47 protein-coding genes, 1 rRNA gene and 2 pseudogenes (1 of these 50 running past the window's edge) are annotated in these 57,671 nt (G+C 62.6%); 37 read left to right on the forward strand and 13 right to left on the reverse strand.

What is annotated here, in order from left to right; translation table 11 throughout:
• Positions 1 to 104: ribosomal RNA gene (gene rrf, locus L4X63_RS23130) — 5S ribosomal RNA — on the forward strand; the annotation flags it as partial.
• Positions 105 to 497: 393 nt separating this feature from the next.
• Here rrf and L4X63_RS23135 read toward each other — a convergent pair.
• Positions 498 to 938, reverse strand: coding sequence for a YbhB/YbcL family Raf kinase inhibitor-like protein (locus tag L4X63_RS23135; protein WP_250681036.1), 441 nt, complete (start codon positions 936 to 938; stop codon positions 498 to 500).
• Positions 939 to 1,127: 189 nt separating this feature from the next.
• Between L4X63_RS23135 and L4X63_RS23140 the strand changes: the two genes are divergently transcribed.
• Together L4X63_RS23140 and L4X63_RS23145 are read left to right on the forward strand one after the other, a co-directional pair.
• Positions 1,128 to 1,526, forward strand: coding sequence for a hypothetical protein (locus L4X63_RS23140; protein WP_250681037.1), 399 nt, complete (start codon positions 1,128 to 1,130; stop codon positions 1,524 to 1,526).
• Between the two features lie 234 nt (positions 1,527 to 1,760).
• Positions 1,761 to 2,522, forward strand: coding sequence for a L,D-transpeptidase family protein (locus L4X63_RS23145; protein ID WP_250681038.1), 762 nt, complete (start codon positions 1,761 to 1,763; stop codon positions 2,520 to 2,522).
• Between the two features lie 14 nt (positions 2,523 to 2,536).
• Here L4X63_RS23145 and L4X63_RS23150 read toward each other — a convergent pair whose 3' ends face one another.
• On the reverse strand, positions 2,537 to 4,807 hold the full coding sequence (locus L4X63_RS23150) for an ATP-binding response regulator (RefSeq protein ID WP_250681039.1): 2,271 nt from the start codon (positions 4,805 to 4,807) through the stop codon (positions 2,537 to 2,539).
• Between the two features lie 224 nt (positions 4,808 to 5,031).
• Between L4X63_RS23150 and L4X63_RS23155 the strand changes: the two genes are divergently transcribed.
• Complete coding sequence (locus tag L4X63_RS23155) at positions 5,032 to 6,450, forward strand: carotenoid oxygenase family protein (RefSeq protein ID WP_250681040.1); 1,419 nt, start codon at positions 5,032 to 5,034, stop codon at positions 6,448 to 6,450.
• Here the strand turns inward: L4X63_RS23155 and L4X63_RS23160 are convergent.
• Positions 6,437 to 6,763 carry a cytochrome C gene (locus L4X63_RS23160; protein ID WP_250681041.1) on the reverse strand — a complete coding sequence of 109 codons (327 nt, stop codon included), beginning with the start codon at positions 6,761 to 6,763 and terminating at the stop codon, positions 6,437 to 6,439. The two genes, L4X63_RS23155 and L4X63_RS23160, sit on opposite strands and share 14 nt — an antisense overlap.
• 197 nt (positions 6,764 to 6,960) lie before the next feature.
• Here L4X63_RS23160 and L4X63_RS23165 point away from each other — a divergent pair, with 197 nt between their 5' ends.
• Positions 6,961 to 7,419, forward strand: a complete 459-nt coding sequence (locus L4X63_RS23165; protein ID WP_250681042.1) for a response regulator — start codon at positions 6,961 to 6,963, stop codon at positions 7,417 to 7,419.
• Complete coding sequence (locus L4X63_RS23170) at positions 7,416 to 8,963, forward strand: SpoIIE family protein phosphatase (protein ID WP_250681043.1); 1,548 nt, start codon at positions 7,416 to 7,418, stop codon at positions 8,961 to 8,963. Before L4X63_RS23165 ends, L4X63_RS23170 begins: the two co-directional genes overlap by 4 nt.
• 75 nt (positions 8,964 to 9,038) lie before the next feature.
• On the opposite strand, the gene L4X63_RS23175 is transcribed toward L4X63_RS23170, so the two are convergent.
• From L4X63_RS23175 to L4X63_RS23185, 3 genes and pseudogenes are all read right to left on the reverse strand, one after another.
• On the reverse strand, positions 9,039 to 10,169 hold the full coding sequence (locus L4X63_RS23175; protein ID WP_250681044.1) for a PQQ-dependent sugar dehydrogenase: 1,131 nt from the start codon (positions 10,167 to 10,169) through the stop codon (positions 9,039 to 9,041).
• A gap of 180 nt (positions 10,170 to 10,349) precedes the next feature.
• Positions 10,350 to 10,716 (reverse strand): annotated as a pseudogene (locus L4X63_RS23180) (secondary thiamine-phosphate synthase enzyme YjbQ).
• Complete coding sequence (locus tag L4X63_RS23185; protein ID WP_250681045.1) at positions 10,604 to 11,620, reverse strand: D-alanyl-D-alanine carboxypeptidase family protein; 1,017 nt, start codon at positions 11,618 to 11,620, stop codon at positions 10,604 to 10,606. The pseudogene L4X63_RS23180 and the gene L4X63_RS23185 overlap by 113 nt, the downstream one beginning before the upstream one ends.
• A 120-nt stretch (positions 11,621 to 11,740) precedes the next feature.
• Here L4X63_RS23185 and mutL point away from each other — a divergent pair, with 120 nt between their 5' ends.
• From mutL to L4X63_RS23205, 4 genes are all read left to right on the forward strand, one after another.
• Positions 11,741 to 14,002 (forward strand): DNA mismatch repair endonuclease MutL, encoded by a 2,262-nt coding sequence (gene mutL, locus L4X63_RS23190; RefSeq protein WP_250681046.1) that lies wholly within the window; start codon positions 11,741 to 11,743, stop codon positions 14,000 to 14,002.
• Between the two features lie 3 nt (positions 14,003 to 14,005).
• Positions 14,006 to 14,920: a tRNA (adenosine(37)-N6)-dimethylallyltransferase MiaA gene (gene miaA, locus L4X63_RS23195; protein WP_250681047.1), complete on the forward strand. Its 915-nt coding sequence runs from the start codon at positions 14,006 to 14,008 to the stop codon at positions 14,918 to 14,920.
• A gap of 12 nt (positions 14,921 to 14,932) precedes the next feature.
• Positions 14,933 to 15,157 carry an RNA chaperone Hfq gene (hfq, locus tag L4X63_RS23200; RefSeq protein WP_012529414.1) on the forward strand — a complete coding sequence of 75 codons (225 nt, stop codon included), beginning with the start codon at positions 14,933 to 14,935 and terminating at the stop codon, positions 15,155 to 15,157.
• Positions 15,158 to 15,389: 232 nt separating this feature from the next.
• The gene (locus L4X63_RS23205) at positions 15,390 to 16,682 is read left to right on the forward strand and encodes a DUF512 domain-containing protein (protein ID WP_250681048.1); all 1,293 of its coding nucleotides are present in this window, start codon (positions 15,390 to 15,392) and stop codon (positions 16,680 to 16,682) included.
• A 113-nt stretch (positions 16,683 to 16,795) separates the two neighbouring features.
• Here L4X63_RS23205 and L4X63_RS23210 read toward each other — a convergent pair whose 3' ends face one another.
• Positions 16,796 to 17,890: an AAA family ATPase gene (locus L4X63_RS23210; RefSeq protein WP_250681049.1), complete on the reverse strand. Its 1,095-nt coding sequence runs from the start codon at positions 17,888 to 17,890 to the stop codon at positions 16,796 to 16,798.
• 245 nt (positions 17,891 to 18,135) lie between these two features.
• Here L4X63_RS23210 and L4X63_RS23215 point away from each other — a divergent pair, with 245 nt between their 5' ends.
• Positions 18,136 to 18,858, forward strand: coding sequence for a BON domain-containing protein (locus tag L4X63_RS23215; protein ID WP_250681050.1), 723 nt, complete (start codon positions 18,136 to 18,138; stop codon positions 18,856 to 18,858).
• 26 nt (positions 18,859 to 18,884) lie between these two features.
• Positions 18,885 to 19,199, forward strand: a complete 315-nt coding sequence (locus L4X63_RS23220; RefSeq protein WP_250681051.1) for a transcriptional regulator — start codon at positions 18,885 to 18,887, stop codon at positions 19,197 to 19,199.
• 169 nt (positions 19,200 to 19,368) lie between these two features.
• On the opposite strand, the gene L4X63_RS23225 is transcribed toward L4X63_RS23220, so the two are convergent.
• The 3 genes from L4X63_RS23225 to L4X63_RS23235 form a co-directional block, all read right to left on the reverse strand.
• Positions 19,369 to 19,806, reverse strand: coding sequence for an archease (locus L4X63_RS23225; RefSeq protein ID WP_250681052.1), 438 nt, complete (start codon positions 19,804 to 19,806; stop codon positions 19,369 to 19,371).
• 19 nt (positions 19,807 to 19,825) lie between these two features.
• A complete protein-coding gene (locus tag L4X63_RS23230) occupies positions 19,826 to 21,283 on the reverse strand; it encodes an RtcB family protein (protein ID WP_250681053.1) in 1,458 nt (485 codons plus the stop codon).
• Between the two features lie 107 nt (positions 21,284 to 21,390).
• A complete protein-coding gene (locus L4X63_RS23235; protein ID WP_250681054.1) occupies positions 21,391 to 21,579 on the reverse strand; it encodes a GSU3473 family protein in 189 nt (62 codons plus the stop codon).
• A 223-nt stretch (positions 21,580 to 21,802) separates the two neighbouring features.
• Here L4X63_RS23235 and rpsA point away from each other — a divergent pair, with 223 nt between their 5' ends.
• The 3 genes from rpsA (at position 21,803) to L4X63_RS23250 (ending at position 24,890) form a co-directional block, all read left to right on the forward strand.
• Positions 21,803 to 23,008, forward strand: coding sequence for a 30S ribosomal protein S1 (rpsA, locus tag L4X63_RS23240; RefSeq protein WP_250681055.1), 1,206 nt, complete (start codon positions 21,803 to 21,805; stop codon positions 23,006 to 23,008).
• A gap of 12 nt (positions 23,009 to 23,020) precedes the next feature.
• The gene (locus tag L4X63_RS23245) at positions 23,021 to 23,245 is read left to right on the forward strand and encodes a DUF3820 family protein (RefSeq protein WP_250681056.1); all 225 of its coding nucleotides are present in this window, start codon (positions 23,021 to 23,023) and stop codon (positions 23,243 to 23,245) included.
• Between the two features lie 985 nt (positions 23,246 to 24,230).
• Complete coding sequence (locus L4X63_RS23250; protein WP_250681057.1) at positions 24,231 to 24,890, forward strand: protein-L-isoaspartate(D-aspartate) O-methyltransferase; 660 nt, start codon at positions 24,231 to 24,233, stop codon at positions 24,888 to 24,890.
• Positions 24,891 to 24,896: 6 nt separating this feature from the next.
• On the opposite strand, the gene L4X63_RS23255 is transcribed toward L4X63_RS23250, so the two are convergent.
• Positions 24,897 to 25,808, reverse strand: coding sequence for an RluA family pseudouridine synthase (locus tag L4X63_RS23255; RefSeq protein ID WP_250681058.1), 912 nt, complete (start codon positions 25,806 to 25,808; stop codon positions 24,897 to 24,899).
• Between the two features lie 56 nt (positions 25,809 to 25,864).
• Here L4X63_RS23255 and L4X63_RS23260 point away from each other — a divergent pair, with 56 nt between their 5' ends.
• Positions 25,865 to 26,254: a hypothetical protein gene (locus tag L4X63_RS23260; RefSeq protein ID WP_250681059.1), complete on the forward strand. Its 390-nt coding sequence runs from the start codon at positions 25,865 to 25,867 to the stop codon at positions 26,252 to 26,254.
• On the opposite strand, the gene eno is transcribed toward L4X63_RS23260, so the two are convergent.
• A complete protein-coding gene (gene eno / locus L4X63_RS23265) occupies positions 26,244 to 27,533 on the reverse strand; it encodes a phosphopyruvate hydratase (protein ID WP_250681060.1) in 1,290 nt (429 codons plus the stop codon). The two genes, L4X63_RS23260 and eno, sit on opposite strands and share 11 nt — an antisense overlap.
• A gap of 241 nt (positions 27,534 to 27,774) precedes the next feature.
• Here eno and L4X63_RS23270 point away from each other — a divergent pair, with 241 nt between their 5' ends.
• The 19 genes and pseudogenes from L4X63_RS23270 (at position 27,775) to L4X63_RS23360 (ending at position 55,107) form a co-directional block, all read left to right on the forward strand.
• Positions 27,775 to 30,162, forward strand: a complete 2,388-nt coding sequence (locus L4X63_RS23270; RefSeq protein ID WP_250681061.1) for an HD family phosphohydrolase — start codon at positions 27,775 to 27,777, stop codon at positions 30,160 to 30,162.
• Complete coding sequence (gene ybeY, locus L4X63_RS23275; protein WP_502799945.1) at positions 30,125 to 30,514, forward strand: rRNA maturation RNase YbeY; 390 nt, start codon at positions 30,125 to 30,127, stop codon at positions 30,512 to 30,514. The genes L4X63_RS23270 and ybeY overlap by 38 nt, the downstream gene beginning before the upstream one ends.
• 30 nt (positions 30,515 to 30,544) lie before the next feature.
• Complete coding sequence (locus L4X63_RS23990) at positions 30,545 to 31,252, forward strand: diacylglycerol kinase (RefSeq protein ID WP_250681063.1); 708 nt, start codon at positions 30,545 to 30,547, stop codon at positions 31,250 to 31,252.
• Positions 31,253 to 31,294: 42 nt separating this feature from the next.
• On the forward strand, positions 31,295 to 32,158 hold the full coding sequence (locus L4X63_RS23285; RefSeq protein ID WP_250681064.1) for a hemolysin family protein: 864 nt from the start codon (positions 31,295 to 31,297) through the stop codon (positions 32,156 to 32,158).
• A pseudogene (gene lnt / locus L4X63_RS23290) lies at positions 32,155 to 33,681 on the forward strand (apolipoprotein N-acyltransferase); the annotation flags it as partial. The gene L4X63_RS23285 and the pseudogene lnt, both read left to right, overlap by 4 nt.
• Before the next feature lie 261 nt (positions 33,682 to 33,942).
• Positions 33,943 to 35,059, forward strand: a protein-coding gene (gene prfB / locus L4X63_RS23295; protein ID WP_250681065.1) for a peptide chain release factor 2 whose coding sequence is annotated in 2 segments (ribosomal slippage) — positions 33,943 to 34,011 and positions 34,013 to 35,059 — 1,116 coding nt in all. Because the reading frame shifts where the segments join, the coding sequence is not laid out codon by codon here.
• Positions 35,060 to 35,135: 76 nt separating this feature from the next.
• Positions 35,136 to 35,969: an NlpC/P60 family protein gene (locus L4X63_RS23300; RefSeq protein WP_250681066.1), complete on the forward strand. Its 834-nt coding sequence runs from the start codon at positions 35,136 to 35,138 to the stop codon at positions 35,967 to 35,969.
• A 160-nt stretch (positions 35,970 to 36,129) separates the two neighbouring features.
• Positions 36,130 to 37,371, forward strand: a complete 1,242-nt coding sequence (locus L4X63_RS23305; RefSeq protein WP_250681067.1) for a DUF1015 domain-containing protein — start codon at positions 36,130 to 36,132, stop codon at positions 37,369 to 37,371.
• A 74-nt stretch (positions 37,372 to 37,445) separates the two neighbouring features.
• A complete protein-coding gene (locus tag L4X63_RS23310; protein ID WP_250681068.1) occupies positions 37,446 to 37,916 on the forward strand; it encodes an FKBP-type peptidyl-prolyl cis-trans isomerase in 471 nt (156 codons plus the stop codon).
• A 76-nt stretch (positions 37,917 to 37,992) separates the two neighbouring features.
• Positions 37,993 to 38,931, forward strand: a complete 939-nt coding sequence (locus L4X63_RS23315; RefSeq protein ID WP_250681069.1) for a DUF4140 domain-containing protein — start codon at positions 37,993 to 37,995, stop codon at positions 38,929 to 38,931.
• Positions 38,932 to 39,019: 88 nt separating this feature from the next.
• The gene (locus tag L4X63_RS23320; RefSeq protein WP_250681070.1) at positions 39,020 to 40,300 is read left to right on the forward strand and encodes a class II fructose-bisphosphate aldolase; all 1,281 of its coding nucleotides are present in this window, start codon (positions 39,020 to 39,022) and stop codon (positions 40,298 to 40,300) included.
• Between the two features lie 72 nt (positions 40,301 to 40,372).
• Positions 40,373 to 40,747 carry a PilZ domain-containing protein gene (locus tag L4X63_RS23325; protein ID WP_250681071.1) on the forward strand — a complete coding sequence of 125 codons (375 nt, stop codon included), beginning with the start codon at positions 40,373 to 40,375 and terminating at the stop codon, positions 40,745 to 40,747.
• The gene (locus tag L4X63_RS23330) at positions 40,740 to 41,534 is read left to right on the forward strand and encodes an HD domain-containing protein (protein WP_250681072.1); all 795 of its coding nucleotides are present in this window, start codon (positions 40,740 to 40,742) and stop codon (positions 41,532 to 41,534) included. The genes L4X63_RS23325 and L4X63_RS23330 overlap by 8 nt, the downstream gene beginning before the upstream one ends.
• A 79-nt stretch (positions 41,535 to 41,613) precedes the next feature.
• The gene (locus L4X63_RS23335) at positions 41,614 to 42,582 is read left to right on the forward strand and encodes a Tim44 domain-containing protein (RefSeq protein ID WP_284694800.1); all 969 of its coding nucleotides are present in this window, start codon (positions 41,614 to 41,616) and stop codon (positions 42,580 to 42,582) included.
• An 87-nt stretch (positions 42,583 to 42,669) separates the two neighbouring features.
• Positions 42,670 to 43,545 carry a CRISPR system precrRNA processing endoribonuclease RAMP protein Cas6 gene (gene cas6 / locus L4X63_RS23340; RefSeq protein WP_250681073.1) on the forward strand — a complete coding sequence of 292 codons (876 nt, stop codon included), beginning with the start codon at positions 42,670 to 42,672 and terminating at the stop codon, positions 43,543 to 43,545.
• 216 nt (positions 43,546 to 43,761) lie between these two features.
• Positions 43,762 to 45,606: an ATP-dependent zinc metalloprotease FtsH gene (gene ftsH, locus L4X63_RS23345; protein ID WP_250681074.1), complete on the forward strand. Its 1,845-nt coding sequence runs from the start codon at positions 43,762 to 43,764 to the stop codon at positions 45,604 to 45,606.
• A 484-nt stretch (positions 45,607 to 46,090) separates the two neighbouring features.
• A complete protein-coding gene (locus L4X63_RS23350) occupies positions 46,091 to 46,507 on the forward strand; it encodes a hypothetical protein (RefSeq protein WP_250681075.1) in 417 nt (138 codons plus the stop codon).
• A gap of 161 nt (positions 46,508 to 46,668) precedes the next feature.
• Complete coding sequence (locus L4X63_RS23355; protein ID WP_250681076.1) at positions 46,669 to 54,489, forward strand: chitobiase/beta-hexosaminidase C-terminal domain-containing protein; 7,821 nt, start codon at positions 46,669 to 46,671, stop codon at positions 54,487 to 54,489.
• A 48-nt stretch (positions 54,490 to 54,537) separates the two neighbouring features.
• Positions 54,538 to 55,107 (forward strand): hypothetical protein, encoded by a 570-nt coding sequence (locus L4X63_RS23360; RefSeq protein WP_250681077.1) that lies wholly within the window; start codon positions 54,538 to 54,540, stop codon positions 55,105 to 55,107.
• Between the two features lie 405 nt (positions 55,108 to 55,512).
• Here L4X63_RS23360 and L4X63_RS23365 read toward each other — a convergent pair whose 3' ends face one another.
• Positions 55,513 to 55,677, reverse strand: a complete 165-nt coding sequence (locus tag L4X63_RS23365) for a hypothetical protein (protein ID WP_250681078.1) — start codon at positions 55,675 to 55,677, stop codon at positions 55,513 to 55,515.
• 152 nt (positions 55,678 to 55,829) lie between these two features.
• Here L4X63_RS23365 and malQ point away from each other — a divergent pair, with 152 nt between their 5' ends.
• Together malQ and L4X63_RS23375 are read left to right on the forward strand one after the other, a co-directional pair.
• Entirely contained in the window at positions 55,830 to 57,323 is a 1,494-nt protein-coding gene (malQ, locus tag L4X63_RS23370) for a 4-alpha-glucanotransferase (RefSeq protein WP_350339213.1), read from the forward strand.
• A 107-nt stretch (positions 57,324 to 57,430) separates the two neighbouring features.
• Positions 57,431 to 57,671 carry the 5' end (the start) of an O-acetylhomoserine aminocarboxypropyltransferase/cysteine synthase family protein gene (locus L4X63_RS23375; RefSeq protein WP_250681080.1) on the forward strand. The gene runs 1,040 nt beyond the window's last position, so 241 of the gene's 1,281 nt are visible here — the first part of the coding sequence; it begins with the start codon at positions 57,431 to 57,433; its stop codon lies beyond the right edge, outside the window.

Below are 57,671 nucleotides of genomic sequence, written 5' to 3' on the forward strand. Positions count from 1 at the left end.
CCGAGAGGGCCACACCCGTTCCCATCCCGAACACGGAAGTTAAGCCTCTCAGGGCCGATGGTACTGCACTGGTAACGGTGTGGGAGAGTAGGTCGCCGCAGGGAATTTAATAGAAAGCCCCGCCTGGGTATTCCAGCGCGGGGCTTTTGCTTTTCTCCCTACTCTCGCTGTCCTTCCTCTCTGGATTCTGTCCCCTCAATATGCGAAGAGCTGGCATTCTAACTACGCCAGCCCTTGCTTTGGAGAAGTCACCTTCCCTTTCTTTGAATTTTAGTAGGTGCTTTGGTGAATACTGCTATCTGCTTCTACTCGCGCTTCACTAGTGGATTTGTAGCTGGCGTGGGAGCAAAAGCACCTAATCTCGGTCTCACCTTCCTTTTGATTATACTGTACCCTTCCTGCACTAAAATTGCAAATCTCTCATCCCTGTGAAGCCGTGACTGGCGTAGGTTTAGGAGGTATTTGCCAACTGGCTCCGCAGGCGGATTTCCATTGATTCAAACCGGGGCATTGTTGGTACGTGAGTACGTTCCCATCAGTTCCGCGGTCGCTAAAATGTGCCCTTCCATTGCGGCAATCAAATCGCTTCTTAGCGCTCCTTCTTCCAAGTGCAGCTTTATGTCAAGGGCGTAGAGGCGGAAGAAGTAACGGTGGGTCCCTGAGGGGGGGCTCGGACCTTCGTATCCAACGCTTTTATTGCTGTTTAACCCTTCTACTGCATGGATCTCTTTGACCTCTACCGGGATATTCCAAAGCAGCCAGTGAATGTAGAGCCCTGAAGGCGCATCAGGATCTGCTACCACCAGTGCCAGTGATTTGGCTTCCGCGGGTACACCATGAACAGCCAGATACGGGTTGACGTTATCGCCATCGCAGGTGTACTTGGAGGGGATCAGGGTGCTGTTATTGAAAGCAGAACTGGTTAACTTGAATTCCATGGTGGACCTCTCATGTGTAAAATTAACAAGTGCCAATACGTGGTATCGTGTGACGACGGGGCGTCAACCCTGCTTTATAGTGCAAGGGGTATTGCATTGCCATCATGATTAGGTAGCATTAATCGAGTCCGGGCGACTGCATTTGACCGCCCCGAGCGCACCGATCCCTGGTCCACAAGGAGGTCTCTCATGTCCTTGGAACGTATGCTTCTTTTCACTGTCGTGTTCGCCCTCGCCGGTTGCGCCACGAAAGGTTTCGTTAAACAGCAGGTAACCCCCGTCTCCTGCCGGGTCGACGTCATTGAATCACGGCAAAACATCCTGGATCAGAGGATCTCCGCCGCTGAAGGCCGCCTCAACTCCCTGGAGAACCGGGCTAACACCCTTGAAGGCCAAGTCAGCGCCCTCCCGAAGACAATGGAACTGCCAGCCGCGGACCGTGCCGTCTTGACCGATACCGAGAGAAAGAGTATCGACGCCGCCCAACGGGCAGAAGCCGCTGCCCGCAATGCTGAGGCCGCAGCTACCAATGCCGACGCCGCTGCCCGGCCGGCGGCCAAATCATTTGAACTTGGGCAGAAGAAGTAGGCCTTACACGACGCCACAGGTTGAGTAGCCCGCGGCCATCCCCCCTGCCATGGCAGCAAACTCCATTCATTCCGGCTCTTCCTTCTCTTCATGGTCCTTGTATTCGGGCTTTCACCCTTTTCGTTGTCCGCAGGTACCTTTGGGCTGGAGGGAGAGCTCTTCGGCCGCATCGACTCCCATACCGTCAACAAAAACGAATCGCTTTTCGAGATCGCCCGTCATTTCGACTTGGGATTGAACGAGATCACCGCTGCCAACCCCGGCGTCGATCCTCTCATCCCGCCAACCGGTGCTACCATCACCATACCGACCTCCTGGATCCTCCCCCAAATCCCCTTCCGGCCGTGCCTGGTCATCAACCTCACGGAGTTCCGGCTGTACTACTTCCCTGCTGGCTCTCAAGGGGAGGTAATCACCTATCCGGTTGGAATCGGTGAGCAAGGCGACACCCCGGCGGGAAGCTACCGTGTGGTGGAAAAAATAATCCACCCGGCATGGCATGTTCCCCCCTCGATCAGGCGGGAACAACCCTCCCTGCCAAAGGTAGTTCCTGCCGGTCCGAGCAACCCAATGGGTACCCGTGCTCTCAGGCTTTCCGCCAAAAATATTCTAATCCACGGCACGGACCGCCCATGGGGGATCGGAAGCCGTTCGAGCCATGGTTGTCTGAGGCTGTATCCCGAGGACATCGTGAAACTTTACCGGGAGGTCCCGGTGGGAACGAGAGTGGTAGTCGTCAACCAACCGGTAAAAGTAGCGGTCCAGGGGGGGCGGGTGTATGTGGAGAATCACGATGCGGTTGGAGGTGAATGGGCTGTGGGGGAGGCGCTACGCCTCCTCTCCAAGCGATCGCTGGTGGCATCAACCGATTTTTCCAAGCTTCGGAAGGCGATCACGGAAAAGAGAGGATATCCCATCGACGTCACTTTGGACCGAGGTGGTGGGATAGGAGAAAAGGTGGCTCCGGTGATGCGACAGTACTCTTCCCCTCAATGACGAGGGATCGGCCATCATGAGTCGAGGGTTTCTCGGATCTTGGTAAGCAGGAGCGAAGGGGGGACCGGCTTAGTAAGAATATGGGCCTTGTCTGCCATGATGTTTTCCTTCCTGATGATTTCGTCGGTGTAGCCGCTCGTGAAAAGCACCTTCACCCCCGGCCGGATCTTCTGGATCTCCTCGTAAACCTGCCACCCATTTTTCCGCGGCATGATGGCATCGAGGAAGGCGAGGGCAATCTCCTCCTGGTGCTGCCGGAATTTCGCCACTGCATCGTCCCCGGCGACCGCAACTATGGTGCGGTAGCCGTAAGCCTCGAGGACATCGACGACGATCTTGCGGACATTCTCGTCGTCTTCGGCAACCAGAATAGTTTCGGTGCCGCGGGGAAAGAGTTGGGCGGTCTCCTCTTCGGCAAGCTGGGTCTCCCGCGTGAGGGGGAGATAGATCCGGAAGGTGGTCCCGTACCCCACCTCGCTGTAGACCTTGATCTGGCCGTTGTGCTGCCGGACGATGCCATAGACGATGGAAAGACCGAGGCCGGTCCCTTTCCCGGGGGCCTTGGTGGTGAAAAACGGCTCGAATATTCGTTCGAGGTTCTCTTTGGGAATCCCGGTACCGTTGTCGGAGAAGACGATAGTCGCATAGGTGCCGGGACTCACGTTGGCGGCGGCAGCCCTTTCGCTATCGATAGTATCCGATCCGGTACTGATGGAGATCCTTCCTCCTTCGGGGACCGCATCGTGCGCGTTCACCGCCAGGTTCATAAGGACCTGCTCGAGTTGGCCCACGTCGGCCAGCACCGTCAGCTTTTCCGGCGAAGGCGTGATCGCCAGTTCGTGTTCCTCGCCGATGACCATGAGGAGGAGCCGCTTGATGTCCTGGATAACCGTGTTGAGATCGACCGGTACCAGAGAGATGGCGTGCTTCCTGCTGAAGGCGAGCAGCCCGCGGGTAAGTCCCGCAGCGCGCTCGGCGGCATCGAGCATCTGCTGAAGGTACGGCATCAACTGGCTGTCACGGGACAGGTTCATCTGCATCAGCGCAGCGTTGCCGATGATGACGGTGAGAATGTTGTTGAAATCGTGGGCAACTCCCCCCGCCAGTGCGCCGATCGATTCCATCTTCTGCGACTGGTGCAGCTGTTCCTCGAGCTTTTGGCGCTCCGTGATGTCCTCCACCACGCCGATCAGGTAGGCAGGTGCTCCCTTGGTTCCGTGGACAAGGGAGAGGGTGAGGATGGTCCAGACCGCGGAACCGTCGGCCCTTCGGTATCGCTGCTCCGCCGTGTAGGTCTTGATCTTCCCTTCCAGCAGGAGCCGGACGTGGTCCTCGAACGCCTGCAGGTCGTCGGGATGGGTGATCTCCTGAATCGTCCGTTGCAGCATTTCACTGGGAGGGCAGCCAACGATATCGCAAAAACGCCTGTTGACCAGGTTAAGCCTTCCCTCCGGAGACATGTGGGCGATTCCGATGGGGGCCTGCTCAACGGTGCTTCTGAAACGGAGCTCGCTCTCCTCGATAACCGCCGCCTTCTTGATCAGGTTTCTCGCCCCCACGCCGATCCCGGTGAGTCCCATCACCCAGAAGAAGAGGTGCCCGATGGCAATGCCGGCCATGGTAGTTTCCATAGCCTTCTCGACCTGGGCGACGGGGATGGAGACGCTGATCCCTCCGCGTACCGTGAGACCGTTGGTCCTCCGGTCGGCGTGGTGGCAGGTCAGGCAGGGGTCGTGGGCCATCATGGGGCGCATCAGACGCATGTAAGTAATTCCGTCGATGGTCTCGATCCCGCTCACCTCGGAGGCTCCCCGCTGGAAGGCTTGCAGTGCCTTACTCTCCCAGGGATCCGGGGCATTTTCCGGACGGAGAGGTGTGAGGCTCGTGATGTGTCCTTGGCTGACTTCGGGGTGGTTGCGGGCCCGTTCGAAGACCTGCCGGATCATGGCTGCCGGACTCACCAGGGTGAGCTTCTTACCCGATGGAGTGGTGATGTCGCGTTCGGGATGTTTGGCGAGATAGGGATTGGGCTGGTTTTTGCCGGTGACCGGGGCGTACACGCCTCCGTAGCTTTCTGCCCAGTCGCGGTAGTGGAGGTCCTTGGCGAGCGCTGCCCTTGCCTCGGCGAGGATGATGGAGTGGGCTTCCTCCTGCTGATGCCGGTAATTGATGATAAGCGAAATGGCCACCAGCATGGTCCAGAACGCGCCGAGCCAGATCGAGTAATTCCTCAGGCGCCGTAACTGTACTTGGCGGTTTTCGCGTGGCGTTCCGCGCTCGTTCATGGCATCCTTTATTGGTTAAAATTAAGATTTATGAAGTATACCATACCTCCCGTGCTGGACGGATTGGAGGATCGATGCTTTCACGTCGCCACCTATTGGGGCTAGGGGCGGAGGCTTCCGTGGCAATGTTGTTGTCAGGGTGCGCCTCGAGCCCTCCGCTTAAGAAGGAGGTTTTCCCTGAATATGGGGACCGCGCGAGGCCTTACCTAGGGCTGGCCACCACCTTGCGAGAAGAGTACAGCTACTCCCCGGAGGTGGAGGGAGAGCTCCCCGTGGAGGTGCGCGGGACGCTTTACAGAAACGGCCCCGCACTATTCGACCGCGGCGGTCTCCGCAAGCGAAACCTGCTGGATGGCGACGGCATGGTGCAGGCCTTCGTCTTCCGGGATGACGGGGTCCGGTACCGCAACCGGTTCGTTCGTACCCGCAAGTTCATCGACGAGGAGGCCGCCGGCCGTTTTCTCTATCCGAGTTGGAGCACCCAGGCGCCAGGAGGCTTCTGGGGAAACTTCCTGCGGATGAACTTCATGGGGCAGGCGGGAATCACCGTCTTCCCCTGGCGCGGAAGGCTCTACGCCTTCGACGAGTGTGCGCTCCCCTACGAAATGGACCCGGTTACCTTAGCCACCTATGGGGTCTCCCGCCTTGGACTCCCTGAAGGGCTCACCATCTACGCTGCTCACGCCAAGTTCGACCCCGTCTCCGGCGACTGGCTCCACTTCGGAATCCTCTACGGCCCGAAGCCGCAGCTGCACCTCACTATCTTCGCTCCCGACGGGTCGCTGAGAGCTCACCGCTCTCTTCCGATGCCACGGAAGGTTTACCTGCACGACTGGTTCGTAACCCGCAGATACCTGCTCCTATCGCTTCATCCGGTGGAGATGGATTTCTGGCCGGTACTGCTAGGGCGAAAGAGCATGGTGGAGTCGCTGTCATGGCACCCGGAAAAAGGCAACCTGCTGCTGCTATTCGATCGACATCTTCGGGGGGATCCGGCACTCATGGAGACGGAGGCCTCGTACATGTGGCACTCGGTGAACGCCTATGACCGTGGGGAAACGGTGGTGGCCGACTTCATCGCCTACCACAACCCCGACCACTTCGTCGGGCGGGACCCGGTGGCCGCGGCTGTCATGCAGGGGCGCCCGGGGGAGCATGCTTGCCCGGGGGCGCTGCGACGCTACCGGATCGATCCCGCGAGAAGGACGGTGCAGCAGGAAATCGTGGAACAGGGGGGGAACTACGAATGGCCGAGGGTCAACGAACTGCGCAGGGGACTATCGCACCGGTTTGGTTATTTCCTCGACGCGAGGCCCGGAGACTTCTTCTGGACCAAGGTGTGCAGGTTTGACTTCGAGAGCGGACGGTTGGAGCGATACGATTTCGGGCCCGGCCGTTTTCCGACCGAGCCCGTCTTCGTGCCGCTGCCGGGCCGTCCTTATACCGAGGGGGAAAAGGACGAGCCGGGTTACCTTTTGACCGAGGTGTACGACAGCAATAGCAGGCTGAGTTCCCTCGCCATCCTGAGAGCCGGCCGGCTGGGGGACGGGCCGGTCGCTCTCGTACGCCTGCGGCACCACGTTCCCTTCAGCTACCACGGGTGGTGGTCGCCAGGTATGGGGGAGGGGATTACTTCTTCTTGAGCGGGGTCTGCTGCCAGAAGATCCCCAGGACCGATTTGTCGTTGGCCGACAGCTTCACCCCTTTTTGCTCCATGCGCTGCTGGATCATTTTCATGTCCTTGCCCGCGGTGATAGCATCCTGGATTCGCTTCGCGCTGTGGCAAGAGACGCATTTCTTCTGGATGACCGGAGTGGCCTTGCCGAAGTGGCCACCGGTGACCGCGCCCAGGTTCTGGCCGGTGGCCGGGGGAGAGGTTATTTCGCTGGCGGAGAACGCCGAAGAAACAGGGACCAGGCTCAACAGGGCCAAAATCGAAATTGCATGAGGTTTCATTTATCCTCCCTTTACCGGAAAGTCATAGCACTGGGAAAGATTACCAGAAAACTCCTCCTCTTGACAGTCTCCCCGGCGTGAAATTCACACGCCGCCTCTGGCGTCTCCCCCCTTCCCTGCCAAGCCGCTAATGATCTTCAGAATGTGGTAGACTAATTATAGTTGCTGACTGTCGAGGTCGGATGGGAGGCGGGCAAATGGTTAGATTGAAACGGATCCTTCTGGTTGAGGACAATGCCAACGACGCCGAACTCACCATGGAGGCACTATCTGAGCATAATCTCGTCAACGGGGTCGACCTGGTCAGGGACGGCGCCGAGGCTTTGGACTATTTGTACAAGCGGGGCTCCTATCAGGGAAAACAGGACGGCAACCTGGCCGTTATCCTGCTCGACCTCAAACTCCCCAAAGTTGATGGCCTCGAGGTCCTCCGGACTATCAAGGGGGACCCGAAGCTGCGGTTCATTCCGGTAGTCGTGCTGACCTCGTCCCGGGAAGAGAGGGATGTGGTGGAAAGCTACCGGCTCGGTGTCAACGCCTACGTGGTGAAGCCGGTAAACTTCGGCGAGTTCATCGGAGCCGTCAAGGAACTCGGGGCCTTCTGGGCCATCATCAACGAACCTCCTCCCACGACCCTCAAAAGGGGCGATTCATGACCCAACCGTTGCGCATACTTCACCTCGAAGATGACCCCATGGATGCGGAGCTGGTCCTCATGACCCTCCAGGCCGACGGGATGGCGTGCGAGGTACAGGTGGTATCCTGCCGGGAGGAGTTCGAGGCCGCCCTCCAGCGCGGTGGAATGGACCTGATCCTGGCAGATTTCGCCCTTCCGGCTTTCGACGGCATGACGGCACTCGCTATGGTCCGGGCGATCCTTCCCGATCTCCCCTTCGTCTTCGTTTCCGGAAAACTTGGGGAAGAAGCCGCTATCGAGTCGCTGAAGAGCGGGGCCACTGACTACGTCTTGAAGAACCGGCTCTCCCGTCTCACTCCCGCGGTGCAACGGGCGCTGACCGAGGCCCAGGAGCGGGCCAAACAACGGCAGACCGAAAATGAGCTGGAGCGGGCCTACCTCGAGATCGAGAAACGTGCCGAAGACTACCGCAATCTCTTCAACAGCATCCGGGACGTGATCGCCGTCACCGACGACAACCGCCGCATCCTCCACGTCAACCAACCGGCCCTTCAGGAGGTGTTTGGCTATCAGACCGAGGAGGTCGTCGACCGGAGCATCAGCATCCTGTACGCACAGGACGGGGATTTCCGGCGCACCGGCGAGGAGTTTTTCGACCTTTACGGGGGGCAGAAGGGGAAGCTCTTGGAACTCGAGTTCCGCAGGAAAAACGGCGAGGTCTTTATCGGCGAGCAGTATGCCATGAAGCGGTTCGACAGCCAGGGTGTCGCCACCGGCAACGTCTCGATCTTCAGGGATATCAGCGAGCGGAAGAAGGCCGAGGCCGCTCTGCGGGAAAGTGAGTTGCGCCGCTATCAGCTCCAGGTGGAACTGAAGTACGCGGCGGAGATCCAGGACAAGCTCCTTCCCCGCACCAAGCCGAACGTTCCCGGTTTCGACGTCGCGGCCCGCTGCCTGCCAGCCAAGCAGGTGGGAGGGGATTTCTACGATTGGCAGCAGGTTACCCCTACCATCTTCTACTTCACCCTCGGTGACGTGATGGGGAAGGGGATGGCGGCTGCCATGCTGATGGCGACGGTCCGCGCGGCGCTCCATGCCGTGACCCTGTACAACACGCCGGCCCAGGCGCTCCACCTGGCCGAGAAGGCACTCTTTGCCGACCTGGAAAACTCCGAGAGCTTCGTGACCCTCTTTCACGGCCAGTTGAATGCCGGGCACAAGACCTTCAGCTTCGTGGACTGCGGCCATGGCTATGTGTTCGTCCGCCGTGCCAACGGCATGGTGACCGGGCTTTCACCGCGGGGATTGCCCCTCGGCGTCCAGGGGGGGGAAATATACCAGGAGGGGAGGATCAAGCTGGACCGGGGCGACGTGCTGGTTCTCTACAGTGACGGCCTGATCGATGCCAACCCCCGCCTGTCACTGACCAACCAGATCCTGGCTCACCGGCTCGCCGGCCTGGAGAGCGCCGAGGAGATGGTCGATGCCCTCATCGCGCTCACCGAAACTCCGGACCCGCAGCCAGACGACATCACGGTGCTGGTGGTCCGCTGCACGAAGTAACACAGCGGTATCCAACCTGCTTTCCTCGGCCGTCCAAGCCGCCAGCGCCCATCGCCTCTTCCCCGCCTCTCGACGTCACTTCCGGTAGCTGATCCGATAGATCGCGTCGGCCTTGTCGTCCGATACCAGCAGGCTCCCGTCCGGCAGCACCTGGACATCCACGGGACGTCCCCAGGCACTCCCTTTGTGAAGCCACCCCTCCGCGAAAACCTGGTAACTCCGGTCTTTTTCTCCTTTGGAGGCAACCATCGATACCCGGTAGCCGGTCGGCGTGGTCCGGTTCCAGGAGCCATGTTCGGCTATGAAGATCCGGCCGTGGTACTGGGAAGGGAACATGCTCCCCGTGTAAAAGCGCATACCCAAGGCGGCTACATGTGCGGGGAGTTCAACCTCCGGGGGGACGAAGGCATCCTTCTTCATCATCGAGCCGAACTCGGGGTCGGGGATGTTGTGCCCGTGCCAGTAAGGAAAGCCGAAGTGAAGGCCCGCCTTGGGCGCGCGGTTGAGCTCGTCGGGGGGGCGGTTGTCTCCCATCCAGTCGCGCCCGTTGTCGGTGAACCACAGTTCGTGCGTTACCGGGTGCCAGTCGAAACCGACCGTGTTGCGGATACCGCGGGCGAAGATCTCCAGCTGACTGCCGTCCGGATTCATCCTCATGATGGAGGCGAAGCGGGGATCCTTCGACTCGCAGACGTTGCAGGGGGCACCGACCGGGACGTAGAGTTTGCCGTCGGGGCCGAAGCGGATGAACTTCCAGCCGTGATGGCTCTTGTCCGGGAAGGTGGCGTTTACCACCACGGGGCGCGGCGGGGCGGCGAGATGCTCCTCGATATTGTCAAAGCGGATCACCCGGCTGATCTCGGCCACGTACAGCGATCCCTTCCGGAACGCTACCCCGTTGGGCTCCCTGAGCCCCTTCGCTATGGTGTAAACTTTGGCCTTCGGGGTGCCGCCGTTGACCACCGCGTACACCTTCCCTTCCCCGCGGGAGCCGACGAAGAGGGTGCCTTTGGCGCCCAAGGTCATCGAGCGGGCTCCCGGGATATTCTGGGCGTAAACCTCGATGGAGAATCCGGGGGGGAGCTTGATGTAGTCGAGGTGCAGGTCCGATGCGTGGGAGATGGCCGCCAGGAAAAGCACGAGCAGGAAGGATACATTCTGGTAGGTCCTGACTGCGGAGAGGGTAGCGGTTTTGCTGGCCTTCATCGAGTCCTCCTGCCGGACGGCGTCCATCGTCAGCCCCCGCCTCCTAGAGAGAAGCGTAAAGGGGAGCCGCGGGAGTGGTTGGGTCAAGGCGGCGCGGTTAGCACCGCGATAGGAAAGCCAGGCAAAGGTCAGCCCACGGAAAGCGAGTGGGGCGTTGCGGACCCCGGCGCAGATGGCTGGTCACTCGCCGATGATCTTGATGAGGACCCGTTTGCGGCGCAGGCCGTCGAACTCGCCGTAAAAGATCTGCTCCCAGGGCCCAAGGTCGAGCCGCCCCTCGGTGACCGCCACCACGACCTCGCGCCCCATGATGGTCCGCTTGAGATGGGCGTCGCCGTTGTCTTCGCCGGTGTTGTTGTGCCGGTAGCGCGAGTACGGCTTCTCGGGGGGCGAGCCCTTCCAGCCATTGCTCGAAATCCTGGTGCAGGCCCCCTTCATCGTCGTTTATGAACACGCTTGCGGTGATGTGCATGGCGTTGCACAGGAGCAGACCTTCGCGGATGCCGCTTTCCGACAGCGCTTTCTCCACGTCCCCCGTTATGTTCACCAGACCACGCCGCTTCCTGATCTCGAACCAGAGCTCCTTGCGGTAATGCTTCATCATTCCCTCCTTTTACTTCCCTTGATCGCATGGCAGATGTCGAAACGCGGAAGGCGGCATCCAGCATGGCGGGCGCCGTCTTCCAGCGGTTTTGCGAGCGCATCAGGACCAGCAGCACTTTCCGGTCGTCCCGCTTGGCCAGGGCCACCAGGCACTGCCCCGCCCGGGGGGTGGTACCGGTCTTCACGCCGTAGGCTCCGGGATAGCGGCCGATGAGGCGGTTCTTGTTGCGGAGCTGAAAGCTGCGCCTTCCGTTTACGGTGGAGATCCTCATGCTCTTGCGGGATACCAGCTCCTCGAAAAGCGGGAGATCCAACGCATGCTCGGCTAGCACCGCCAGGTCGTGCGCCGTGGTATAGAGGGAGGCATCGTCGTGGCCGCAGGCGTTGGCGAAGCGGGTGTTGGCCAAGCCGAGCTCTTTGGCCTTGGCGTTCATCTTTTCCACGAAACCGCCCTGGCTGCCGCCGGCGTGGTCCGCCAGCGCCCGGCAGGCGTCATTGGCCGAGGCGATGAGGGTGGCCGCCAGCAGGTCGCGCACCTTCAGCCGCTCGCCGCGCCGCAGTCCGATCCTGCTCCCGGTCTCCCGCGCGGCCCCCTTGCTTACGGTTACCACCTCGTCCATACGGGATTTTTCCATGATAAGCAAGGCTGTCATGATTTTGGTGAGGCTCGCGGGAGCGAGACGGCGGTCCGGATTCTTTTCCAGGACCGTGCGGTCGTTGATCTTGACAAGGTACGATGCGGCGGAGTAGTGGGAGGGGGAGACCGATGCCGGAGCCGGTGGCGCGAAAACCAAGGCCGCGGTGAGGCAGGCAATGGTGGAGCAGGCAATGTAGGAAAGACGGTTCATATTTACAATTTAACATCAGCTAATCTTCCTGCAATCCCTGACCGTGGATTGGGATTTGCATTGCCGGGGAGGTTAAGGTATCTTGGCTCAGCTTCAAATGAGACGTTTGCGAGGGGTGCATTGGCTACCAAGATACGAATCCTTCCCGAGAACCTGACCAACAAAATCGCCGCCGGCGAGGTCGTCGAACGGCCGGCCTCCGTCGCTAAAGAGCTGGTGGAGAACGCGCTCGATGCCGGGACCAGGGAGGTGGTGGTCGAGATCGAAGGGGGAGGGCGGAAACTGATCCGGATCTCCGATACCGGGTGCGGGATGTCCCGGGAGGACGCGCTTCTGGCCCTGGAGCGGCACGCGACCTCCAAAATCGCCACCGACGCCGACCTCTTCTCTCTCTCCACCCTGGGCTTCCGCGGGGAGGCACTCCCCTCCATCGCCTCCGTCTCCCGCCTGACCATCGCCACCCGGACCCCCGATGCGGTGGAAGGGGCCGAGATCTATGCGGAGGGGGGGCGGATCAAGGAGGTCAAGGAGTGCGGGATGGCGGCCGGCACCGTCATTGCCGTGAGGAACCTCTTCTTCAACACCCCGGCACGGCTGAAGTTCATGAAGAGCGCGGAGACCGAGGGGGGGCACGTCGGCGAGCTCCTCACCCGCCTGGCCATTTCCCGCCCCGATGTCCGTTTCACCTACCTCAACGACGGTAAGCAGGTCTTCCGGGCCCTCGACAGCGACCTGAAAACCCGGGTCGCCACCATGCTGGGACGGCAGATCGCCGGCTTTCTCCATCCCGTTTCCTACCAGGACGGCAGCGGCCTGAAGGTGAGTGGGCTGGTGGCGGCACCGGAATGCAGCCGCAGTGCGGCAAGCCATCTCTATACCTACATAAACGGCCGCTTCATCCGGGACAAGGTGGTTCAGCATGCCGTCCTCCAGGCCTACCGGAACTTCATGGAAAAGGGACGCTACCCGGTGGTGGCTCTCTTCATCGATATCGATCCCGGAGAGGTGGACGTCAACGTGCATCCGACCAAGCACGAGGTGCGGTTCCGGGAGCAGGGGCGGGTACACGATGCGATTCAGTTCGCGGTGGAGTCGGTTCTGAAGGAGACGCCGTGGCTGAGACGTCAGCCGGCGGCCACGGCCGTCACTGCGGCATCATCGGCAAGCGCTGCCAGACCGGCCGCCGGTGGGGCGACCTCATCCACTGCCGTATCTGCAGTCCGGGGGAGCACGGCTGCTTTGCCCTCCGGTGCCTCTGCGACCCGTCCCTCACAGTCCCCGCTCCCCCTTGCTTCGAGCGCCAGGAAGGAAGCCGCAACCACTGGTGAACGAGAGTTGGCACCTGGTGAGGCGAGCGCCCCGGTATCCGCTGCTTCCAACGGGCAGGCGATCTCCGGCGTCAGCGCCGCGCGTGTGGCTGAGGTCCGGGAGTTGCTGGTCAACTACCAGCCCCGCCCGCAGCCGGCTCTGCGCCCCTATTTCCAACCCTCGCCCGACAAGAGCGGGGCGGCGAAAGGAGGGGACGACACCTCCCCCCCGCCAGCGCAGCAAGCAGGCCCAGAACCTCATCCAGCCGGCAGTGAGCCGGAACGGCCCGAAATCGGGAGGGGCGCGCCGGGGGCCGCGGTTAAGTGCGAGCCAGCCAAAGAGCCGGTACAGGAAACCGGCACCCGGAGAGGCATTCTTCCTCCGGCCGGGGTAGCTGATCCGGCTGAGGGAATCGGCCCCGAAGGTGCCTCTCCCCCGCCTGAGCCCATGGGACCGGAACCCGACCCTGTGCAGGAGGAGAGTGCACAGGGATACTTCTCGTCCCTGGCGGTCATTGGGCAGTTCAACGCCTCCTACATCCTTTGCCAACATGGCACCGATCTCGTCTTGATCGACCAGCACGCGGCCCACGAGCGGGTGGCGTTCGAAAAGCTGAAGGGCGAATTGGCCGCCCGCGAGGTGGACAGCCAAGGGCTCCTTTTCCCGGAGCCGATCGAGCTGAGTTACCAGGAGTCGGCGGTCCTCAAGGAACACCTCAAGGAACTTGGACGCCTCGGGTTCGAGATCGACGAGTTCGGCGGCAACACCTGGCTGTTGAAGGGGGTCCCCCAGATCCTTTCCTCCACCGGATACCTCCGCACCCTGAGGGATATCCTCGAGGAGTTGGGGAGTCTCGGCAGAAGCCGCAGCTTTACCGACGTGCAGGAGGACCTCCTGGCCCGGATCGCCTGTCACAGCGTGGTCCGGGGGCGCAGGCCGCTCTCCGGCCAGGAGATAGCTGCCCTTTTCCGGCAGATGGACCAGACCGACTTCTCGAGTAACTGTCCCCATGGCAGGCCGGTCATGCAGCGGCTAACCCTGCCCGAGGTCGAGAAGATGTTCAAGAGGGTCTAGGTTTTGACGGAGAAGAAGATCAGGCTCCTCGTGGTTGGGGGACCGACCGGGAGCGGGAAAACCGAGCTGGCACTGAGGATCGCCGAGCGGATCGGCGGTGAGATCGTCAACGCCGACTCCATGCAGATCTACCGCGGGATGGATATCGGGACCGCCAAGCCGTCTCCGGAAGAGAGGGCGAGCGTTCCGCACCATCTGCTCGACATTGTCTCGCCGGAGGTCAATTTCTCCGCCTCCGACTTCCGCGAAGCCGCTACCGCGGCCATCGCCGGCATCGATGCCCGCGGGAAGATACCGATCGTGGTGGGCGGGACCGGCCTCTACATCCGCGCCCTTTTGGATGGGCTGGTCGATTCCCCCCATGGCGATCCCGAAATCCGCCAACGCTTTGCCGATATCCCCGGCCCCGAGCTGCTCGAACGCCTCTCCGCAGTCGACCCCGTCACCGCCGCCAGGCTCCACCCCAACGATCGCGTCCGGTTGATCCGGGCGCTGGAAGTCTTCGCCCAGACCGGGCGGCCGATCTCGGATTTCCGCTCCGAGCATGGCTTTTCCGGCTCCCACTACCAGACGATGAAGATTGCCATCCAGGTGGAGCGCTCCGAACTGTACCGGAGGCTCGAGGCGCGGGTGGACCGGATGCTCGAGGAAGGGCTTATCGAGGAGGTCAAGGGACTGCTGTCAGCCGGCTACTCGCGGGAGCTCAAGGCGATGCGTTCCATCGGGTACAAGGAGGCAGCCGCCTGCCTCGCCGGCGAAATCTCCCTTTCCGGCGCCACAGAGCTCATAAAACGGGACACCAGGCGTTATGCCAAGAGGCAGATGACGTGGTTCGGGAAGGAAAAAGATGTTTACTGGCTTGATTATCCTGCAGGTTTTGCTACTATCCTTGAGCATGTCATAGAATTTTTTGCATAAAGGAGCGGAATCATGCCGAAAACCCCTTTTAACATCCAGGATCAGTACCTCAACCAGTCGCGTAAGGAGCGGGTTAAGGTGCTCGTGCAGTTGATGTCGGGCGAGAAGTTGGAAGGACACATCAAGTCCTTTGATAACTTCTCTGTCCTGATGGAAGTCCATGGTGACATCCTGATCTACAAACATGCCATTTGCAGCATCACCTCCGTGGACGGCGTCTTCCGCTTGCACCAATAGTACCTCTGTACTCTCCAGAGGCGGTCTGCCCGCCTCGATGACAAGCTCCTGCGCCGGCTCATTCCGATGGGCCGGCGCCTTTTATTTCTCCGAGGCTGCTCCTGCCCGCCTTCCCTGAGCTTCTGGTCCTGCTCCCCCTTCCCTCGACGAACTGTGCCAGCTTCCCCTCGCGCTTGCAGTAAATCCCCCCAAAGTATAAGATGCCGTATCTGCAAAATACGAAGGAGGACTGATGTCCGGACTTATCGTGGAAAGGGTCATGCCCGGCAGCATTGCGGACGAACTCGAGATCGAACCGGGAGACCGCCTGCTTTCCATCAATGGTGAACCCCTGCGGGATATCATCGATTACAACTACCTGGGCTCCGACGAGGCGCTCGTTCTGGAAGTGGAGAAGGCCGACGGAGAGCTCTGGGAGCTCGAAGTGGAGCGGGATGAGGGAGAGCCGCTCGGCATCATCTTTCCTGCCCCCGCTCCCGCCCGCTGCGGGAACCAGTGCGTGTTCTGCTTCGTCCACCAGCTCCCCAAGGGGCTGAGGGCCCCGCTTTACGTGAAGGACGAGGACTACCGCCTCTCCTTTCTGTACGGAAACTACGTCACCCTCGCCAACATAGGGCGCGAGGAGATCGAGAGGATCAAGGAGCAGCGGCTGTCCCCCCTCTACATCTCGGTGCATGCCACCGATGTTGAATTGCGGGAGCGGCTGCTCGGCAAAAAAGGAATCCTCCCCATTCTCGATATCCTGAAGGAGCTTGCCGATGCGCGCATCGTCATGCATACCCAGATCGTTCTCTGTCCGGGGCTTAACGACGGTGAGGCCTTTGCCAAGACCGTCGGTGACCTGGCCGCCCTTCATCCATCCATCGCCTCGCTGGCGGTGGTCCCCGTAGGTCTCACCAGCCACCGGAAGAGGCTTCCCCTCCTGACCCCGGTGGACGAGCCTTTTGCGGCTGCCTTCGTGGCGGAGTGGGGGGCAAAGGCGGCCGAGCTGGAGGAACGGCTGGGAGAGCCGTTTCTGTTTTTAGCCGACGAGTTCTACCTGAAGGGTAACGTCCCTTTCCCTCCCCTGGAGAGCTACGGCGACCTCCCCCAGATCGAGAACGGCGTCGGAATGATCCCACTCTTTCTCTCCCAGGCCGAGGATGTGCTGGATGAGGCGGAGAAGGTGGAACCTCTCGCCGCCACCGTGGTCACGGGGCACTCTCCCTACCGTCACCTGGCCGAGTTCCTCGAGCGTCTTTCCGCCGCTACCGGTGCCGCCATCAGGCCTGTTGCCATCGACAACCGCCTCTTCGGGCCGAGCGTGACCGTTACCGGCCTCGTCTGCGGCAAGGACATCATCGCGGCGCTGAAGGGGGAGCCTTTGGGTGATTTGATCCTGGTCCCGGACGTGATGCTGAAAGAAGGGGAGGGTGTCTTCCTCGACGACCTGACGGTAGAAGATTTGGAGCGGGAATTGGGAACGGCGGTGGAGGTGGTGGAGTCGACCCCGTTCGGCATCTACGACGCACTCGCCTCCCGATAGCGATATCAGGTAGAAGAAGCGAAGGGGACCGGCTTTGGGTAAAGCGCCGGTCCCCTTCTTTGTTTGGTAGACCATCACTGCGCCGCCTGATCGACGGGGAGGCGAGGCTAAGACTATCGCGCGATGGCGTCGATCACCCGGAAGTCGAAGACATTCTCCGCCTGGCCCTTGATCAGGTTGATCTTCTCCTCATCATCCGCGGTGATCTTGGAGACATGCTCGCTCAGGGTCGTATAGACCTCGCCGGTGGTTTTCAAGGTGCGGATGTACGGGATGTTGCTGTCGTCGAGGATCTTCTGGCTGATGGCGGACATCGGGGCCGCGCCCGGAATTATGAGGCCAGCCAGCTTCTCCCGATAGGCGGGGATGTTGTAGAGAGCTGAGGTCGTCACGATCAGTTCGTCACGGGAACTGGTGGTGATCAGCAGGGTGGATTCCTGTAGCTTGTCGATGACCCTCTGGGAGGATGCCGCACCGAGCTGCACGTTGTGGATGATGCGGTTTCTCCCTGCGGGATCGCCTTGCAGGGGGAGCTGGAGCACCTTGGAGATGTCGATCAGCGTGGGGTTGGCCAGTACGGACGAGAAATCGAAGGCGCCGGCCACCTTCTGGTTGCGGGCCTCGAAAAATTTCTTAAGGTAGCCAAGGGATTCCGCCCGCTTCTCCGCAATGAGCTTGTTGACCAGCACCATCGGGACCTCGGCGCCCTGCTGGCGGAAGAGGGCAAGGTTCAGCTCCACCGAGTCGATCACGCAGCCGATCCCGCCGGCCGCCACCATCAGGACCGGTGCCCCGAGTTCCTTTGCTATCTGGGCGTTGTTGATGCCGATCACGGAACCGACCCCGCCATGGCCTGACCCCTCGATGATGAGGAAATCGTTCTTTCTCTCGAGCTCCGCACACGCTTCCCTGATCCGCTGCAGGGGCATCTGCGGAGGAATCTCGCCGCTTAAAAATCTCTTTGTGTAGCCTCTTCCCAGTACCACGGGGGACATCAGGGCCCGGTCCTTCTCAAGGCCATAGACAGAGGCAATGAGCGCGGCATCCATATCCATCTCGACCCCGTCCAAGACAAAGAGCTTGGGGCCGATGGGCTTGATGAAACCGACCCTGGCGTACTTCTTCTTTGCCAGGTGCATCAGCGAAAGACTGATAGTCGTCTTTCCACAGTGCTGACCGGTTGCCGCGATGAAAATCTTCTTACACATGCTGCTGGGCCTCGTTGAGTTCTTGGTCTTCTTTCATCTTCCGTAGATTATAACGTGATTGTTACAGCCGGATCAACAAGGTATACGCTTTGCCGCTGTTGACATCAGAATCGACCCCCGCCCCCCACCGTGATACAATTTCTGTATCCATTATACTTTATGAATTACAACTTTAGCCGACGCCGGGGACGCCGGATACATCGTCCCCGGCGTCAGCGCGGCAGCCACCCCGGAAGGAGGAAGCCATGATTCGTGCTGAAGAGGTCATCGGAACTATCCAGGCCGCCATGGAACGCGAGCCCCGTATCAACGTCCACAGTAACGCCATTCAAATGACCTTTGCCGACGGGGTGGTCACCCTTACCGGCGAAGTCGATGGCATCGCGGCCAAGAAGCTTGCGATGGAAATCGCCGCCTCACCCTCCCCGGTCTCGGGGATCGTCGACCGCCTCAGGGTGGAGCCTTCGGAGCGGATGGAAGACGGCGCCATCCGGGACCATGTCTGCGACGCCTTGATCGAGGAGCCGGCCTTCAAGAACTACACCCTCCGGGCAGTGGTGAAACAGGAGATGGAACTGCTCCGGGTGCTGGACGATCCCAAGCGGGTGATGGAGGTCGAGGTAAGCGACGGGGTAGTTACCCTCAACGGCAGCGTCGAGAGCCTCTCCCATAAGCGGCTGGCGGGTGTTCTTGCCTGGTGGGTTCCCGGCTCGCGGGACGTGGTGAACGGGATGGAACTTTCCTACCCCATGGACGATAACGACGATGAACTTGGTGACCTGCTTCGGCTGGTTCTGGAGAAGGATCCCATGGTCAACGCCTCTCAGGTCACCATCCATTGCCGGAACCGGGAGGTGACCCTGGAGGGGGCGGTGGCCTCCGAGAGCAGCAGAAGCGCCGCTGAGAATGACGCCTGGTTCGTGTTCGGTGTCGACAAGGTCGTCAACAACCTGCTGGTAACCGGGTAGCTTCACGCTGGGTGGATGGGGGTGCCATGAAGAGCCACGCCAAGAGGCCAACGACCCCGGTGGAGAGGCCGGAGACCTTGAGGCAGGAGATCGTTGCCCTGCTGACCGGGGAGATACTTACCGCGAAGGATCTCTCCGGTCAGATGGGGATATCGGAAAAAGATGTCCTGGACCACCTCGAGCATGTCCGGACCGCGTTGCAAGGAGAGCTTGCGGTGGTTCCCGCCCAATGCCTCGACTGCGGTTTCGAGTTCCGCAAAAGGGAACGTCTCAAGGCCCCTGGCAAGTGCCCGGTCTGCCGTGGCGAACGCATCACCGATCCATCCTTCACGATACGCTGAGCTACCGAAACCGCCCCAGGCCGCCGGTTACCGGGCAGATGGGCCGCCACAGTGGATGCAGGATGGTAAGGAGGATTAAAAAGGAGAGGCAGGCTGGCCCGGGATAGGTGGTGGCGGCGAGTCCCGCGGAACCACCACCTTCCGGGTGTGTCATCGATGGAGCACTATTCTATACGTCAAGAACCACGGTGGACCGCCACCCCGTATCCACTTTCTCCAGAGAGAATCGCAGCATGGTGACCGCCTTTACGTCGGTTTGCACCCGATGGCGCTTCGGCTCAATCTGTTCTCCCTCGAGGACCCCCGTCACCTTGAACCCTTTGCCGGTGGCGGTGGCGGTAATGGCGAGCCGGGCCGGGAGGAGGAAGAGCCTGCGGGCGTCCTTGTAGAAGATCAGCTCGTTGAGAAAGTCGAAGAGGAGCATCTCCTCGCTGCCCTGCTCCAGTTCGACGTCAACTTTCACGCTTGGCCGGATCTCGTTCGGATCCTCCATCATCACCTGCAGGGTGGCCCTGGCGGCGTCGGTGAAGAGTTCCACCAGGGTACTTCCCCAGGCGTTGAAGGCGATGTCGGCGGCGGCGATGTCTCCGCGGTACTCGTACGGCATGTCGTCCTCCCTGGGACCGCTACCCCTTGATGTTCCCGATCGGCACCAGCTTGGCGACCCGCTTGCTGAGGCCCGCCAGTTCGGTGGTTTCCACCACCTCGTCGATGTTCTTGTAGGCGGCACCAGCCTCCTCCGCGAGACCGCCGAAGGAGTCGGTCCGGACGTAGATTCCCCTGGCTTCCATGTCGCGCTGAAGCTGGTCGCCGCGGAAGCTTTTCTTGGCCTGATGCCTGCTCATGCTCCTGCCGCTGCCGTGGGCGGTGGTATAGAAGGTATCGATCCAGCTCTCCATCCCGGCCATGAGGTAGGAGCCAGTCTCCATGCTCCCGCCGATGATGACCGGCTGTCCGGTCTTGCGGTAGCACTCGGGGATGCCGTAGCCGCTCGGGGGGAAGGCCCTGGTGGAACCTTTGCGGTGCACCAGTAGTTCGCGGCGGTGGCCGTTGACGATGTGGTTTTCCAGCTTCGCCGTGTTGTGGGCCACGTCGTAGACCATGTTCATGCCGAGCTCGTCCGGGGAGCGCTGGAAGACCTCCGAAAAGACCTCCCTGATCCGGTGCAGGATCACCTGGCGGTTGGCGAAGGCCATGTTGACCGCGCACTTCATGGCGCTGAAGTAAGCCTGTCCCTCGGGGGAATGGAAGGGGGCGCAGGCCAGTTCGCGGTCGACGATTTTGATCCCGTATTTTCGCTCCATCACGGAGAGGAAGACCTTAAGGTAATCGGTCGCGACCTGGTGGCCGAATCCCCGGCTGCCGCAATGAAACATCACCACCACCTGGTTCGGGATGGCGAGACCGAAGGCCGCGGCGCGCTCCGGATCCATGATGTTCTCCGGCTTAGCGACCTGGATTTCGCAGTAATGGTTGCCGCTTCCCAGCGTGCCGAGCTGGTTGTAGCCCCGCTCGATCGCCTTTTTGCTGATGGTCGAGGCATCGGCGCCCGAGAAACAGCCCCCCTCTTCGGTCATCTCCAGGTCCTCCGCAGTGGCGAAGCCGCGCTTGAGGCACCAGCGCGATCCCTGCTCGAGAACCGAGGCGAACTCGTCCTCGTTTAACCGCACGGAGCCATGGCACCCGACACCGGTAGGGATCCGGTTGAAAAGGCGGTCCACGAGGTGGTGGAGTTTCGGGATCACCTCGTCCGCCGTAAGGGTGGTGAGCACCAGCCTCATCCCGCAGTTGATGTCGAAGCCGATCCCTCCCGGGGAGATGACCCCGCTGTCCGGATCCATGGCCGCGACACCGCCGATCGGGAAGCCGTATCCCCAATGGCCGTCCGGCATGCAGTAGGCGTAATGCTGGATGCCGGGGAGGGTCGCGACGTTGGCTACCTGCTCGAAGACGCCGGCGTCCATTTCGTTGATCAACTTTTCAGTGGCGAATATCCGCGCGGGAACGAGCATCCCCTCTTTATGGGTGATGGGGAGTTCCCAGATCGTGTCGGAGACCCGTTTCAAAGCCGACGGCAGAGTCATGACCGCCTCCTGCGTCCATGGTAGATTACCGGTTTATCTTACCATAGATCCGCAGGAGGGGATGGGGCGCTCCCGGAGAGGGGGGGCGGGGAGGGGGACACCGTGATCTACGCTATCTCCCGCACGATCTTTGGAGGTGGAGGGGGAGAGGAGAAGGTCAGTTCCTTGGCTTCGCTCTTGACCCAGTCCGCGGACCTGTCATACCCTACAATCAATCCTGTTTCTACCAGGCGCGAAAGTTGATGGTCGTCGACGATGTCGTAGGTGAAGTCATCGTAGCAGACAAGTATTCCCATAATTCCCCCTTTTACTGGCGCTGTCAGATCGTCAACAGTAACCGTATCGGCCGTGGGTGTTTCTGCCTTTAACGTGAATCTGTCTCCCATCGATGTTTGTGGTAGACTTAGCGAAATGAAAAAGTGAAGCAAGCTCTGAGGCAAGCCGGTTGACAAGGGCGCAGGGAGACCTGTATGCTCACGGACTACCGAAGAGCTACCAATACTGGATGAGGTACTGACAATGGATAACGAGCACAGGGAAGAGATGGAGACCGAAGAGGAAAGTTTCGCCGAGATGTTCGAGAAGAGCCAGAAAGACACTGGCCGCTTGAGCCCTGGTGACAAGGTGGAGGCCACCGTTCTCAAGATCGCCAAGGATTGGGTGTTTCTGGACACCGGCCGCAAAGGGGAAGGGGTCCTCGACATCAAGGAGTTGACCGATGCCGACGGTAACGTAACCGTCAATGTTGGGGACAAAGTCACCGCTTGGTTCATCTCTTCGCGCAACAACGAGATGCGTTTCACCACCAAGATCGGTGGCAAAGGTGCTGCCGCTGCCGGCAACGCCCAGCTCGAGGAAGCGTTCGCCGCGGGTATCCCGGTGGAAGGTGTCGTCGAGAAAGAGGTCAAGGGGGGCTTTGAGGTCAAGGTTGCCGGTTCCCGTGCCTTCTGCCCGTTCTCCCAGATGGCCCTGAGAAGGGTGGAGGACAGCCAGGCCTTCGTCGGGAAGCAGATGCAGTTCCGCATCACCGAGTACGCCGAAAATGGCAGGAACATCATCCTCTCCCACCGCGCCCTGCTCGAGGAGCAGCAACGGCAGGAGAAAGAGGCTCTCAAGGAAACGCTGAAGGCCGGCGACCGCGTGCGCGGCACCGTCACCTCGCTGCGCGACTTCGGTGCCTTCGTCTCCATCGGCGCGGTCGAAGGGCTGCTGCCGGTCTCCGAGATCGGCTGGACCCGGGTCAAGCACGTATCCGAGGTTCTCTCGATCGGGCAGGAGGTTGAAGTCGTGGTGAAGGCGGTGGACTGGGATAAGGAGAAATTCTCCTTCTCGCTCAAGGACACCCTTCCCGATCCCTGGGAAGAGGCGGCCAAGGCGTTCCCGGAAGGCTCCTTCCACAACGGCAAAGTGGCACGTCTCACCCCGTTCGGTGCCTTCGTTACGCTGGCCAGCGGGATCGACGGACTCATCCACATCTCCAAGCTTGGTGCCGGCAAGAGAATCCAGCACCCCCGCGAGGTACTCTCCGAGGGGCAGGAGATCGAGGTGAAGGTTGAGGGGGTTAACCGCGAGCAGCGGAGGATCTCGCTGTCGCTGGCATCGGTAAGCCGTGCGGAGCAGGAGCAGAGTGAGAGCATGGAGGCCTTCCGTAAGGCCTCTTCCGAGGCTCCCAAAGGGATGGGAACCCTCGGGGATCTGTTGAAAGCCAAGTTCCCGAAGAAGTAAAAGAGGCCGGTCTTGGAAGAGATAACTCCCGATCCCGGTTTTCTCGTCAAGCTGGTCCGGACCAGGATGCCCTTTGGGAAGTTCGCGGGTCTCATGATCGCCGACCTTCCCGAACCGTACCTGGTATGGTATCGGCAGCAGGGGTTCCCCGAAGGGGAACTCGGCGAGCTTTTGCAATGCATGTACGAGATCAAGGCAAACGGCCTCGAATACCTGCTGGAGCCACTCCGCCGTTAATTCATTTATTTGGCTGCAAAAAGGCCCTCCTGCCGCACTCGGCAAGGGGGCCTTTTTCTTTCAGGCGGCGTGGGGATGATCTTACCGCATCCATTCCACCCTGACCATGCGCTGGTCGTGGCTCCATTGATAGTGGAGCTCTCCCTTCTGTGATTTGTACACCTCGCGCCCGAGTTTCTGGGCCAATTTGCCATCCGTGGTAGTGACGGTTGCGACCCTCCTCGTCGCGGATCTCCATGATGTGGCCTATGGGGGTCTTATCGCGGTGTTTGGCCTCCTCCTGCTTCATGGTGTTGAGGGTCTCCTCCTTGTGCGAGGAGAGGTACGGCCCCGAGAGAGTCACCAAAGCGGCCGCGTCGTCCGCAAAAAATGAAAAGGGCGCGGTGCTTTTAAGGCCGCGCCCTCTCATAACGTAACTGGCCCTCAATATCTGAGATGCTTTATCCTTATCCGTCGGTGTAGGTGTCTGGGGTCGGAGGGCATGCTCCTGTCAGGACCATGATCAGCTTCCGGTGGCCCCGTCGTACCTACCCTTTTTCAAGCGGTGATTACGCGCCTGGCGGATGAGATTTGCACGCCTATCGGCTTCATCTCCTTGAGTGCCAGCTACTATCTCCAGAGTGCCGTATGGATTTGTGGGTAACGCGCACTTTTGTAAAGCATGTCCCCGGAAAACGCTTCAGGCCTTTCCCTTTCAGGACGGGCACACCACGTCTGAAACCTGGGAACAAAAGTGGATAAGTATCATCAGGTTTCCCAACGCATCCAATACGTGTACTCCAGAGTTTCGTTTCAAAGAACCTCTCTTCTACGATTTAAGTGTACTACTCCCCCCTAAGAGAGTCAACACTCTCTTTAGTTCTACGCTCCTGCTTAACATGCCGCTATTGCGCGGTTTTTAGCGGGCAGCCGTGCATCGGAGAGGGGCGCTCCGGTTGTTCGGCCCCCTTCGTGTGCTACAATTAAGCGTCCCACGGAGGATGCCATGACACGCTATCTAGAGCAGGAATTGGCCGGACAGAAGCAGCGGATGATCGACCTGGATCTGGTGGCTCGCGGCATTCGCGACCAGGCGGTGATCAGGGCCATACGGGAGGTGGCGAGGGAGAATTTCGTTCCGGACGAGCTTCGCTACCACGCCTACGACGATAACCCTCTCCCGATCGAGGACGGGCAGACCATCTCGCAGCCTTACATCGTCGCCTACATGATCGAGGCGCTTCAGTTGGGCGGCCGGGAGCGGGTGCTGGAGATCGGCACCGGGTCGGGGTACGCGGCCGCGGTGTTGAGCCGCTGCGCATCCGAAGTGTTCACGGTGGAAAGGATTCCCGATCTGGCGGAGAGCGCCCGGGAGCGGTTGGCGCGGCTGGGGTACCGCAACGTGCTGGTCCATCTCGGCGACGGTACTCTCGGCTGGCCGGAGCACGCCCCCTACCACGGGATCGTGGTAACCGCCGGGGCCCCCGAGGTCCCGGCAGGACTTATGGAACAACTGGCGGTGGGAGGGCGGCTGGTCATCCCGGTCGGAGCCGTTCCCCATCTGCAGACGCTCGTCAGGGTCCGCAGGGCCGACGAGAACAGTTTTCACCGGGAAGAACTCTGCGCGGTCCGTTTTGTGCCGCTGATCGGCGAACAGGGGTGGTGAGCCCGGCTAGACCTCGATTGCCATCTCGCAGGTAGGGATCTCGCTGAGCGCCTGGAGCAGGGCTTCCTGCTGCTGGGCGGAGAGCTTGGTGAGCAGTGACAAAAGTTCCGCCGGCAGGGGGGCCGGGATCTCGAGTTCTTCGCCGGTGGCCGGATGAACGAGCCTGGTGGTAAAGGAATGCAGGGCGTGACCAGTGAGACCGGTCACCGGCTTTCCGCCGTAGCGGCGGTCTCCGAGAATGGGATGTCCGATCAGTTTGAAGTGCTGCCGGATCTGGTGCATCCGGCCGGTCAGCGGGTAGACCGCGACCAGGGCGGCGCCACCGCCGTTGAAAAGCCTCACGTACCTCGTCAGCGACTCTTTTCCGTCTAACGGGGCATCGATCTCCCCCTTTTTAGGAAGTTTTCCCTCCACTACCGCCAGGTAGAGCTTACCCAACCCTTCGTCCTGCACCATCTTTCCGAACATGCCGGCTGCTACCGCACTCTTGGCAAGAATCACTGCACCCGAGGTTCCCTTGTCGAGGCGGTTGACCGGACGCAGGCGGCCGGTGCCGTCCCTTCTCTTCAGAAACTCCTCGCCCACCTGCACCAGGTTCGCCTCCTCGGGATCGACGGTGCGGTGGACGGCAAGGCCGGCCGCCTTGTTGACACAGAGGATCCAGGTGTCCTCGAAGAGGATGTCCAGCGCCGGAGGGGTCTGACCGAGGAAGGCGGCGGTCTTGCTGCTCTCCTTCAGGTTTACCTGGTCGGAGAGCTTCAAAATCTGGCCCGGCTGGGGGGGCTCGCCGTTGACGGTCAGGTGGCCGGAGGCCAGCAGCTTCTTGAGGTAGGAGGCGTTGGCGCTGGGAAGGAGGTTCCGGAGGAAACTGTCAACGCGGCGGAAATGGTCTTGGGGTTCGATTTGGAAGGTTAACATGGTGGGGAGTATAGCCTCATGAGCCGGGGGACGCAAGGGGGGAGGCGAAGGGCAAGGTGGGCAAGGTGGGCGAGGTGGGCAAGGTGGGCAAGGTGGGCAAGGTGGGCAAGGTGGGCAAGGTGGGCAAGGTGGGCAAGGTGGGCAAGGTGGGCAATGTGGGCAATGTGGGCAATGTGGGCAATGTGGGCAATGTGGGCAAGGTGGGCAAGGTGGGCAAGGTGGGCAAGGTGGGCAAGGTGGGCAAGGTGGGCAAGGTGGGCAAGGTGGGCAAGGTGGGCGAGGTGGGCGAGGTGGGCGAGGTGGACGATGTGGACGATGTGGACAGCCGGCGGCGGCAGCGGGGCGTGACAAGAGGCCAAAGGGACGGGAGGGGCGCAAAAAAAGGCGCACCCGGGTGGGGTGCGCCTTTTGGGGCATGCGCTAGCTGCCTTCTTTCTACTTCTTGAGGTTGTAGAAAACTTCGGCGCCGCGGAAGATGGCTACTTCGTCGAGCTCGTCCTCGATCCTCAGCAGCTGGTTGTACTTGCAGACGCGGTCGGTACGGCAGAGGGACCCGGTCTTGATCTGGCCGGCGTTGACGGCGACGGCCAGGTCGGCCAGGGTGGTGTCCTCGGTCTCGCCGGAACGGTGCGAGATGACGCAGGTGTAACCGGCGCGCTTGGCCATCTCGATGGCGTCGAGGGTCTCGGTCAGAGTGCCGATCTGGTTCAGCTTGATCAGGATGGAGTTGGCGATCCCTTTCTTGATCCCTTCCTTGAGGATGGAGGGGTTGGTCACGAAGAGGTCGTCACCCACGATCTGGATCCGTTTGCCGAGGCGGTCGGTGAGAAGCTTCCAGCCGTCCCAGTCGTTTTCGGCCATGCCGTCCTCGATCGAGACGATCGGGTACTTGTTGACCAGGTTCTCGTAGAAATCCACCAGCTGTGCGGCGGTCTTCTTCGGCTCCGGCTCGTTCTCGAGGGTGTAGACGCCGTTTTCGAACAGCTCGGAGGAGGCGACGTCGAGGGCGAGCAGCACTTCCTCGCCCGGCTTGTAGCCGGCCTTGACGATGGCTTCCATGATGACTTCCAGGGCCTCTTCGTTGGACTTCAGGTTGGGAGCGAAACCACCTTCGTCACCGACGGCGGTGTTGTACCCTTTGCCTTTCAGTACGGACTTGAGGGCGTGGAAGATCTCGGCGCCCATCCGGAGGGCTTCCTTGAAGCTGGAGGCGCCGGCCGGCATGATCATGAACTCCTGAATGTCGACGTTGTTGTCGGCGTGGGCCCCGCCGTTGATGATGTTCATCATCGGCAGCGGAAGCTCTTTGGCGTTGGCGCCGCCGATGTACTGGTACAGCGGCACGCCGACTTCTTCGGCAGCAGCCTTGGCGACGGCCAGCGAGACGCCCAGGATGGCGTTCGCGCCCAGGCGGCTTTTGAAATCGGTCCCGTCGAGATCGAGCATCCGCTTGTCGATCCCGGCCTGGTCGGTGGCGTCCATGCCGGTGATTTCGTCGGCGATGATGTCGTTCACGTTAGAGACTGCCTTTTCGACACCTTTCCCAAGGTAGCGCCCCTTGTCGCCGTCCCGCAGTTCGAGCGCCTCGCGCTCGCCGGTGGAAGCCCCGGAGGGAACCGCAGCTCTCCCCATGGCACCGGAATCGAGGAATACTTCAACCTCGAGGGTAGGATTACCCCTCGAATCAAGGATCTCCCTGGCGTACACGTCGGTTATCTGGCTCATCTCTCCTCCCCTGTGTGAAATTAATGATAAACGGGGCCTGCCCGTTAATGGAATCCGTGTTATATAACATATCTGATGGCAAATGGAAGCTGTTTTGCTAAATATTTGCTAACTTGTGCCCGGGAAAAGCGGTGCCCAGCATAACTTCGTTTAGATTGACAGTGCTCTGGCAAACGAGATATATTCGCACCTTGCCTCAAAATCGCACTCTCCGTCCCAACATGCGGGAAATACCGAGATAATGCCCACCGACGCCGGCGAAAAACAGAAGATCCAGCAGAGCTCCATCCTGCGGCTGGCCACCCGCTGGCTGGAGAAGGTGGCGGAGTACTTCGCCGGTGAGGTCACCGACCGGCGCAGCCGGCTGGTACTGCTGTATCTAACCGCCTTCTTTCTCACCCTGCTCATCATTCCGAGCCCCCAGTTCCTCTCGGTCAATTACCGGGAGGGGGACATCGCCACCTCCGATATCCGCGCCACCCAAGATTATCTGATCGAGGACCTCCTCCTCACGGAGAAGAAGCGTGCAGAGGCGGAGGGGACCGCCCCCTTCGTCTACAGTCTGGACGCCAACGCCAACATCGAGATCATCCGCCGCTTCGACGACGCACTAAGGCTGATCAGGGAGAAGAAGGATCAGCCCGACGGCGGCAGGCTGGCGGTTGCCTCCGCCCTCTCGCTGGAGGTCTCACCCGCTGAGTTCGCCGCCCTTTGCCGGATCCGGCAGGAACGCCCCTTCCTCTCCGAGCTCGGCAGGCACCTGGCTCCCCTCTACCGCCAGCGGATCGTTGCCGACGCCGTCCGCTTCGCCTCCGACCGCCGTCACGGCATCCTGGTGATCGACCAGGGGACCAAGCAGGAGGTGGCGGGAGGAGACTATTCGACGGTGGTGGATCTCGGCGCCGTCCGCCGTCAGGCCGCCTCGCTCAAGTTTTCCCAGTTCACCCACCCCGGCGACCTCCAGGCGGTCCGTGGGGTCGTGCAGCGGATGATTTCCGCCAACCTGACCTACGACCGGGACGCCACCGACGACAAGAAGGCCGAGGCGCGGGCCGCCGTCCGTCCGGTCCTCTTCCGGATGAAACGGGGCGAGATGATCGTCCGGGTCGGCGAACGGGTTTCGGCCGAGCAGGCCCTGAAACTCGAGAAGATCTTCAAGACCCGCAGCGTCACGCCGCTGCTCACCGGGGTGGGAATCTACGGGCTGGTGCTCGTTTTAAGCTACGCCCTCTACCGCTTCGGCAGGAAGAACATCCGCAAGTTCAACCCGACTGGCAAGGACATCCTGCTCCTCTCCCTTTTGACGGTGGTGAATTTTGCCATCCTCAAGCTGGTCTTCGCCGTTTCCACCGCCTTGGGGGGGCTCTTCCCCGGGGTCGACACCGCGAGCTACTTCTACCTTTTCCCGTTCGCCGCCAGCGCCATCATCGTGAGGATCATCCTCAACTCGGAGGTGGCCCTGGTCTACTGCGCGGTCTGCGCGCCGCTCACCGGCCTCATGCTCAACAACTCCCTCCAGGTTGCCGTCTACGCACTCTTGGGAGGGGTCGTGGGCGCCCACGGCGTCCGCCAGTGCAAGGAGCGGGGGACCATCTACTCGGCCGGCATCAAGGTGAGCGTGGTCAACATGGCGGTCGCCCTCTGCTTCCATATCTACGGCGACTCCCCCTTCTCCATGCAGGCCGTCTACTGCCTGCTCTTCGCCTTCTTCGGCGGGATCATCAACGCCGTCTACGTGTCGGGAACCATCCCGCTCATCGAAGCGCTCTTCCAGTACACCACCGACGTGAAGCTTTTGGAGCTCGCCAACCTCAACTCGCCGCTTTTGCGGGAGCTGATGATCCGGGCCCCGGGGACCTACCACCACAGCGTGCTGGTCGGTAACCTCGTGGAGGCCGGCGCCGAGGCGATCAGCGCCAATCCGCTTCTGGCCCGGGTGGCCGCCTACTACCACGATGTTGGCAAGCTGAAGAAGCCGCAGTACTTCATCGAGAACATCGGGGACGGGGAGAACCGCCACGACAAGCTCTCCCCCAGCATGAGCGCGCTGATCCTCATCTCCCACATGAAAGAAGGGGTCGAGCTCGCCCGCGAGCACCGGCTGGGACTCCCGATCATCGAGATCATCCGCCAGTCTCACGGTACCTCGCTCATCAGCTATTTCTACCTGAAGGCCAAGGGGATGGAGACCCCGGGGAGCCCTCCGGTGGACGAGCGGGACTTCCGCTACCCCGGCCCGAAGCCGCAGACCAGGGAGGCCGGCCTCGTGCTTTTGGCCGACTGCGTGGAGGCCGCCTCGCGCACCCTGACCGACCCGACGCCGGCCCGGATCCAGGGGCTCGTGCAGAAGATCATCAACAACATCTTCATCGACGGCCAGCTCGACGAGTGCGAGCTGACGCTTAAGAACCTTCACGAGATAGCCAAGAGCTTCAACACGATACTTTCCGGGATCTACCACCACCGGATCGACTATCCGGAGCCGGCCTACAAGGAGCACAAGGAGAACAAGATTGGCAAACGAGGTCCAGAGGATTGCGATAGCGAACCGCCAAAGGCGGATAACGGTCGGGAAGAAGGAACTTCGAAGGGTGGCGCAGAGGATCTTAGACGCCTTGGGATGTCCTGAGGCGGAGCTCTCGGTCACCGTGGTGGGGGACCGCGCCATCCGGGTCATGAACCGCGACTACCTGGGCCGCGACAAGGCCACCAACGTGATTTCCTTTGCCATGCAGGAGGGGGAGTTCGGCACCATCAACCCGAACGTCCTGGGCGACGTGGTTATTTCGGTCGACACGGCGGCCCGCGAGGCCGAGGAGTCCGGCCAGACCTTCCTGGAGCGCTTCTATTTTCTCCTCATGCACGGCATCCTGCACATCAACGGCTACGATCATGAGCGCAGCGGCGAGGCCGAAGCGGCCCGCATGGAGGCCAAGGAGCGCGAGATCTTCGCCATCCTCCAGGAGGAGAGGCTTGTCTAAAGCGGCGGGCCACACAGCCGGAGGAGCCCGGTGAAGCCCACCCGCTTCATAGAATCGGTCAACTGCGCCATCGACGGCATTCTCTACACCGTCCGGACGCAGAAGCACATGCGGCACCACTTCGTCGCCGCGCTGCTGGTATTGACCTTATCGCTCCTTTTCCGGGTCACCGCGATGGAATTCATGCTGCTGGCGCTGGCCATCTCCTTCGTGCTGTTCGCTGAACTATTGAACACCTCCATCGAGGTGGTGGTTGACATGATCTCGCCGCAGTTCCATCCCCTGGCCAAGATAGCCAAGGACGTGGCCGCCGGAGCCGTGCTGGTGGCGGCCTTCGGGACCGCGGTGATGGGATACCTGGTGCTCTCCAAGTACCTGTTCCCGCTGCACAGGGGGATTCTCGCCATGGTAGGAACCGCATCGGAGCTGGGGACCGTGGTCTCCGTCATCCTGGTGCTTATCGCCGTCATCATCCTGAAGGCCATGACCGGCACCGGTACTCCCCTGCACGGCGGGGTCCCGAGCGGCCACGCAGCGGTCGCCTTCTCCATCGCCACCTCCATCTCGCTCAACACCCAGGACCCGCTGGTGTCGTTTCTCTGCTTCACGCTGGCGGTCATGGTGAGCCACTCCCGCCTCCTGTTGAGGATCCACAGCGTGCGGGAGGTGGTCTTCGGGGCGGTGGTGGGTACGGTGATGACGGTGGTGGTCCTCGTTCTCTTCAAGGGGATCGGTTGATACGCAAGAGAAAACTGCAGATAAAACGGAGGGGTAACACACTTGGATGACGATAACGGACGCAAGGGGCAGGGGTTGATCGAGTCGATCGGGAGACTCTTGTCCGGCAAGAGGAAGGTTACCGAGGCGGAGATCCAGGAGATCATGGACGCCGGCGAAGAAGAGGGGGTCATCAACCCCGAAGAAAACGCCATGATCCGCTCCATCCTCGCACTGGGCGACACCGTGGTCCGGGAAATCATGCTTCCGAGGACCGACATGGCCTGCGTCGCCATCGGAGAGGATGTCACCAGCGTCCTGCAGTCCATCATAGCCAGCGGCCACTCCCGTCTCCCGATCTACGAGGGGACCATCGATAACATCATCGGGCTCATCTACGCCAAGGACCTCCTCAAATACTGGGGGCAGGCGGTCGACCAGATCGAGCTGAGGAGCCTGATCCGTCCCCCCTTCTTCGTCCCGGAGACCAAGAACCTGGAGGAGCTGCTCCACGACTTCAAGAAGCGCCGGGTGCATATGGCAGTGGTGATCGACGAGTACGGCGGGACCGCCGGCCTGGTCACCATCGAGGACCTTCTTGAGCAGATCGTGGGTGACATCCAGGACGAGTACGATACCGAGACGGAGCGCTACACCGTGGATGCCGAGGGTGTCCTGGTGGCCGACGGCCGGCTCCCCATCGAGGAGCTCGAGGAGCACTTCGACATCGTGGTGGAGCGCGAGAAGTTCGAGACCCTCGGGGGGCTGATCTTCCACCTGATCGGGAGGATCCCCCTGGTGGGCGAGGTGGTGGAAAACGCCGAGCTGAAGATGACCGTGCTGGAGGCTGACGAGCGGAGGATAGCCAAGGTGCGGGTGGTCAGGCGCGAGCCGGGACCGCAGGAAAAGGATAGCGAAGGACCGTGAAGAGCATACCCCAGCCCCCCGCCCCGGCGGTGAGGCTGCCCTACCTGTTGGCCGGGCTGTCCGGCCTTTTGCTGGCCGCCTCTTTCCCGAGGCCCGGCTTTTCCGCGCTGGCTTGGATCGCCCTGGTGCCTCTTTTCGCGGCGGCATCCCGGGTGCCGGCCAAAGACGCCTTTAAATTGGGGTTCACCGCGGGAGTCACTGCCTACGCCGGCATCCTCTACTGGCTCAACATCGTGATGACCGGCTTCGGCCACCTTCACTGGACCGTGAGCGGCTCGCTGTACCTGATGCTGGCCGGCTACCTGGCTCTCTACCCGGCGCTCGTCCTCTGGGTTTCCAAACGGGGAGAGGAAAAGGGAATCCCTCTCCTTTGCTCGTTTCCGCTTTTGTGGGTGGCGGGGGAACTGCTCCGCGCCCATCTTATGACCGGTTTCCCGTGGGCCTTGCTCGGCTACACGCAGTTCCGCACGCTGCCGCTCATCCAGGTGAGCGACCTGACCGGTGTCTACGGCGTGAGCTACCTGGTGGCCTTCGCCAACGCGGTGTTTTACCGGATGTGGCGCTGGGTGAGGGGGCGGGACCCGCGCTACCCGGTCACCGCGTTCCTGACTCTGCTCCTTTTGCTGGCGGCGACCCTTGGCTACGGCTTCACCGCGCTCCAGCGGAGCGAAACCGGCCCTCTCCAGCGGGTCCTCCTGGTGCAGGGTAACATCCCCCAGGACCGGAAATGGGACCACGCCTACCAGGAGCAGACGGTGGCGGCCTACGAGCGGCTGTCCCGCCGGGGCTGCCAGGGTCCCGGTACCCTGGTGGTCTGGCCCGAGAGCGCGCTTCCCTTCTACCTGGAGAAGGAACCGGCCTACGCCGCGAGGGTGAAGAAGCTGGCCGCGGAGCTCAGATGCTCCCTGGTCACCGGGAGCCCCGCCTCCGAGCGGGACGGTGGAGAGCTCAGAAACCTGAACAGCGCCTTTCTGATCTCGCCACAGGGCAGGGTGACGGGGAGAAGCGATAAGCTCCACCTGGTCCCCTTCGGGGAATACGTGCCGCTCAGCGGCCTCCTTCCCTTTATCCACAAGCTGGTGCCGGGAAACGGGGACTACTCCCCCGGCAAACGGGCGGTCGCTCTTGAGACCCCCTCCGGCAAGGTCGGGGTGCTGATATGCTTCGAGGGGATCTTCCCCGGGGTGGCGTGTGACTACCTTTCCGCCGGGGCCGGACTGCTGGTCGCCATCACCAACGATGCCTGGTTCGGGAACTCGTCGGCCCCCTTCCAGCATCTCTCGATGACCGTCTTCCGGGCGGTGGAGAACCGGGTTCCGCTGGTGAGAGCTGCCAACACCGGGATCTCCTCGGTGATCGACGCCAAGGGGCACATCCGCGGGATGACCCCGCTCTTCGAGGAAGCCACCCTGGCCGGCGAGGTCCGGCGCGGGGAGGGGGGGAGCTTCTACAGCCGCCACGGGGATCTCTTCGCCCTGGGGTGCCTGGCGCTTTCGCTCGGGATGGCACTCTTCATCTTCAGGGGAGGGCGGCCAAAGGAGGATGCCGTGGCTACAACGACTGACGAGAGTTACCCGATCCCTTCCGATGAAAGGGACAGCCTCGCCGACCACATTGGCGACGACCTCGGTGACCATCCTGGCTACCGCATGGCCGGCCACGACGATGGCCATCAGGAGGATCACCCCGGCGATTCGCCTTGATCCCGTAGAGCCCGCCCGAGAAACGACAACCATCCGCCGGCCCTGGCCGGCGCCGGATTTATTCATACAAAGGAGCAAACGATGTTCAGAGAAGAGATTGCCAAGGTCGAAGGGCTCGCCGAGCGTATCAACAAGCTTCGGGGGTCTCTTTGACGTCGACAATAAAAAAGAGCAGATGCAGGAGCTCGAGGAGCTAACCAACCGTCCAGATTTCTGGAACGATGCCGATAAGGCACAGAAGATCCTGAAAAACCGGATGGCGATGGAGAAGGACGTCACCACGTGGGAGGCGCTGGACCGCCAGGCCCGCGACATCCGGGAGCTGATCGAACTCGGCAGCGAAGAGGAGGACGAGGCGACGCTGGCCGAGGTGGCCGCCATGAACGGCGAGCTGGAGAACGGGGTGACCCAGGCGGAGTTCCGCCGCATGCTCTCCGGCCCCCACGACAGCTCCGGCGCCTTCGTTTCCATCAACGCAGGCGCGGGGGGGACCGAATCGCAGGACTGGGCCGAGATGCTCCTCCGGATGTATCTCCGCTACTGCGAGAAGAAAGGGTGGAAGACCGAGATCACCGACTTCCAGGCGGGAGAGGAGGCCGGCGTCAAGGGGGTCACCTTCGCCGCCACCGGCGAGTTCGCCTACGGCTATCTCAAGGCCGAGGCGGGGATCCACCGGCTGGTGCGGATCTCCCCCTTCGACAGTAACGCCCGGCGCCATACCTCGTTCGCTTCGGTCTTCGTCTTTCCGGTCATCGAGGAGGAGGACATCGACATCAAGATCTCCGAGAGCGATCTCCGGATCGACACCTACCGCTCCTCGGGCTCCGGTGGCCAGCACGTCAACACCACCGACTCCGCCATCAGGATCACCCACCTCCCCACCGGGATCGTGGTGGCCTGCCAGAGCGAGCGGAGCCAGCACATGAACAAGGCCACCGCCATGAAGGTGCTCCGTTCCAAACTTTACGAGCTGGAGCTCAGGGAACGGGAGGCGAAGGCGGCCGACATCGCCGGCGAGAAGAAGGAGATCGGCTGGGGTAGCCAGATCCGCTCCTACGTCCTGCATCCCTACAAGATGGTCAAGGACCTGAGGACCGGGGTGGAAAGCGGCAATCCCGATGCGGTGCTCGACGGCTCGCTGGAGGAGTTCGTGGTCCCCTACCTCATGGGGGTCCGCCGGGAGACCAAGGACATATAAGCCCCGGAGAATAGTGGACTACTCGATTTTAAATGAAGAGCGGCAAGGACGCCGTATCGATAAGGACCTTTTTCAAATGTTCCACAGCATCAAAGCACTAACCGTCTGTTTGCTCCTCCTCGCCTCGGTCACCACCGGTTGCGCTACCGAACGCGCCGGCCGCACGGAGCGCGCAGGGATCAAGAACCTCGGCTTCGCCATCCAGGTGGGGGCCTTCCACGAGGTCCGGAATGCCGAGCGCCTCGCCCGCAAGCTGCAGGAGAAGGGTATCGAGGCCTTCTACTTCAAACGGGAAAACGGCATCTACGCGGTCCGCTTCGGCGACTTCGACAAGCGCGAGGACGCGAGCCGCACGGCCAGGAAACTCGTCAAGGAGCGGGTGATCACCTCCTACTTCATCGCCGCCCCCCAGCAGCACGTATCCCTCGCCACCAGGGAGCCCTCCCTCGAGAAGGCACCTTCCCCCTCCATCACCCCGCGGCCGCGCCCGAAGAAGATCGACAGGGGTGAGCTGCCTCCCCCCCGGCGCGAGCGGAGCGACATGGGAATGATCGCGGCAAAGACCGCCGAGCGTTTCGTCGGCATCCCCTACCGCTGGGGCGGAGATACCGTGGTGGACGGCATGGACTGCAGCGGCTTCGTGCGCGCGGTCTACAACCTCTGCGGGGTCAACATCCCGCGCACCTCCCGCGAGCAGTTCCGGGTGGGGGACGCGGTGGGACGGGATGAGCTCAAGGAGGGGGACCTGGTCTTCTTCGGGAGCTCCGAGGAGCAGATCAACCACGTCGGGATCTTCGTCGGCAACGGCCGCTTCGTCCACGCGCCGCGCCGCGGCGACGACATCAAGATCTCCACCATGGACGACTCCTACTTCCTCAAACACTTCGTGGGGGCCAAGCGGTACTTCTAGAGGGCGGGAAGGCGATTTTTCATTAGGAAACGATGCCGCGAAGGTTGACACCGGCCTTGTAAAGATGTAAGAACCCAGACTGGTGCGTCGCGTCCTCATGACAGGCGGACGCCAACGGGATTAAGGCGCGAGCCGGCCCGCAAGATCGACAGGAGCAGGAATGGCATTCATAAAACCGTTCAAGGGCGTAAGGCCCAAGAAGGAGCTGGCCGAGAAGGTGGCCGCTCTTCCCTACGACGTGATGAACACCCGGGAGGCCAGGGAGATGGCCGCCGGCAATGAGGTGAGTTTCCTCCATATCTCCCGTCCGGAGATCGACTTCCCGGAGGGGGTGGATGAACACTCCGACGAAGTCTACCGCAAAGGGTACGACAACCTGCAGGCCCTTTTGGCCAAGGGGGCCCTCGTGCAGGACGACGGGGAGCGCTACTACGTCTACCGCCAGAAGATGGCCGGGCTCACCCAGACCGGTCTGGTGGTCTGCTCCGGGGTCGACGACTACCAGGACGGGACCATCAAGAAGCACGAGCTGACCCGCGCCGACAAGGAAGAGGACCGCGTCCGCCACATCGACATCCTCAACGCCAACGACGAGCCGGTCTTCTACACCTACCGCCACGACCCGGAGATCACCAGGGCCATCGCCAAGGTGACCGGGGGGGAGCCGCTCTACGATTTCACCACCGGCGACGGCGTATCCCACACCCTGTGGGCCATCGCCGACGCGGTCCTCATCTCCTGGCTCACCGAGCGCTTCGCCGGCATCCCGACCCTCTACGTCGCCGATGGCCATCACCGCAGCGCCGCCGCCAGCCGGGTCAGGGATCTCCGCAAGGGGGCCAACCCCAGCCACACCGGCAAGGAGGAGTACAACTACTTCCTCACCGTCATCTTCCCCGACGACGAGATGACCATCATGCCGTACTACCGGGTAGTCAAGGACCTCAACGGCAGGAGCATCGCCGAGTTCATGGCCCGGGTGGCCGAGCGCTTCGAGGTCTCCCCGGTACCGGTCTCGGTCGCCCCGGACCACCGTCACCAGTTCGGCATGTACCTGGCCGGCAAATGGTACGAGCTCTCTCCCCGCGAGGATTCCTTCAACGAGGAGGACCCGGTCGCCTCCATGGACGTCTCCATCCTCCAGGACAACCTGTTAAGCCCGGTGCTCGGGATCCGCAACCCCCGCACCGACCAGCGTATCCACTTCGTGGGGGGGATCCGCGGCATCGGGGAGTTGGAGCGGGTGGTCGACTCCGGGGAGTACGAGGTCGCCTTCTCCCTCTTCCCGACCTCCATCGAGGAGCTGATGGCGCTGGCCGACCAGGACAAGATCATGCCCCCCAAGTCGACCTGGTTCGAGCCGAAGCTGAGAAGCGGGCTCTTTTTGCACCTGCTGGACTAGCCACAACCCGTGCGCGGGAGCAGATAGCGCACACGAGATTCACCAAATAGAAGAAAAGGATTGATGGAGGATTGATGCGTAACGTTGAAAAGATCATGGTCCTTTTGCTGCTGATTGCCGCAATCGTCATTCCGGCCTGCTCGCAGAAGGAGACCGCCGTCGCCCCGGACAAGGGGACGGCTGCCGCCAACGCCCCGGCCGGCGCGGTGAAGACCGCTTCCGGCCTTTCCTACACCGACCTCGTGGAAGGGAAGGGGCCTGCCCCCACTCCCGGCAAGATGGTCACCGTCCATTACACCGGCACCCTGGTCGACGGCACCGTTTTCGACAGCTCGGTCAAGCGCGGCCAGCCCTTCTCGTTCCCGATCGGCACCGGCCAGGTGATCCCCGGCTGGGACGAGGGGGTCATGACCATGAAGGTAGGTGGCAAGCGTAAACTGATCATCCCTCCCCAGCTTGGCTACGGTGCCTCCGGGGCCGGCGGGGTGATCCCTCCCAACGCGACCCTGATCTTCGAAGTGGAGCTTTTGGACGTAGCGAAGTAGCGCCGTTCCCCTCCGCTTGAAAAGCCATCCTCCCGCGGTACATTTGTAGCTTCGAATCTGCCTCGGGGGGTGGCTTATGCGACTGGTCCCGTTTGTCTTCGCGCTGGTTTTGCTGGCCGTTCAGACCCCGGCCCTGGCCGGCCAAAGGAGGGTCACCTACTACCTGGACGGCGTCCGCGTCGAGCAGCAGGTGGCCGCCGCTAAAGGGTACCTCGAGTATCCGCTTCCCGGCCCCTTCACCGCCGGGTCGCTGCGGGTACGGCCGCTCGGGGGAGGGGCTATCCTCCGGGTTGAGGTGGCTCCCGCTGCCCTAAGCCCCCGTCAAAGCCGGGAGCTGGCCCTGCTCAAGAAGCAGCGGACCGAGCTTAAAGACCGCCTCGAGCTCCTCACCCGCCGGGAGGAAATCTTCGCCGCCGCCGTCAAGAGCCAAAGCGGCAAGGCGCCGCGGGCCAGCAAGAGCAATCCCGACCCGGTCGCCTCCCTCAACCAGGGGACCGACTTCGCGCTCGCCAGGCTGGACGGGGTATCCCGGGCCAGAAAGAGCTGCGAGCGCTCGCTGGAATCGGTGGAGCGCAGACTGGCTATCCAGGAGAAAACGGGGCAAGTCGCCCGGGTCTGGCTGACCGCGCCGCGGGCCGCCGTCTCCTACCTCGCCAGCGATGCGCACTGGACCCCCAGCTACCTTTTCCGCTGGGCAGGGGACAAGAGCGGCGAGCTCCTGCTTCACGCAAGGATCCCGGCCCCCGGCAAGGGGGTGACTCTCCTGGTTTCGGCCGGCACGGTGAGCCAGGGAGCCGCTCCCCGCGAGGTGAGCGGCGAATTCCCGCTCTTGGCCCGCTATCCGCTGATGCTGGTCAAGGGGGGACGCGGCGACTCCCGCCCGCTCTCCTTCTCTTTCGAGAAGGTGGCCGCGGAGCTTCCGCCCGGCGAGGCGGCGGCCTTCTGGGGTGGCGAATACCTGGGGCGCGGACGGTTTGCCGGCGGAACGAGCTGCGAGGTGGCGATCGTTGAGTGAAGAGACTTGCCTTTGCAGTATTAGAATGCTATAAGATGTGTCGCTTTTGCAGTGCAATGACGCTTACTACATAGGAAAAGGAGGGGATATGTCTTCTACTTCGGATTTCACCAAGGCTCTCGAGGTCGGCCGTCCGCCTAACGTCGCCAAGCTGTTTCCCAACTCCAAGGCACTCTTGGTCAGCGGCAAGGTCATCGACCGCGCCATGAACGCCAAGGGGCATGCCCTGGCGCTGGCCGCCAACGGCCGCAACCACTTCGTGATCCGCGGGGTGCTGGCCGCCGCCCAGCGCGCCAACGCCGCCGTCCTCATCGAGATCGCCAAATCCGAGGGTGGCCAGAAGGCGTACTGCCCGGTCAACTACTGGAACATGGCCCGCCAGGTCGACGCCGTTTGCAACGAACTGGGGGTCACCGTCCCGGTTGCCATCCATGCCGACCACTACGGGATCAAGGGGGCCGCCGACGTGGCCGCCGCCAAGGTCGAGATCCCGAGCATGTTCGACGCCGGCATCACCTCCATCGCCATCGATGCCTCCCACCTTCCCGACGAAGACAACCTGCTTGCCAACCTGGAGCTCAACAGCTTCATCCCCGCCTGGGCCGGTCTGGAGACCGAAGTCGGCGAGATCAAGGGTAAAGAGGGGCTCTCCACCGTGGCGGAGGCACTCTTCCTGATCCGTGGCTTGAACGCCCACGACGTCTTCCCCGACTGGATCGCCCTCAACAACGGCACCACCCACGGGATCGAGGCCTCCGACGCCGGCATCCAGGTCGAGCTGACCGCCGAGATCCACGAGGCGATCAAGCAGTACGGCGTGAACGGCGCCCAGCACGGCACCTCCGGCAACTCCTACGACCGGCTGCGCCAGATCGCCCAGAAGACCCGCACCACCAAGGCCAACGTCGCCACCGCCCTGCAGTTCGTCTCCTGGGGGCTGGAGGTGAACGAGTACGGCAACGCCAAGCTCGACGCCGACGGGAAGTTCATCAAGGTGAAAGGCGAGGGGATGACCGAGGAGATGTGGGCCGAGATGGTGGCCTTCGCCGACTCCAAGGGGTGGAAGAAGGGGGACTACAAGAACCTCAACCTCCCGTTCGAGAACAAGCTCCTGGCCCAGCCGAAGGAAGTCCGCGAGCGTATGTGCAAGCGGGTCGAGGAGTTCGCCTTCCAGCTGATCACCCAGGTCTTCAACTCCGGCGACACCGCACCGCTCGCCATCGGCGCCATCCTCAAGGCCGGCTCCTACGATCTCGGCCCCAAAGGGAAGCGGGTCGAGAACCCGGCCGAGTGGACCAAGGAAAAGCTGGCCCAGCAGGCACAGGGGCTCTCCAAGGACAAAGGGCCGGCCGGCAACTTCGAAGACTAGGCCTTACGGTTCAGGACAGTACAAGAAAAGGGGGCCCTCGCCCCCTTTTTTTACCGGCGTGAGGAGGACATCATGGAAGAGAGGCGGAACTTTTCCCGGGTAGAGTTCAGGGTGTCGGCGCTGCTGCAAACGGACGGAACGGTCATCAAGGGGGACGTCAAGGACCTGAGCCTGCATGGCCTCTACCTGGAGACCGATCAGCATCTCGAACCGGGGACCCCGGTAGAGATCACCATCTACCTCTCGGCCTCCTCGGTCCCGGTGGTCATCAACGTGAAGGGTGAGGTGGCCCGCCTGGTTCCGGGCGGGATCGGCTGCCACTTCGACAAGATGGACGCCGATTCCTTCGCCCACCTCCGGAGCATCATCACCTATCAGCTCGCGGACGACGAACGGGTGATGTCCGAGTTCTCCGACTACCTGATCAAGAAGGGAAAAGATGCCTGAAGAGCTCCCCGTGCCGGATCTGGCTTCCCTCGCGAAGTGGTTCGACACGTTCTGCGCCTCCTACCGTAGCGACGACGGCGCGGCGCAGCGTAACTACGATCTCAAGGCCCTCCATACCCTCAAGGTCCGCGAAGGCGCCCGTCTCATCACCAGCGAGGGCGATCCGCACCGGCAGCTTCTGGCCGAGGCGGCTGCCCTTTGCCACGACCTCGGCAGATTCCCCCAGTACCGCGAATACCGCACCTTCAAGGACAGCGAATCCTTGAACCATGCCCATCTTTCCGCCCGCATCGCCGGCGAGGCGGGAGTGCTCGACTTCCTCTCCAAACCCGAACGGGAGAGCGTGCTGACCGCGGTCCGGCTCCACAACGTCTACCAGATCCCGGCCGGCCTCTCACCGGAGGCGGAGGATCTGTTGAGAGTGGTGCGGGACGCCGACAAGCTCGACATCTGGCGGGTATTCATCGAGTACTTCTACGCCCCCGAGGGGGATCGTGCCTCGGCCGCCACCCTTGGCTTCCCCGATCTTCCGCTCTGCTCCCCCGAGGTGCTCGGCGATCTCTCCCGGGGAAAGCTGGTGAGGCTCGCCACCGTGAAAACCGTCAATGATTTTAAACTGCTGCAACTAAGCTGGCTTTATGATATTAATTTCCGGAGTACCCTCGCTTTAATCAGCGAGCGGGGACTCCTCGATGAGCTCGCCTCCACCCTTCCCCCGTTCGATGCCGTTCAACAGGCGGTCGCCGATGTGCAGGGGCATCTCAAGCGGCGCCTTTCGCTCCCTTGACTTCCCGCCTGCCGATGATTAGCTTTCTCAGCGTGCGCAATGGTGCGCCCCTGACCGCAGTACAGAAAGGAGCATGATGATGAAACGTGGTCTCCGGATTTTCTTCATACTCGCCGCACTTTCGCTGAGTGTGCTGACCGCCCTGGACCAGGACGCTCACGCCCGCGCCGGTGGTGGGCGCTCGATGGGGAGCAGGGGCTCGAGAAGCTACATGAGCCCGGTGGCCCCCCCCTCCCAGTCACCGAACCGTCAGCAGTATTCTCCTTCGACCCCTTCGCCGGCGGCCCCGTACCAGCAGCCTGCTGCCCGTCCGATGGGCGGCTTCGGGAGAAGCTTCCTGGGCGGCCTGGCCGGCGGCGTGCTGGGCGGCATGCTCTTCCGCTCGCTGGGCTTCGGCGGCGGCTTCGGCGCCGGCGGCGGTGGGATCGGCCTCTTCGATATCGTCCTGCTCTTGGGGATCGGCTACCTGATCTACCGCTTCGTGGTAAGGAACCGTTCCCGCCAGGAGAGCTACGACGGTAGCGGCCGGGTCGTCAACATGAGCGACTACCAGCAGGATGCCGTATCCGGCGGCGGCTACCGCGAGATCAACGCCCGCAACGAGGTGGAGGAGGGGCTCTCCTACATCAGGCAGATGGACCCGGGGTTCGACGAGAAGCGCTTCAGCGACAGCGTCATGGACAGCTTCTTCAAGATCCAGGGGGCGTGGATGAACCGCGACCTCTCCGGGGTCTCCGCGCTGTTGACCGACGATATGCGGCGGATCCTGCAGGGAGACATCGACACCCTGCTGCGCGAGAAGCGGGTCAACCGCCTGGAGAACATCGCGGTGAGGAGCGTCGAGGTCTCCGAGGCGTGGCAGGAGAGCGGCCAGGACTTCGTCACCGTCATGATCTACGCGAACCTCCTCGACTACACGACCGACGATACCACCGGCCAGGTGGTCTCCGGGAGCAAGACCGACCCGGTGAAGTTCGAGGAGTACTGGACCTTCACCCGCCCGGTCGGCAACAACCCCTGGAAGCTCTCCGCCATCAACCAGGCGTAGAGTCCATCGTTTCCCGCCTCCTTCCCCGGGGGCCGGCGCCGCGCAGGGTGCCGGTCCCTTGGGGAGCCGCCGGGGAAGAGAAACCTCGTGGAACTGCACTACCTCAAACTCATCTTCACGGTCATCCTCCCAGACTCCCCCCCGGACCCGTACGCCCTTTTCGCCAGCCGTTCCGGCTTCGAGACCGCTTTCCGCCAGATCCTCGGCTGCCGGCGGGGCGAGTGCGCCGGATGCCGCGACCAGGCCGGCTGTCCCTTCCCCTCGAGCTTCGGACAGCAGCTTGCACGCGACCCGGAGGCGGTACGCCGCCACCAGAAGCCGCCGCTCCCCTTCGTCTTCCGTTTTCCGCTCCTGCCGGAGGATGCTCCCCGGGAAACCCGCTGCGAGTGCTCCCTTACCCTGTTCGGTACCGCCATCCAGCACTCTGCCGGCTTTCTCGGCGCCGCCCGTCTCCTCATCGAGGGGATGGGGGGGCGGATCGCCGCCATCGAGGCGGAGTGTCCCGGGGGAGGGCGGACCGTGGTGGCCGAAGGAGGGGAGCCGGAGCTTCCGCTTCTCGGCTCGCTCGATCCCTCCTCGTGCGGACCGCTTCCCGCCGACCGGCTGACCCTGCACCTGGTGACTCCGCTCAAACTGGTGAAGGATGGCCGTCTTCTGCAGGCCCCCGGCTTCTCCCACCTGGCCCGCGCCCTCATGCGCCGGATCTCCGCGCTTGCCTACTACTACGAGGGGGTGGAGGCGGAGCTCGACTACGGATGGCTTTCGGGACGAAGCGAGGCGGTGCGGACGGTGGCCAGCGAATTCCGGATGGTGACCGCGGGGGGACGCCAGCTCGGCATCCTCGGGAGCGCCACCTTTCAGGGGGAGCTGGAGCCGTTCCACCTCCTCCTGCAGCTCGGCCAGGCCACCCAGCTCGGCAAGAACGCCTCCTTCGGCTTCGGCGCCTACCGGCTCGAAAGCTGACCCCGCCCGCCAGCTCCCCTCCCGCACTCCCCGGATTCTTCGAACTCGCGCACTCATGTGCTCAAACACTCACGCACTCATGCATTCGCGCAGTCGCATTCGCGAACTCGCCGAAGTTCCGATCCAGCACCCGCGCCGTTTGGCACTTTCCTTGTAATGTCTCCCTTTTCAGTTAAAATCCCCTAGTGTCCTCCTCATCTTCCTTCCGGAGCCCCCATGGGTCAATCGATCTGGAAACCGCTGCTGGTAACCGCACTCCTCGTGCTGCTGCTCGATCTCTTCTACGGCTCCATGGTGAAGCAGTCCGCGGAGCGCGGGGTGGAGATCAGCTACAGCCGGTTCCGCGACGAGCTCGGCACCGACAACGTCAAACGGGTCACCCTGCGGGGCAACGGCATCCGGGGCGAGTTCCGTAGCGCCGTCAAGCTCCCGGCCCCGGAGCCCAAGAATCCCCCCGTCACCACTACCCTTTTTTCCACCAACGTCCCTGCCATCGGAGATCCCACCCTGCTTCCCGAACTAACCGTGCGCAAGGTCGATGTCACCGCGGTCCCGGCCGAGAGCTCGGCCATGGGGGGAATCTTCCTCTACCTCCTCCCGTGGCTCTTGATCCTCGGGGTCTGGTGGTTCATCGCCCGCGGCATGAAATCGCAGGGGCCTGGCGCCATGATGGGAGGGTTCGCCCGCTCGGGGGCGAGGACCTACAGCTCGGAACGGATCGACGTCACCTTCGCGGACGTGGCGGGGATGGAGGAGGCCAAGCAGGAGCTGAGGGAAGTGGTGGAGTACCTGAAGGAGCCCAAGAAGTTCCAGCAGATCGGCGGGAAGGTCCCCAAGGGGGTGCTCCTGGTCGGGCCGCCGGGAACCGGCAAGACCCTCTTGGCCCGGGCGGTGGCGGGCGAGGCCGGGGTTCCCTTCTTCTCGATCTCCGCGTCCGCCTTCATCGAGATGTTCGTGGGGGTGGGGGCGAGCCGGGTGCGGGATCTTTTTGCCAGCGCCCGCAAGGTGGTCCCTTCCATCATCTTCATCGACGAGCTCGACGCGGTGGGGAGAAGCCGCGGGGCGGGCTTCGGCGGCGGCCACGACGAGCGGGAGCAGACCCTGAACCAGCTCCTCTCCGAGATGGACGGCTTCGATCCCCACACCGAGCTGGTGGTGATCTCGGCCACCAACCGCCCGGACGTGCTCGACCCGGCGCTCCTTCGCCCCGGGCGCTTCGACCGCCACGTGGTAATCGAGCGCCCCGACTGGCGCGACCGGGAGAAGATCCTCAGGGTCCACACGAGGAAGATACCGCTCGGGCCGGACGTCGACCTCTCGGTGATCGCCAAGGGGACCCCGGGAATGACCGGCGCCGACCTCGAGGGGCTCGTCAACGAGGCGGCCATCCTGGCGGCCCGCGACAACAAGGTGGTGGTCGCGCTGGACGACCTGGAGCGGGCCAAGGACAAGATCCTCATGGGAGGGGAGCGCCACATGGTGATCTCCGACGACGAGAAGAGGATCACCGCCTTCCACGAGGCGGGGCATGCCCTGGTGGCGCGCCTTTTGCCGAGCACCGACCCGGTCCACAAGGTGACCATCCTCCCGCGCGGCCGGGCGCTCGGGGTGACCCAGCAGCTCCCCGAGGACGACCGCTACCACTACCCGCGGGCCTACCTGGTGAACCGCCTCTGCGTGGCGCTGGGGGGGAGGGTGGCCGAGCGGCAGGTCTTCAACGACATCTCCTCCGGGGCCCAGAGCGATTTGAAGTACGTGACCGAGCTCGCCGAGAAGATGGTCTGCCAGTGGGGGATGAGCGAAGCCATCGGCCCGATGACCTTCCCGCGGGGCGAGGAGCACCCCTTCCTGGGGATGAAGCTCGCCGAGGAGAAGACCTTCTCCGAGGAGATGGCCTGGCTGATCGACCAGGAGATCTCCTCCCTTATCCGGGGGGCGGAAGGAAAGGCCGACGAGCTCGTCTCCAACAACCGCTCGAAGCTGAACGCCCTGGCCCAGGCCCTCCTGGACGAGGAGACCCTGACCGGCGAGCGGGTCGACGAGGTCCTCGCCGCCAGCTGACCCCTCCCCGGTTACCCTGCCGCCCCACGAAAATACTTCCCTTTTACCTCTCTGCGCTGGAAATGGAGCTGTCGCGAAACGCGACAGGTATCTGTAAGCAGCGGAAATCACATGAAGTAATTCCCAATAAGTGCGCTTTTATCCTCTCTCGCGGCGTCCTTCCTTATAAAAATTCTCACCCCTTCAGCTCTCCACTGGCTCCTGCCGTTTTATCTAACTGCCCGATTATGCGTTGATTGTCACTGTGTCAGTGCCCTGGGCACACTACTTGTACTAGCTCTGGACAACAGGCTTCCGGCCGCCTGGTTCTTCCTTAGAGCCGCTGGGCTCTGACAAAGATTTCAAAGGCCGATTGAGATGGGGGAGTAGTTATGAGAACACCAGTCAATGCCCATTCGAAGGCAGTGATCCCCTCGACGCGGGGAGGCTTCGCAGTGAGAGAGTCTCTTCGCGTTCCCCATCACCTCTTTGTGAGTGCAAAGCCATGAGGGCCGCGATCCTCATACTCCTGCTGCTCTACCCGTCCCTGGCTGCCGCCGGCACCCAGTGCCACGTGGTCGAGTTCGCCGACCGCTTCGAGGCGGTCTGCGTGGGCGACCAGCCGCAGGAACCGGTTGCGGCCGCCCCGGTCTATGCCAGGCCGCAGGCCGCCGCGCTCACCCCTCCCGCCCCGAGTGCCATGGGCGGAACTTCCGGAGCGGCTTCCGCCGCGCCGGGCCCGATGCCAATGCAAACCGCCGCCGCTGCCACTTCCCAACCGCCGCAGGCCAACGACTCAGCCGTCGAGCTGGGGCCCCCTCCCAACTACCATCCCAAGGGGCGCCGCTCGCTGCTCGGATACGTGGAACAGGCGAGGGAAGGCAGGGCGAAACTCATGATGGAAGGGTCCGCGGCCCAGTAGGCGCGGTCCCGGGCCCGGATGGCCGATGAGCCGTCCCGGGCCATTTCCCCGGTTATCGAGGGGGTATCCCTCGCTTCCCATATCAGCAGCTCCCGGTCATGCTCCGGCCGGGCCGCGATTACCGGCCGGAGTACCATTTTTCGCAGCATAAGGGGTCGACGATGAAGAAACATGTTTTGTGGAGAGTTACCCAAGTAATGGTGGTGCTCGCCGCTTTGGCCTGGGGGGTCCCGGTCCAGGCCGGCCCGGGCGGCGGCACCTATTACGCCAACAGTCCGGCGGGGGGGGCCTCGGGAACGGCCCTGCGTAAGTTCGTGGACAGCCTCCCGGGGCTGGGATCCACCAACGCCAACAACCTCGGGCAGTACATCCCGGTCGCGGTCCCGGACACCACCTCCTACCCGGGGGCGGACTACTACGAGATCGGGGTGAAGCAGTACACCCAGAAGATGCACTCCGACCTTCCCAAGGCCACCACGCTGCGTGGCTACTACCAGAGCAACACCAACGACGCCACCGTCAAGAACGTCACCCAGTACCTCGGCCCCCTCATCATCGCCAGGAGCTACGACCCCACGAAACCGGCCGGCCAGAACGGCAACGGAAAACCGGTCAGGGTGAAGTTCACCAACACGCTCCCGACCGGGGTGGCCGGCAACCTCTTCATTCCCGTCGACACCTCGCTGATGGGGGCGGGCAAAGGACCCAAGGGTAGCTTCCCCGCCCAGTTCGGCGGGGTGGTCCCGGCCTTCAACAACTTCTCCGGCTCCTACACCCAGAACCGCGCCACCCTCCACCTCCATGGCGGCAACAGCCCTTGGATCTCAGACGGCACCCCGCACCAGTGGACGGTGCCCAAAGGCGAGCTGTCGACCCCGTACCAGAAAGGGCTCGGGACGGAGGACGTCCCCGACATGCCGGCCACCGGGCAGGGGGAGATGACCTTCTTCTGGTCCAACGAGCAAAGTAGCCGCCTGATGTTCTACCACGACCACACCCAGGGGATCACCCGCCTGAACGTGTATGCCGGCGAGGCGGCGGGGTACCTCCTGACCGACGCCACCGAGGACTCCCTGATCGCCAACGGCACTCTCCCCAACCTGGGGGGCGTTTACAAGTACGGGATCCCGCTCATCATCCAGGACAAGACCTTCGTCCCCCAGAACATCGATGTGCAGGACACCGCCTGGAACTACAACATAACCAGCCTGGCCGGCCCGGCCTACACCCAGACCACCGTCCCGCGCGACAAGACGAAGTACCCGTGGGGCGCCTACGGCGATCTCTGGTTCCCGCACGTGTACGAGGCGAACCAGGACCCCAACAGCCCGAGCGGCGCCAACCCCTTCGGCCGCTGGGACTACGGCCCCTGGTTCTGGCCGCCGGTGACCGTCGATCCGGCCAACGCCAAGCTTCCCGATCCGACCACCACCCCCGAGGCGTTCCTGGATACCCCGGTCGTCAACGGTACCGCTTACCCGTACCTGACCGTGCAGCCGAAGCCGTACCGCTTCCGGATCCTCAACGCATCCAACGACCGGACCCTCAACCTGAGCATCTTCTACGCCGACCCGACCGATCCGACCGGCAAGGAAGTCAAGATGGTGCCGGCCGGCCCCAACCCGACGTTCCCGCCCGACTGGCCCACCGACGGGCGTGACGGCGGCGTTCCCGACCCGGCCACCGTCGGCCCCAACATGATCCAGATCGGCAACGAGGGCGGTTTCCTCAGGAACCCCGTGGTGATCCCCAACCGCCCGGTCGGCTACGAGTACAACCGCCGCAACATCGTCGTGCTGAACACCGCGCTGCGCGCCCTGATGCTGGGTCCCGCCGAGCGTGCCGACGTCATCGTGGACTTCTCCGGGGTCCCCTCCGGATCGAAGCTGATCCTCTACAACGACGGCCCGGCGCCTAACCCGGCGTTCGACTCGCGCTACGACTACTACACCGGCGACCTCGACCAGACGCTGTCCGGCGGCGCGCCCTCGACCCTGCGCGGTTACGGCCCCAACACCAGGACCGTCATGCAGTTCCAGGTTTCCGGCGCCGCCGGCACCCCGTTCAACATGGCCAACCTGCAGACCGCCCTGCCGGCCGCCTTCGACGCGAGCCAGCCGGCCCCGATTATCCCCGAGACCTGGAACGGCGCCCCGACCGACCTCTTCGCCAAGATCCAGGACTACTCGGTGACCATCCCGGTCAACGATCCCTTGGTCAACCCGGCCCCCCAGGCTGCGCTTCCCAAGACCATCCCCTACCGCCCGAAGGCCATCCAGGAGCTGTGGGACACGTACGGGAGGATGAACGCCACCCTGGGCGTCGAGCTGCCGTTCACCAACAACCTGATTCAGACCACCATCCCGCTGGGTTACGTCGACACCGCCACCGAGATCTTCTCGGACGGCAAGGAAACCATGTGGAAGATCACCCATAACGGGGTCGACACCCACCCGGTCCATTTCCACCTCTTCAACGTCCAGGTTCTTAACAGGGTCGGCTGGGACGGCGCCATACGGCCTCCCGACGCCAACGAGCTCGGCTGGAAGGAAACGGTCAGGATGAACCCGCTGGAAGACGTCATCGTTGCCATGAAGCCGATGAAGCAGACGCTGCCGTTCAATCTGCCGGTAAGTGTGCGCCCGATCGACGTCACCCAGGCCACCACCGCCAACATCGTCGTAACCACCGATCCGGCCCGCGGCGGCGGCACCTCGACGGTGGCCAACACCCCGGTCAACTTCGGATTCGAGTACGTCTGGCATTGCCACATCTTAGGCCATGAGGAGAACGACTTCATGCGCCCGATGATCTTCCTGGTGCCGACCGCGCCTCCGCTGGCGCCGAGCACCCTGACCGCCTACATCGGCGGGCAGACCGTGCCGGGGGACACCACCGCCCCCACCGCCATCAACCCGTACGTGAACGCCTCGGTCAACCAGACCGTCCTCCAGTGGGTGGACGGCGCCCCGGCCAACACGTCGACCGCCCCGGCCGACACCTCCGAGTTCCTGGTCGAGGAATCGACCAACGGCGGCGGCATCTGGACCAAGAAGGCGATCGTCTCCTTCCAGCCGGAGTATCCGCCGATCTGGACCGACACCGCGATCAATCCCAACACCAACTACCTGTACCGGGTGACCGCCTTCAACTCCTTCAACAACGGGTCGCTCTCCACCCCGGCGGTGAGCCTCTCGGTCCAGACCGGGAACTGGACCAAGGCCAGCGCCCTTACCATCTCCCCGAGCAAACCGACCCCGCACGTGGTGGGGACCCTGGTGCTCTTCACCGCAGCCGCCACCGGCGGCACCACTACGGTGGCGGGGACCACGGTAGCCTACCAGTACCGCTACTGGCTCACCACCAACGGCGGCGCCAAGGTGCTGGTGCGCGATTGGAGCACCGACGCTACCTGGTCTCTCCCCGACACCGCCGCGGTAGGGAGCTACGTCATCTCGGTCGATGCCCGGACCTCCAACACCGCCACCCCGGACGTCTCGGCCACACTCAACTACTCCATCGTGGTGCCTCCGACCCCGCCGACCACGGTCTCCACCCCGCCGCCGGGTATCTACGCCGCCGCTCCGGTGGTGGTGACCCTGACCGCGAGCTCGGTGGCTCCGCCGACCACCACCTACTACACCACCGACGGGACCATCCCGACCACGGCCTCGACCAAGTACACGGCCCCCATCACCCTGACCACGACCACCACCATCAACTACTTCTCGATGGATGTGAACGGGGTGGCCGAGGCGGTGAAATCCGACACCTGGGTGATCCATTCTCCGGACATGACGGCGAGCGTCTCCATCAACAACGGCGCCACCGCCACCAACAACGCCGCGGTCACCTTGACCCTTTCCGCCTATGACCCGGCCGGCGTGGCCAGCATGCAGTTCTCCAACGACGGGGTGACCTACAGCGCCGAAGAGCCGTTCCTCTCCACCAAGGCCTGGACGCTCTCGGCAGGCTCCGGCGTGAAGACCGTCTACGTCCGCTTCCGCGACAGGGCGCTCCCGACCGGCGTTCTCTATCCGCCGGTCACCACCAGCATCACCCTCGACTCGGTAATCCCGGCCACCACCGCCACCCCGGCCCCCGGCATCTACGCAACGGCCCCGGTCTTCGTGACCTTGACCCCGAACAAGGCGGCCACCGTCCACTACACCGTGGACGGGAGCACCCCGACCACCGCCTCGCCGGTCTACATCGCCCCGGTCTCGGTGGCCTCGACCACCACCATCAAGTACTTCGCAGTCGACGCGGCGGGCAACACCGAGGCGGTCAACAGCGGGACCTGGACCATCCACGCCCTCGACATGCAGGGGAGCGTGCTGATCAACAACGGCGCCACGGTCACCAACAACCAGGCGGTTATCCTGGCCCTCTCCGCCACCGACCCGACCGGGATCGCCACCATGCAGTTCTCCAACGACGGGGTGACCTTCTCCGCCGAGGAGGCCTACGCGACCTCCAAAAGCTGGACCCTCACCGCCGGTGACGGGATGAAGACCGTCTACGTCCGCTTCCGCGACAAGGCGCTCCCCTCCGGCTTCCTCTACAACCCGGTGACCGCCACCATCAAGGTGGACACCGTGCCGCCGGTCACCAGCGCATCGCCGGTGGCAGGGACCTATGCGAGCGGGCCGCTGCAGATAACCCTCTCCACCAGCAAGCCCGCCACCACCTACTACACGGTGGACGGCACCGTCCCGTCCACCTCGAGCCCGATCTACACCGGCCCGATCATGCTCTCGGCCACCACGACCATCAAATACTTCTCCGTGGATGCGGCGGGCAACGTTGAGCAGATCACTTCCAACAGCTGGGTGATCCACACCGCCGACCTTTCCGGGAGCGTGGTGATCAACAACGGCGCCACCCAGACCAACAACACCACGGTGAGCCTGACCCTGAACGCAACCGACCCGGTCGGCATCGCCACCATGCAGTTCTCCAACGACGGGACCAACTACACCGCCGAGGAGCCGTACGCGACCTCCAAGAGCTGGGTGATCCCGGCCGGTGACGGCGTGAAGACCGTCTACGTCCGCTACCGCGACAAGTCGCTCCCCTCCGGCGTCCTCTACCCGCCGGTCACCAACAGCATCAACCTGGTCACCACGCCGCCGGTAACCACCGCCCAGCCGGTACCGGGGGATTACTCGACCGCTCCGGTGGTGGTCACCCTGACCTCCAACAAGCAGTCGGCCATCTACTACACCATCGACGGCTCGACCCCGACCACCGCCTCGGCGGTCTACCTGGCCCCCATTTCGGTCTCCGCCACCACCACCATCAAGTACTTCGGGGTGGATACCGCGGGGAACAGCGAGACGGTCAACAGCGGGACCTGGAGCATCCATACCGCCGACCTCCAGGGGAGCATCGCGATCGACAGCGGCGCCACCCGGACCAACAACCCGTCGGTGATCCTGTCGCTTTCCGCGGTCGACCCGATCGGCGTCGCCACCATGAGCTTCTCCAACGACAACGTGATCTACTCCGCCGAAGAGCCGTACGCCGTCGTCAAGAACTGGAACCTGGTCCCGGGCGACGGGCCGAAGACCGTCTACGTACGCTTCCGCGACAAGGCGCTCCCCACCGGCGTCCTCTACCCGCCGGTCGCCGCCCAGATCACCCTGGACACCGTGAGCCCGGTCACCAGCGTGACCCCGATCCCGGGTAACTACTCGCAGGCCCCGGTCACCGTCACCATGACCACCGACAAGCCGGCGACCATCTACTACACCGTCGACGGGACCACTCCGACCACCGCTTCGGCGGCCTACTCGACCCCGATCGCCCTGGCCTCCACCACCAACCTGAAGTACTTCGCGGTGGACGTGGCAGGGAACCAGGAGGCGGTCAAGTCCGGCACCTGGACCATCCACAGCGCCGACATGATCTCCTCGGTCTCGATCAACGGCGGGGCCAAGGTCACCAACAACAACACCGTCAACCTGACGCTCTCCGCGGTCGATCCGATCGGCGTGGCGAGCATGCAGTTCTCCAACGACGGCGTCAACTACTCGACCGAAGAGCCGTACGCGACCGCCAAGGTCTGGGCCCTCACCCCGGGCGACGGCGTGAAGACCGTGTACGTCCGCTTCCGCGACCTGTCGCTTCCTTCCGGCGTGCTCTACGACCCGGTTACCGCGGTGATCGCCGTGGATACCGTGCCGCCGGTCACCACCACCAACCCGGTCCCGGGTCCGTACTCCTCGGCCGCGTTGCAGGTGGCCCTGAGCTCGAACAAGCTCTCCACCATCTACTACACCCTGGACGGCACCATCCCGACCACCTCCTCCAGCGTGTACGCACGGCCGATTACGGTGACCCAGACCACCACCATCAACTTCTTCGGGGTTGATGCGGCGGGCAACACCGAGGCGGTCAAGTCCGCCACCTACGTGCTGCACGGGACCGACCTCACCGCGAGCGTGATCATCAACAACGCGCAAACCGTGACCAACAACCCGAACGTGACGCTGGCGCTCTCCGCTATCGACCCGGTCGGCATCGCCACCATGCAGTTCTCCAACGACGGCGTGAACTTCACCGTCGAGGAACCGTACGCAACCAGCAAGGCCTGGACCCTGGCCTCCGGCGACGGGCCGAAGACCGTCTACGTCCGCTTCCGCGACATGACGCTCCCCAACGGCCAGCTCTACGACCCGGTCACCGCCACCATCACCCTGGACACCACTCCGCCGGTGACCACCGCCGGGCCGATCACCGGGACTTACTCCACGGTGCCGGTGCTGGTAACGCTGTCGGCTAACGAGCCTGCCATCACCTACTACACCCTGGACGGCTCCACCCCGACCACCTCGTCGACCGTCTACAACCAGCCGATCTCGCTGGCCGGCACCACCACCGTCAAGTACTTCAGCGTGGATACGGCCGGTAACGCCGAGTCGGTGAAATCCGGGACCTGGACCGTCCACGCCACCGACCTGCAGGCCAGCATGGCCATCAACGACGGCAAGCCGCGGACCAACTCCACCGCCGTCGCCCTGACCCTGTCGGCCACTGACCCGGTGGGGATCGCCACCATGCAGTTCTCCAACGACGGGGTGAACTTCACCGCCGAGGAACCCTACGCCATCACCAAGGCCTGGACCCTTCTCTCCGGTGACGGTCCGAAGACCGTGTACGTAAGGTTCCGCGACAAGTCGCTGCCCACCGGCAACCTCTACGCCCCGGTGACCGCTAGCATCGTGCTCGACACCGTGGCCCCGGTTACCACCGCCGGTCCGGTGGCAGGCGAATACGCCGCGGGCCCGGTCAACGTGACCCTGACCACCAACAAGCCGGCCACCGTCTACTACACCCTGGACGGCAGCCTGCCGACCGCCGCCTCCGCGGTCTACAACAACCCGCTCGTCGTGACCTCCACCACCACCATCAGGTACTTTGCGGTGGACGTGGCCGGCAACGCCGAAGCGGTCAACACCGGAACCTGGACCCTCGACACCGCACCGGACATGGTGTCCAGCATCAAGATCAACAACGGCGTCCAGGTGACCAACAGCGCCACGGTCAACCTGACGCTCTCGGCAACCGACCCGCAAGGGGTCAGCACCATGCAGTTCTCCAACGACGGCGTGGTCTACTCCGCGGAAGAACCGTATGCCACCAGCAAGGTCTGGACTCTCTCCGCCGGCGAAGGAACCAAGACGGTCTACGTAAGGTTCCGCGACTCCTCGCTGGGCGGCGGATCCCAGTACGCGCCGGTCATCGCCAGCATAACCTACGGAGCCAAGGACGGCCTGCTCCCGGGTACCAGCAGCTATCTGCAGAGCGCCATGAAGGCCCTTCAGATCGCCAACGGTCTCCAGACCGCCACCCCGCTCGACTTGGCCCACGCCGACGTGGCCCCGTTCGCCAACGGTGCCCCGAACCCGGACGGCAAGATCGATCTCGGCGACGTCTACGTGCTGCTGCTCCGCCAGGTGGGACTGCTCCCCCTGTAGGACTGCACACGGAAGCCAGGCTACGACGAACAGTAAGGAGGAAGTGAGATGATGAAGATAACTGTAGCGGCTCTGGTAGCACTGTGGGCGGCGGTGACCCTGACCGGGTGCGGTGGTGGCGGCGGCGCCGCCGCCGGACCGGTCACCACCGGTGTCACCAAGGTGCAACTCTTTGGGAATATGTCCACCAACTGCACGGTCGGCTCGGTCCAGACCACCATGCAGGTACCCAGCGGCGTGCTGGTCAACTACTCCTCGCCGGCTCCCTCGAACTACCCGGCCCACACCTTCCCGCTCAAGAGCGGAGCGGTGGTGCCGTCGGGACCGGTGAGATTCCAGCAGTCCGATATAAGCGGCACCTACAACACCCAGACCATGCAACTGACGGTCAGTATGGTCAACAGCGCAGGGAGCAACATCACGAGCAGCACCACGGGAAGCGGCCAGGAGATCGCCACCATCATGTTCAAGCTGGCCACCCCCGGCGTGCTTCCGACCCTGCCCACCCCGTGGCAGGACCCCCAGGTGGTGGTCTGGCAGCGTTTCCCGACCACCCCGTACCCGACCATCGTAAGCCGCCCCGGGTACACCCTGAATTTCGCTACCACGTATCAGTAGGGTAGGGGAGCGCAGGGTAGGGACGCAGTAGCAAAAAGGCCGGCAGTCCTCAGGGACTGCCGGCCTCTTTATGTGTCCTCTTCAAGCGAGGGCAGGAGGAGTGTTCCCCCCTGAAGGCTCATCGGAAAATGGTGGGGGGATTGCCGAAACGAGGTCCCCCCCTTTGCGAACGTTCTTCCAGGAATTTGGGGGGAAACCCTTCCCCCCCTTGTCAAAGGGGGGACAGGGGGGATTTGCTTTCGGGTTTCGGTATAGCCTCGTTGCCTGGCTGGGGCACTTCGTGGCTGCTTCCCCCACCCCCTGCCCCCTCCCTCCAGGGGAGGGGGAACGCATAGACCCAGGCACAAAAAAAGGCGGACAGGATCTCTCCTTCCGCCTCTTTCTATGTGGGTGCCTGCTCTTAGGCTAATAGATGATAATGTATCCCTTCTTCGTGGCGATGGGGGTGATCTCCAGGGTGTCCTTGATCTTGAAAACCTCGCCGTCCAGGGTGAAATCGAAGCCGCCTTCCTCGTTGGGGATGGCGCACTCAATCAGGGATTCGAAAGATGCTGTCTTGATAGTTTCCATGGCGGCGACTATACCATGACTCCCGAAACCGGTAAAGCCCCGCAATTTGCAATCCATCCTTTTTATGTCATAGTACTCTCTGCCTTTCTTCGGCTGGTCTATTCTCTTGTGATGTCCGTGCCTTCCCTGCAGTCCATTTCAATCCGACCGAGGTGTTAATGTCCAGAAAACGAAAGAGCGGCATCCTGCTCCATCCCAGTTCGCTTCCCGGGCCCGGAGGGATCGGGTCGTTTGGCGAGGAGGCCCGCCATTTCATCGAATTCTTGCACAAGTCCGGTCAGTCACTCTGGCAGATCCTGCCGCTTGGCCCCACCGCCTACGGCAACTCCCCGTACTCCTGCTACTCCGCGTTTGCGGGGAACCCTCTGCTGATCAGCCTCGAGTCGATCGTGGGCGAGGGAGACCTGCTCCCCCAGGAGGTCTCCTCCGTGCCGCACAACGACCGGGTCGACTTCGGCGCCACCGAGATCTACAAGATGGGCCTTTTGCGCCAGGCCGCCACCCGCTTCTTCGTCGAGGGCTCGCAGAAACGGAAGGAGGAATTCTGGCATTTCTGCGATACCACCTTCTGGCTTCACGACTACGCCCTCTTCATGTCGCTCAAGGATCATTTCACCGGGAAAAGCTGGAAGGACTGGCCCGATCCGATTGCGCGACGGGAGCCCGCCGAACTGCCGGCCTGGAGCGAGAAACTCGGTCCCGCCATCGGCGAGCAGAAGTATTTCCAGTGGCAGTTCTTCCGCCAGTGGCGCCAGTTGAAGAGCTACGCGAACGTGCTGGAGATCAGCATCGTCGGCGACATGCCGATCTTTGTCGCCTACGACTCGGCGGACGTCTGGGCCAATCCCCATCTCTTTCACCTGGACGAGAAGGGGGGGCCGATCGTGGTGGCGGGGGTGCCGCCGGATTACTTCAGCAAGACCGGCCAGCTCTGGGGTAACCCCCTCTACAACTGGGACCGGATGGCCGAGGAGGGGTATGGCTGGTGGATCGCCCGCATGCGCAACGACCTCTCGCTCTACGACATGGTCCGCATCGACCACTTCCGCGGCTTCGAGGCCTTCTGGGAGATACCGAGCTGGGAGAAGACCGCCATCAACGGCCGCTGGACCAAGGGGCCGGGAGAGGACCTCTTCCACGCCATGCGCAACGCGCTCGGGAATCTCCCGATCATCGCCGAGGACCTGGGGGTGATCACGTCCGAGGTGGAGGCGCTCAGGGACAAGTTCGGCTTCCCGGGGATGAAGATCCTCCAGTTCGCCTTCAGCTCGGGACCGGACAACCCGTACCTGCCGCACAACCACGTCCGCTCCTGCGTGGTCTACACCGGCACCCACGATAACGACACGACCAGCGGCTGGTTCACCGGTCTCAAGGCCAAGGAGCAGAAAACGGTGCTTTCCTACTTCGACCGGGACAAGGAAGAGATCGTCTGGCAGATGATCAAGTGCGCCCTCTCCTCGGTGGCCGATTACTCGATCATCCCGATGCAGGATCTCCTGGAGCTCCCGTCCACCGGGAGGATGAACGTCCCGGGGGTGGCCGGGGGGAACTGGAGCTGGCGTTGTCCGGATGACGCCTTCACTGCCAAGCTGGCCAACAAACTGGCCCGCGCCACCGAGATTTACGGGCGCCTCCCCGGGTAGGTCAACTTTTACGGTCAAAGTTCTTGACAGATGCTGTGACGTTTTGTATAGACATCTGCAGTTGGTTCTTTATCAAAATAGTGTTGTAGCGTAGAGGAGCGTAGACCATGTCAGATAAAAAGTTAGCTTTCAGCACCCTTGCACTCCATGCCGGCCAAGAGGTGGATCCCACCACCCTGTCGCGGGCGGTACCGCTTTACCAGACCTCCTCGTACGTATTCAAAAGTGCGGAGCACGCGGCGAACCTGTTCGGGCTGCAGGAATTCGGGAACATCTACACCCGGCTGATGAACCCGACCACCGACGTGCTGGAAAAACGGGTGGCCGAGCTCGATGGGGGCGTGGCCG

It is taken from the genome of Geomonas sp. Red32 (assembly GCF_023652955.1).
GTDB lineage: Bacteria > Desulfobacterota > Desulfuromonadia > Geobacterales > Geobacteraceae > Geomonas.

Excerpts from the sequence above, each read along its gene's own strand:
- L4X63_RS23150 (WP_250681039.1), bottom strand. The coding sequence starts at position 4,807 with ATGAACGAGCGCGGAACGCCACGCGAAAACCGCCAAGTACAGTTACGG.
- L4X63_RS23365 (WP_250681078.1), bottom strand. The coding sequence starts at position 55,677 with ATGGAAACTATCAAGACAGCATCTTTCGAATCCCTGATTGAGTGCGCC.
- L4X63_RS23165 (WP_250681042.1), top strand. The coding sequence starts at position 6,961 with ATGGTTAGATTGAAACGGATCCTTCTGGTTGAGGACAATGCCAACGAC.
- L4X63_RS23320 (WP_250681070.1), top strand. The coding sequence starts at position 39,020 with ATGTCTTCTACTTCGGATTTCACCAAGGCTCTCGAGGTCGGCCGTCCG.
- L4X63_RS23135 (WP_250681036.1), bottom strand. The coding sequence starts at position 938 with ATGGAATTCAAGTTAACCAGTTCTGCTTTCAATAACAGCACCCTGATC.
- L4X63_RS23300 (WP_250681066.1), top strand. The coding sequence starts at position 35,136 with ATGTTCCACAGCATCAAAGCACTAACCGTCTGTTTGCTCCTCCTCGCC.
- L4X63_RS23270 (WP_250681061.1), top strand. The coding sequence starts at position 27,775 with ATGCCCACCGACGCCGGCGAAAAACAGAAGATCCAGCAGAGCTCCATC.
- L4X63_RS23225 (WP_250681052.1), bottom strand. The coding sequence starts at position 19,806 with ATGCCGTACGAGTACCGCGGAGACATCGCCGCCGCCGACATCGCCTTC.
- L4X63_RS23250 (WP_250681057.1), top strand. The coding sequence starts at position 24,231 with ATGACACGCTATCTAGAGCAGGAATTGGCCGGACAGAAGCAGCGGATG.
- L4X63_RS23310 (WP_250681068.1), top strand. The coding sequence starts at position 37,446 with ATGCGTAACGTTGAAAAGATCATGGTCCTTTTGCTGCTGATTGCCGCA.
- L4X63_RS23235 (WP_250681054.1), bottom strand. The coding sequence starts at position 21,579 with ATGGGAATACTTGTCTGCTACGATGACTTCACCTACGACATCGTCGAC.
- L4X63_RS23205 (WP_250681048.1), top strand. The coding sequence starts at position 15,390 with ATGTCCGGACTTATCGTGGAAAGGGTCATGCCCGGCAGCATTGCGGAC.
- L4X63_RS23325 (WP_250681071.1), top strand. The coding sequence starts at position 40,373 with ATGGAAGAGAGGCGGAACTTTTCCCGGGTAGAGTTCAGGGTGTCGGCG.
- L4X63_RS23255 (WP_250681058.1), bottom strand. The coding sequence starts at position 25,808 with ATGTTAACCTTCCAAATCGAACCCCAAGACCATTTCCGCCGCGTTGAC.
- L4X63_RS23140 (WP_250681037.1), top strand. The coding sequence starts at position 1,128 with ATGTCCTTGGAACGTATGCTTCTTTTCACTGTCGTGTTCGCCCTCGCC.
- L4X63_RS23305 (WP_250681067.1), top strand. The coding sequence starts at position 36,130 with ATGGCATTCATAAAACCGTTCAAGGGCGTAAGGCCCAAGAAGGAGCTG.
- ftsH (WP_250681074.1), top strand. The coding sequence starts at position 43,762 with ATGGGTCAATCGATCTGGAAACCGCTGCTGGTAACCGCACTCCTCGTG.
- L4X63_RS23355 (WP_250681076.1), top strand. The coding sequence starts at position 46,669 with ATGAAGAAACATGTTTTGTGGAGAGTTACCCAAGTAATGGTGGTGCTC.
- L4X63_RS23350 (WP_250681075.1), top strand. The coding sequence starts at position 46,091 with ATGAGGGCCGCGATCCTCATACTCCTGCTGCTCTACCCGTCCCTGGCT.
- L4X63_RS23175 (WP_250681044.1), bottom strand. The coding sequence starts at position 10,169 with ATGAAGGCCAGCAAAACCGCTACCCTCTCCGCAGTCAGGACCTACCAG.
- L4X63_RS23170 (WP_250681043.1), top strand. The coding sequence starts at position 7,416 with ATGACCCAACCGTTGCGCATACTTCACCTCGAAGATGACCCCATGGAT.
- eno (WP_250681060.1), bottom strand. The coding sequence starts at position 27,533 with ATGAGCCAGATAACCGACGTGTACGCCAGGGAGATCCTTGATTCGAGG.
- L4X63_RS23215 (WP_250681050.1), top strand. The coding sequence starts at position 18,136 with ATGATTCGTGCTGAAGAGGTCATCGGAACTATCCAGGCCGCCATGGAA.
- L4X63_RS23335 (WP_284694800.1), top strand. The coding sequence starts at position 41,614 with ATGAAACGTGGTCTCCGGATTTTCTTCATACTCGCCGCACTTTCGCTG.
- rpsA (WP_250681055.1), top strand. The coding sequence starts at position 21,803 with ATGGATAACGAGCACAGGGAAGAGATGGAGACCGAAGAGGAAAGTTTC.
- L4X63_RS23330 (WP_250681072.1), top strand. The coding sequence starts at position 40,740 with ATGCCTGAAGAGCTCCCCGTGCCGGATCTGGCTTCCCTCGCGAAGTGG.
- L4X63_RS23210 (WP_250681049.1), bottom strand. The coding sequence starts at position 17,890 with ATGTGTAAGAAGATTTTCATCGCGGCAACCGGTCAGCACTGTGGAAAG.
- hfq (WP_012529414.1), top strand. The coding sequence starts at position 14,933 with ATGCCGAAAACCCCTTTTAACATCCAGGATCAGTACCTCAACCAGTCG.
- L4X63_RS23220 (WP_250681051.1), top strand. The coding sequence starts at position 18,885 with ATGAAGAGCCACGCCAAGAGGCCAACGACCCCGGTGGAGAGGCCGGAG.
- L4X63_RS23160 (WP_250681041.1), bottom strand. The coding sequence starts at position 6,763 with ATGAAACCTCATGCAATTTCGATTTTGGCCCTGTTGAGCCTGGTCCCT.
- L4X63_RS23315 (WP_250681069.1), top strand. The coding sequence starts at position 37,993 with ATGCGACTGGTCCCGTTTGTCTTCGCGCTGGTTTTGCTGGCCGTTCAG.
- L4X63_RS23230 (WP_250681053.1), bottom strand. The coding sequence starts at position 21,283 with ATGACTCTGCCGTCGGCTTTGAAACGGGTCTCCGACACGATCTGGGAA.
- L4X63_RS23360 (WP_250681077.1), top strand. The coding sequence starts at position 54,538 with ATGATGAAGATAACTGTAGCGGCTCTGGTAGCACTGTGGGCGGCGGTG.
- L4X63_RS23185 (WP_250681045.1), bottom strand. The coding sequence starts at position 11,620 with ATGAACCGTCTTTCCTACATTGCCTGCTCCACCATTGCCTGCCTCACC.